General features: G+C 43.3%; 47 protein-coding genes (2 of these 47 cut by a window edge). 22 read left to right on the top strand and 25 right to left on the bottom strand.

The features are described 5' to 3' along the window. The 8 genes from D2U88_RS05545 to D2U88_RS05510 form a co-directional block, all read right to left on the bottom strand. A protein-coding gene (locus D2U88_RS05545; protein WP_182859109.1) for a TonB-dependent receptor crosses the window boundary here: on the bottom strand, positions 1–3072 show its 5' portion. Its footprint begins 243 nt before the window's first position; the window shows 3072 of its 3315 coding nt (coding positions 1–3072); the start codon lies at positions 3070–3072; its stop codon lies off the left edge, out of view. A gap of 161 nt (positions 3073–3233) precedes the next feature. Further along, positions 3234–4379: a FecR family protein gene (locus tag D2U88_RS05540; protein ID WP_119639314.1), complete on the bottom strand. Its 1146-nt coding sequence runs from the start codon at positions 4377–4379 to the stop codon at positions 3234–3236. Positions 4380–4596: 217 nt separating this feature from the next. Further along, positions 4597–5169 (bottom strand): RNA polymerase sigma factor, encoded by a 573-nt coding sequence (locus D2U88_RS05535; protein ID WP_119639313.1) that lies wholly within the window; start codon positions 5167–5169, stop codon positions 4597–4599. Between the two features lie 160 nt (positions 5170–5329). Next, on the bottom strand, positions 5330–7984 hold the full coding sequence (locus tag D2U88_RS05530) for a carboxypeptidase-like regulatory domain-containing protein (protein WP_119639312.1): 2655 nt from the start codon (positions 7982–7984) through the stop codon (positions 5330–5332). Between the two features lie 10 nt (positions 7985–7994). Further along, a complete protein-coding gene (locus D2U88_RS05525; protein ID WP_119639311.1) occupies positions 7995–8495 on the bottom strand; it encodes a DoxX family membrane protein in 501 nt (166 codons plus the stop codon). Positions 8496–8507: 12 nt separating this feature from the next. After that, entirely contained in the window at positions 8508–9653 is a 1146-nt protein-coding gene (locus tag D2U88_RS05520) for a hypothetical protein (protein ID WP_119639310.1), read from the bottom strand. A 189-nt stretch (positions 9654–9842) separates the two neighbouring features. After that, on the bottom strand, positions 9843–10454 hold the full coding sequence (locus tag D2U88_RS05515; RefSeq protein WP_119639309.1) for a trimeric intracellular cation channel family protein: 612 nt from the start codon (positions 10452–10454) through the stop codon (positions 9843–9845). 2 nt (positions 10455–10456) lie between these two features. Beyond that, a complete protein-coding gene (locus tag D2U88_RS05510; RefSeq protein WP_119639308.1) occupies positions 10457–11173 on the bottom strand; it encodes an RDD family protein in 717 nt (238 codons plus the stop codon). A gap of 35 nt (positions 11174–11208) precedes the next feature. On the opposite strand from D2U88_RS05510, the gene D2U88_RS05505 reads away from it, so the two are divergent. The 6 genes from D2U88_RS05505 to D2U88_RS05480 are packed head-to-tail and all read left to right on the top strand — an operon-like array spanning position 11209 to position 17298. Beyond that, positions 11209–12192 (top strand): stage II sporulation protein M, encoded by a 984-nt coding sequence (locus D2U88_RS05505; protein WP_119639307.1) that lies wholly within the window; start codon positions 11209–11211, stop codon positions 12190–12192. Continuing rightward, entirely contained in the window at positions 12164–13042 is an 879-nt protein-coding gene (locus D2U88_RS05500; protein ID WP_119639306.1) for a hypothetical protein, read from the top strand. Before D2U88_RS05505 ends, D2U88_RS05500 begins: the two co-directional genes overlap by 29 nt. A gap of 8 nt (positions 13043–13050) precedes the next feature. Then, on the top strand, positions 13051–13785 hold the full coding sequence (locus tag D2U88_RS05495; protein WP_119639305.1) for a DUF4129 domain-containing protein: 735 nt from the start codon (positions 13051–13053) through the stop codon (positions 13783–13785). Next, a complete protein-coding gene (locus D2U88_RS05490) occupies positions 13778–14995 on the top strand; it encodes a DUF4350 domain-containing protein (protein ID WP_119639304.1) in 1218 nt (405 codons plus the stop codon). The genes D2U88_RS05495 and D2U88_RS05490 overlap by 8 nt, the downstream gene beginning before the upstream one ends. After that, complete coding sequence (locus tag D2U88_RS05485; protein WP_119639303.1) at positions 14982–15965, top strand: AAA family ATPase; 984 nt, start codon at positions 14982–14984, stop codon at positions 15963–15965. The genes D2U88_RS05490 and D2U88_RS05485 overlap by 14 nt, the downstream gene beginning before the upstream one ends. A gap of 1 nt (position 15966) precedes the next feature. After that, positions 15967–17298, top strand: coding sequence for a DUF58 domain-containing protein (locus tag D2U88_RS05480; RefSeq protein ID WP_119639302.1), 1332 nt, complete (start codon positions 15967–15969; stop codon positions 17296–17298). Here D2U88_RS05480 and D2U88_RS05475 read toward each other — a convergent pair. The 3 genes from D2U88_RS05475 to mnmA all read right to left on the bottom strand — a co-directional run bounded on the left by D2U88_RS05475 (position 17291) and on the right by mnmA (position 20011). Then, the gene (locus D2U88_RS05475) at positions 17291–17764 is read right to left on the bottom strand and encodes a YfiM family lipoprotein (protein ID WP_182859108.1); all 474 of its coding nucleotides are present in this window, start codon (positions 17762–17764) and stop codon (positions 17291–17293) included. The two genes, D2U88_RS05480 and D2U88_RS05475, sit on opposite strands and share 8 nt — an antisense overlap. A 49-nt stretch (positions 17765–17813) precedes the next feature. Next, positions 17814–18755, bottom strand: coding sequence for an NAD(P)H-dependent flavin oxidoreductase (locus D2U88_RS05470; RefSeq protein ID WP_119639301.1), 942 nt, complete (start codon positions 18753–18755; stop codon positions 17814–17816). A 65-nt stretch (positions 18756–18820) separates the two neighbouring features. After that, entirely contained in the window at positions 18821–20011 is a 1191-nt protein-coding gene (gene mnmA, locus D2U88_RS05465; protein WP_119639300.1) for a tRNA 2-thiouridine(34) synthase MnmA, read from the bottom strand. A 204-nt stretch (positions 20012–20215) separates the two neighbouring features. On the opposite strand from mnmA, the gene D2U88_RS05460 reads away from it, so the two are divergent. Continuing rightward, the gene (locus D2U88_RS05460) at positions 20216–22081 is read left to right on the top strand and encodes a fasciclin domain-containing protein (RefSeq protein ID WP_119639299.1); all 1866 of its coding nucleotides are present in this window, start codon (positions 20216–20218) and stop codon (positions 22079–22081) included. Between the two features lie 295 nt (positions 22082–22376). Here the strand turns inward: D2U88_RS05460 and D2U88_RS05455 are convergent, their stop codons facing one another. The 4 genes from D2U88_RS05455 to D2U88_RS05440 all read right to left on the bottom strand — a co-directional run bounded on the left by D2U88_RS05455 (position 22377) and on the right by D2U88_RS05440 (position 26876). Beyond that, positions 22377–22922: a DUF6515 family protein gene (locus D2U88_RS05455; protein WP_119639298.1), complete on the bottom strand. Its 546-nt coding sequence runs from the start codon at positions 22920–22922 to the stop codon at positions 22377–22379. Between the two features lie 81 nt (positions 22923–23003). Continuing rightward, the gene (gene yidC / locus D2U88_RS05450) at positions 23004–24884 is read right to left on the bottom strand and encodes a membrane protein insertase YidC (protein WP_119639297.1); all 1881 of its coding nucleotides are present in this window, start codon (positions 24882–24884) and stop codon (positions 23004–23006) included. A 65-nt stretch (positions 24885–24949) separates the two neighbouring features. Continuing rightward, positions 24950–26584, bottom strand: coding sequence for a CTP synthase (locus D2U88_RS05445; RefSeq protein ID WP_119639296.1), 1635 nt, complete (start codon positions 26582–26584; stop codon positions 24950–24952). Positions 26585–26633: 49 nt separating this feature from the next. After that, positions 26634–26876 carry a DUF3820 family protein gene (locus D2U88_RS05440; RefSeq protein ID WP_119639295.1) on the bottom strand — a complete coding sequence of 81 codons (243 nt, stop codon included), beginning with the start codon at positions 26874–26876 and terminating at the stop codon, positions 26634–26636. Positions 26877–26919: 43 nt separating this feature from the next. Between D2U88_RS05440 and D2U88_RS05435 the strand changes: the two genes are divergently transcribed. The 3 genes from D2U88_RS05435 to D2U88_RS05425 all read left to right on the top strand — a co-directional run bounded on the left by D2U88_RS05435 (position 26920) and on the right by D2U88_RS05425 (position 29565). Next, positions 26920–27783, top strand: coding sequence for a hydroxypyruvate isomerase family protein (locus D2U88_RS05435; protein ID WP_119639294.1), 864 nt, complete (start codon positions 26920–26922; stop codon positions 27781–27783). A 136-nt stretch (positions 27784–27919) separates the two neighbouring features. Beyond that, complete coding sequence (locus D2U88_RS05430; protein ID WP_119639293.1) at positions 27920–28498, top strand: NAD(P)H-dependent oxidoreductase; 579 nt, start codon at positions 27920–27922, stop codon at positions 28496–28498. A 107-nt stretch (positions 28499–28605) separates the two neighbouring features. Further along, positions 28606–29565 (top strand): sugar phosphate isomerase/epimerase family protein, encoded by a 960-nt coding sequence (locus D2U88_RS05425; protein ID WP_119639292.1) that lies wholly within the window; start codon positions 28606–28608, stop codon positions 29563–29565. Positions 29566–29575: 10 nt separating this feature from the next. On the opposite strand, the gene D2U88_RS05420 is transcribed toward D2U88_RS05425, so the two are convergent. From D2U88_RS05420 to guaA, 5 genes are all read right to left on the bottom strand, one after another. Continuing rightward, the gene (locus tag D2U88_RS05420) at positions 29576–30634 is read right to left on the bottom strand and encodes a family 20 glycosylhydrolase (protein WP_119639291.1); all 1059 of its coding nucleotides are present in this window, start codon (positions 30632–30634) and stop codon (positions 29576–29578) included. A gap of 153 nt (positions 30635–30787) precedes the next feature. Further along, positions 30788–31324 carry a DUF922 domain-containing protein gene (locus D2U88_RS05415; protein ID WP_119639290.1) on the bottom strand — a complete coding sequence of 179 codons (537 nt, stop codon included), beginning with the start codon at positions 31322–31324 and terminating at the stop codon, positions 30788–30790. Continuing rightward, entirely contained in the window at positions 31312–31716 is a 405-nt protein-coding gene (locus D2U88_RS05410) for an OsmC family protein (protein ID WP_119639289.1), read from the bottom strand. Before D2U88_RS05410 ends, D2U88_RS05415 begins: the two co-directional genes overlap by 13 nt. Next, complete coding sequence (locus D2U88_RS05405; protein WP_119639319.1) at positions 31694–33835, bottom strand: LysM peptidoglycan-binding domain-containing protein; 2142 nt, start codon at positions 33833–33835, stop codon at positions 31694–31696. The genes D2U88_RS05410 and D2U88_RS05405 overlap by 23 nt, the downstream gene beginning before the upstream one ends. Then, complete coding sequence (gene guaA, locus D2U88_RS05400; RefSeq protein ID WP_119639288.1) at positions 33832–35364, bottom strand: glutamine-hydrolyzing GMP synthase; 1533 nt, start codon at positions 35362–35364, stop codon at positions 33832–33834. The genes D2U88_RS05405 and guaA overlap by 4 nt, the downstream gene beginning before the upstream one ends. A gap of 203 nt (positions 35365–35567) precedes the next feature. On the opposite strand from guaA, the gene pgmB reads away from it, so the two are divergent. From pgmB to D2U88_RS05385, 3 genes are all read left to right on the top strand, one after another. Beyond that, the gene (gene pgmB / locus D2U88_RS05395) at positions 35568–36227 is read left to right on the top strand and encodes a beta-phosphoglucomutase (protein WP_119639287.1); all 660 of its coding nucleotides are present in this window, start codon (positions 35568–35570) and stop codon (positions 36225–36227) included. Positions 36228–36309: 82 nt separating this feature from the next. Next, positions 36310–38157 (top strand): tetratricopeptide repeat protein, encoded by a 1848-nt coding sequence (locus D2U88_RS05390; protein WP_119639286.1) that lies wholly within the window; start codon positions 36310–36312, stop codon positions 38155–38157. Between the two features lie 221 nt (positions 38158–38378). Then, complete coding sequence (locus tag D2U88_RS05385) at positions 38379–40343, top strand: thiol-activated cytolysin family protein (protein WP_119639285.1); 1965 nt, start codon at positions 38379–38381, stop codon at positions 40341–40343. A 226-nt stretch (positions 40344–40569) separates the two neighbouring features. On the opposite strand, the gene bshC is transcribed toward D2U88_RS05385, so the two are convergent. Continuing rightward, a complete protein-coding gene (gene bshC, locus D2U88_RS05380; RefSeq protein ID WP_119639284.1) occupies positions 40570–42171 on the bottom strand; it encodes a bacillithiol biosynthesis cysteine-adding enzyme BshC in 1602 nt (533 codons plus the stop codon). Positions 42172–42332: 161 nt separating this feature from the next. On the opposite strand from bshC, the gene D2U88_RS05375 reads away from it, so the two are divergent. From D2U88_RS05375 to D2U88_RS05365, 3 genes are all read left to right on the top strand, one after another. Further along, positions 42333–44780, top strand: a complete 2448-nt coding sequence (locus D2U88_RS05375) for a M14 family metallopeptidase (protein WP_119639283.1) — start codon at positions 42333–42335, stop codon at positions 44778–44780. 98 nt (positions 44781–44878) lie between these two features. Further along, positions 44879–46192: a carboxypeptidase-like regulatory domain-containing protein gene (locus D2U88_RS05370; RefSeq protein ID WP_119639282.1), complete on the top strand. Its 1314-nt coding sequence runs from the start codon at positions 44879–44881 to the stop codon at positions 46190–46192. Positions 46193–46269: 77 nt separating this feature from the next. Beyond that, positions 46270–47322, top strand: coding sequence for a S66 peptidase family protein (locus D2U88_RS05365; protein WP_119639281.1), 1053 nt, complete (start codon positions 46270–46272; stop codon positions 47320–47322). 8 nt (positions 47323–47330) lie between these two features. On the opposite strand, the gene rocD is transcribed toward D2U88_RS05365, so the two are convergent. Continuing rightward, complete coding sequence (rocD, locus tag D2U88_RS05360; RefSeq protein WP_119639280.1) at positions 47331–48575, bottom strand: ornithine--oxo-acid transaminase; 1245 nt, start codon at positions 48573–48575, stop codon at positions 47331–47333. Positions 48576–48811: 236 nt separating this feature from the next. On the opposite strand from rocD, the gene rlmD reads away from it, so the two are divergent. Genes rlmD through D2U88_RS05340 form a run of 4 tightly spaced genes read left to right on the top strand, consistent with a single transcriptional unit; the run spans position 48812 to position 51845 of the window. Next, positions 48812–50230 (top strand): 23S rRNA (uracil(1939)-C(5))-methyltransferase RlmD, encoded by a 1419-nt coding sequence (gene rlmD, locus D2U88_RS05355; RefSeq protein ID WP_119639279.1) that lies wholly within the window; start codon positions 48812–48814, stop codon positions 50228–50230. A 22-nt stretch (positions 50231–50252) separates the two neighbouring features. Further along, the gene (locus D2U88_RS05350) at positions 50253–50765 is read left to right on the top strand and encodes a DUF6452 family protein (protein WP_119639278.1); all 513 of its coding nucleotides are present in this window, start codon (positions 50253–50255) and stop codon (positions 50763–50765) included. Beyond that, positions 50746–51501: a DUF6048 family protein gene (locus D2U88_RS05345; protein ID WP_119639277.1), complete on the top strand. Its 756-nt coding sequence runs from the start codon at positions 50746–50748 to the stop codon at positions 51499–51501. Before D2U88_RS05350 ends, D2U88_RS05345 begins: the two co-directional genes overlap by 20 nt. 2 nt (positions 51502–51503) lie before the next feature. Further along, the gene (locus tag D2U88_RS05340; protein WP_119639276.1) at positions 51504–51845 is read left to right on the top strand and encodes a VOC family protein; all 342 of its coding nucleotides are present in this window, start codon (positions 51504–51506) and stop codon (positions 51843–51845) included. Positions 51846–51975: 130 nt separating this feature from the next. Here D2U88_RS05340 and D2U88_RS05335 read toward each other — a convergent pair whose 3' ends face one another. Continuing rightward, positions 51976–53142, bottom strand: coding sequence for a THUMP domain-containing class I SAM-dependent RNA methyltransferase (locus D2U88_RS05335; RefSeq protein WP_119639275.1), 1167 nt, complete (start codon positions 53140–53142; stop codon positions 51976–51978). A 56-nt stretch (positions 53143–53198) separates the two neighbouring features. Between D2U88_RS05335 and D2U88_RS05330 the strand changes: the two genes are divergently transcribed. Continuing rightward, positions 53199–53885 carry a ZIP family metal transporter gene (locus D2U88_RS05330; RefSeq protein WP_119639274.1) on the top strand — a complete coding sequence of 229 codons (687 nt, stop codon included), beginning with the start codon at positions 53199–53201 and terminating at the stop codon, positions 53883–53885. Here the strand turns inward: D2U88_RS05330 and D2U88_RS05325 are convergent. Both D2U88_RS05325 and D2U88_RS05320 read right to left on the bottom strand, forming a co-directional pair. Beyond that, positions 53873–55435, bottom strand: a complete 1563-nt coding sequence (locus D2U88_RS05325; RefSeq protein WP_119639273.1) for an ArnT family glycosyltransferase — start codon at positions 55433–55435, stop codon at positions 53873–53875. The genes D2U88_RS05330 and D2U88_RS05325 overlap by 13 nt on opposite strands. A 27-nt stretch (positions 55436–55462) precedes the next feature. Beyond that, positions 55463–56149, bottom strand: coding sequence for a phosphatase PAP2 family protein (locus D2U88_RS05320; RefSeq protein WP_119639272.1), 687 nt, complete (start codon positions 56147–56149; stop codon positions 55463–55465). A gap of 423 nt (positions 56150–56572) precedes the next feature. Here D2U88_RS05320 and D2U88_RS05315 point away from each other — a divergent pair, with 423 nt between their 5' ends. Then, positions 56573–57671, top strand: partial view of an Ig-like domain-containing protein gene (locus D2U88_RS05315; protein ID WP_119639271.1) — the beginning only. 1130 nt of this gene lie beyond the right edge of the window; the window shows 1099 of its 2229 coding nt (coding positions 1–1099); its start codon is at positions 56573–56575; its stop codon lies beyond the right edge, outside the window.

The following is a 57671-nucleotide window of genomic DNA, read 5'->3' as shown; positions in this document are numbered from 1 at the left end:
CAAACTGGCATCCCTATATCTTAGGGTGCTACCGTATAGGCCACTTCCCTCGTACAATTGATTGGGTCTTGGGTAATTATTTGTAGGGTTGGTCGGGGTCCAATAATCAAACACCAACTTGTTATACCTCTTCTTGGCAAAGGGAGCGAATGCTTCAATTGCCGTCATACCGCCCCACCTGATATAGGTCTGGAAAGAAAGATCAAAGTTCTTGTATTTGAAGGTGTTGGTAATATTGCTCACAAAATCTGGCTGTGCGCTTCCCAATACCATTCTATCCGCATCGGTAATGGCTCCATCATTGTCCACATCCAACACTTTTATTTGGCCGGGTTCCTCACCATAACTTGCGGCTTCAGCGCTTTCGTTTTGCTGCCATATTCCAATCTTCTTGTAATCGTAGAACACTTCTATAGGTTCCCCAATGAACCATCTGTTCCCTACGTCGTCCACTTTACCGTTATACAGTTCTTCAATCTCCGTGTTGTTCTTAAAGAAAGTTAGATTGGTCTGCCAGTTAAAGTCTTCCCCTGCTACGTTTACCGAATTCAAGGAAAGCTCCAAACCTTTGTTCTTGGTCTTCCCTACATTCTGCAACACTTGATCGTACCCAGATGTAATAGGGAGTTTTCGATACATAAGAAGATCATAGGTATTTGTGTTGTATATGTCAACAGTACCTGACAACCTTCCTTTGAACAGCCTGAAATCAAGACCGAAATTGTAAACTGCAGTTGTTTCCCATTTAAGGTCCCTGTTCTCCAATTCTGTTGGATAGTACCCAAAACCTGGCTCCTCGTTCCATGAATAAGCGCTTCTGGTAACACCGCCCTGGGTTTGGTACGGGCTGATACCTTGGTTACCGGTAACCCCATAGCTCAATCTCAACTTTAGGTCATCCAACCAATTCTGGGTACCTTTCATAAATTTCTCACTCGAAACCCTATAGGCAAAGGCAGCAGAAGGGAAATATCCCCATTTGTGGTCCGGTGAGAATTGGGAGGCACCATCCGCCCTAATGGACAAGGTTAACAGGTATTTGCTATCATATCCATAGAACACCCTACCTGCGTATGACAACAGATCGGTTTCTATAAGGTTGGAACTTACTGAATTAACCAATGTAGCGCTTCCCAAATTGTGGTATCTGGATTCCTCATAAGGAAGGTCACTAACACCTGCACCACTGGTCTCCACCCTTGTGGATTGGAACCCTTGAATTGCCGTTAAGGTTAGCTGATGTTTTTCATTGAACTGCTTGTTATAGGTGAGCACACTTTCGTACAATAACAGGTTATCCACTGAGTTGTTAATGTCCGCAGTTGGCGTTCCCAGGTTTCTTGCCAACGAATAGTACCCTGCGGATTCTTTTATGGTCCTCAGATTAAAATTGGTTCCCAGATTCAACCTGTAGGTCAAATCAGGAGTGATCTTGGCCTCTGCAAAAACGTTCAGAACGGCGCCCCAACTTTTGTTATCCCATCTATAAGAATCATAAATGAAATCTGCCAGTGGGTTCAGCAAAAGACCATCAGCAGTTGCCGTAAATCTGGGAGTGCCATCATCCTCGTACAATTTTCCCAAAGGGCTTGATTGAAACGCCTGGAACAGGGCAGCACTTGATTTTCTCTTGTTGTATGAATGGTTTAACAATATGGACGCTCCTCCACTAAAAATAGGGGAAAACGTAAAATCCAAGTTTGTCCTGATGCTATAACGGTCAAAGACCTCTCCTGGAATTATACCTTCTTGTTTAAAATAATTCCCGGAAAAATTATATTTCACCTTATCCGATCCCCCGCTTACCGTAAGCTGGTGTTTCTGTTGAAGACCATGTTGGTAGAGCATGTCCTGATAATTCAGTCCATTGCCACCTTCCCTGAGACTCTCAATTTCAATCTCATCGAATATGATCTCATCGTATTCGTCGCTTGTCCCTCCTTCAGGATACCCACCGATGGCCCTATACGCCTCCCTGGCAATTTCAGCATATTGTGGTCCATTGGCATAGGGAATGGTCCCATAGGCCATGATAGGGCCCGCATAACTTTCAAAAATGAACCTTGGGGCTCCCGTGGTTCCCCTTTTTGTAGTGATGATGATAACACCATTGGCTCCCCTTGCACCATAAATAGCAGTGGATGAGGCATCCTTTAAAACATCCACACTTTCAATATCATACGGGTTGATGTCGTTCAATGTCCCATAATAGGGCGAGCCATCCAGAATGATCAATGGATCATTGGTTGCCGTAAAGGAACGTTGTCCCCTTAACTGCAACTGGGCGGATGCTCCGGGTCCCGTACCGGACGCCACAACATCCAATCCAGGGATCCGACCAACCATACCACCTTCAATGGATGTCATGGGAATATCCGCTATATCTTCGGTGTCGACCGAAGCAACGGAACCTGTTATATCTCTACGCTTTTGGGTACCATAACCCACGACCACGACCTCATCGAGTGCCTGAGAGTCCTCCAACATGACAACGTCTATCGTGGTGGATTGGCCAACCGTTATTTCTTGACTGGCAAACCCAATGGAAGTAAAAACCAAAATGGATTCGGGACCGGAAACCTGAAGGGAATAGTTGCCATCGAAATCCGCCGCCACACCGTTGGTGGTCCCCTTTTCCACAACATTGGCCCCGGGAATGGGAACCCCTTGGTTATCTGTAATGGTCCCGCTTACCGTATATTGCACAGGTATGGCCAAGGGAATATTCCTCTTTTCCTTGTTCTCCTCGGCATCCTTACTTTTGGGTTTGTCCGATGTTCTTTTTAAAACAATTTGGTTCTTGACCATGGAGTAGATTACGGGTTGCCCATTGAAGATCATCTCGAGGATATCTGCAACTTTCTTGTTCTTCACTTTTAACGATATCTTCCGATTCTCGTTTATCTCTCCACTTTTATAGAAAAATTTGTAGCTGCTTTTGGACTCAATTTTTTCAAGTACGCTTTGTACCGTCTCATTTTCTATATCTAAATCTATTTTGGTATTTTGTGAGAATGAATTTGCATTTACATTTAAAAGAGCGAATACCAAAAGAACAAATGAGAGCTTCATAGTCCGGTTCTTGTTTAGAATATTTCCCAATATCGAGGGAAACCAATCTATTTTTTGCATAATTTTGAATGGTTTTGATTAGTTAGTAACATTTCTATTTAAAATCAATCCTTGTCGGGAAGTGTTGCCGCACTTCCCGATTTTTGTTTATGTGCATTTTATCATAGGCCGCTTTCCTTTTTGTTTATAATAATTTTTCCGTCGTTGATCTGATAATCAAAATTGGCACTTTCCTTAAAGGTGTTCATGAGGTCTATAATGGACTCTTCATTGAACTTACCATTGAAACGTGCGGAGGTCAGTTCGGTATAATTGTTCTGTATCTCAACATTATACCTACGCTCTATTTTTTTAATGATTTCCGGGAAGGATTCATCATTGAAGATGAGTATATCCTGGGTCCAGGCTATATAATCCCCCGCATCAACTTCCTTAACATCCAATCCCTCAGGTACCAAGGAAGCTTTTTGACCGGGTTTTATAACCAATGGCTCCGATATTTCCATGGAACTACCTTGGTGGCTCACTGAAACACTACCTTCAACCAATACCGCATGTTGCTCGGACCCTTCATAGGAACTCACGTTAAAGTGAGTGCCCAGAACCTTGACCTGCATATCATTGGACTGTACCACGAAAGGATTTTCTTCGTCCCTCGTCACCTCAAAATAGGCTTCCCCTTCCAAAAACACTTCTCTTAGATTTCCGGGGACAAAGCTGATCGGAAATCGCAGGTTTGTGCCTGCGTTCAGATACACTTGGGTACCATCCGAAAGTACCAGTTTGAACGTTTTTCCCTTGGGAACATTTATTTCGTTGTAAACCAATTCTTTTGATAAGGAATTCTTTTTGTAGCTGAGCACTCCCCCTTCTTGGGAAGCAATGACCTTACCATCCTTATCCAAAATATCACCGGCCGAGTTCTCACTCAAATTATTTTTGCCTTCACCAGTTTGAAGTACCACCATTTCTTCATCAACAGGCAAAAGATGGCCTTCAGCTGTTGAATTTTTAAAATAGAACAAGGAAACCAAGGTTATTCCCACCACTACAGCGGCATATTTTATCCAATCATGATGGTATACCCTACCGATAGCGTATTTCTTCTCATTACCGGTCTGTTGCTTTATTTTATCCCAAATCTCTTGCTTCTTTGAGGCGTCAAAGCCCCAATCGGTCCATATTTTGGAATCGTCTTGGTAGGAGTCCAAAAAGGTTTCCAAAAGCCTTTCTTCCTCTGGTGAACATTCACCCTTTAGATACTTTTCAAATAAGGATTGGGCCTGTTTTTTGTTTAGGTATTTCATGCTTTCGCCATTACGGGTAGTTATCCCCTCTAATACCTAAGTACCAAAACAGCTTAAAGAGTACTACTCAATTTTAACTTTTTTTTGATGATTTGATAATTTTATTCAAACAAAACCATATCAATCGCAAATACACCGGTCAATTATTCTGAATTTACACAGTAGATATTAACCTATTTGAAGAAAGAAAAAATGAGAATGAATGTACGAGCGCTGCTTATAGGGTAAGCATGAAGATAATGATGGGGTAAATGACGATCTGTTCCTGTGTCATTTGTTCCCTCAATTTTTTGATGGCCTTGCTTACTTGGTTCTTAACGGTCTGTATGGACATGCCCAACTCTTCCGCAATCTGTTTGTTGGATTTTTCCTCGAACCGGCTCATGATAAAAATTTCCCGACATTTTGGGGTGAGCTTATCGACCAAACTGTTGATCAAGGACTCCAATTCATCAAACTCAATTTGGCGGGAAGCATTTAAGGATGCGTCAACCAAATTCAATCGGGTCAGGTCTTCCTGTTTAAAGTGTTGATTTCGGAACGATTTAAATACCTGAAACTTGACCGATTGATAGAGATAAGGTTTTAAATGGGTAATATTGTTTTCCTTTCTCTTCTCCCAAAGTTGGATAAAAACATTTTGAATAATGTCCTCGCAGATTTCCTGATGCTTCAAGATATTCATTGCATACAGGAACAGCTTTTCCGCATACCTGGAATATATCCATTTATAGGCAACTTCATCATCGTTTTGTAACCGCGAGAGCAGTTCTTGATCGTTTTCTGGCATTGGTGTTTGGTTGAAGTTGACATAAATCTAATTATTTTATTTAAATAATAACAATTTGATAATAATATTCCTACATATTAAAAATAATTCAAACTTCTACGAAAACGTTTTTGTAGATAAAAATACCCTGAATCAACTCTTCCATACGTGCGATGTGGCATCAAATCTTTAGATTGACACCAAAGATGATTTGGCGAAATCCACCGGCAAAGATTCCCGAAGTGGCCCGGTTCAACCTGGAGGCCCTGTACACATCATCAGTAATGTTCTTTCCATTTACAAAAACGGTGGCATCAACCTTTTGTCCAATGTTAAAATCATAATTGACAAAGGCATCCACAGTGGTGTAAGATGGTAATTCCCCAATGGCACCATCCGCAGACTCATTTACAAAATTGTGGAACTCCGTGTACTGTTTCCCTACATGATGCACATTGAACCCACTGGATAATCCCTTCCAATCGTAGTTCAGACCAAGACTCATGTTTATTTTAGGTGTATAGGGTGCTTCGGTATCAGAAAGTCCACCGTCACCGAAGGTGATTACGCTTTTGGTAATGTTGGCAAAGTCGGCGGCATCGATGGTAGTGTCCGTCAACAAGGTTTCACCCCCACCTTCATCCACATAGATTTCAAAGGCATCACGGTTTGCGTTCACTTTGTTGATGTATTCGTTCTGCGTTGCCGCGCTATGGATCACTTGGGAGAAGAGATCTTTATCTTCCAACCGCCCCTCTTTTACCTTGGATTGCATATAGGTCACGTTTCCAAGAAAATGTAATTGGTGGCCATTTTTATTGAACAGTTCTGCATTGATGGCCATTTCGATACCTTGTACGTTGATTTTGCCCAACTCGCTGAACACCTCGTTTCTCCCTCCTGCATAAAAATTTCTACTGGCATTGTGGAAGTAGGTCAACTGACCTTGGATACAATTTTTAAGCAAGCTACCGCGCCATCCCACTTCCTTGTTCCAACTCAGTTCTGGGTCAATGTTAATACTCTGACCCGCCAACGGATTGGTGACCACGCCATTCTGCTCCACCAAGAATCCAAACACCTTGGATGGGGCTATCATACCTTCGTAAACACTGCCATAGAACTCTCCATTACCGTATGCATGGCTCAAGGTCAACCCAGGCAAGAATTGATCATAAACATTGGGCTCCCTGCCTTCTGAAGTACTTTGTAAATCTGGATCTTGGGCCAAGGCCAACAAGTTTTGGCGATACATGTCCACATGCTCAAACCGTAGGATGGGAATTGCAGACAGGTTTCCAAAATGGAACTCGTTCCTAACATATCCGTTTGCGGACCAAAGCCGGTACCAGAGATCTGTTGTGGTCCTTCCATTTCTGGCCCAACGGGAACTATCGGCCTGTAGGAACACATCCTTAAAAGTTTCACGGTGCAAATTAACGCTGGCCTCAAATTCACTGGGTGCATTAAACGCTTCCCATTTGGCCTTAATCGTTTCCTTGATACCAGAAACCCTGTATATCCATCGGCTATCCGTGGTACTTTCCCGTCCGTTCTGAACTCGACCCACGATCACATAATCCTCGTCCCCAAATGTTTTTCCTGCCAAATAACCATATCGGTCAGCAAAAATGTCATCCCCCACATAATCCTGAACCTCGGAGGCCTTCACTTTCGCCGTTACCTGTCGCCACCAGTCCCTTTCAAAATCGGAGGCATATACTTTTGTGGTAAAGCTCAGGTTTTCATGGGGCAGCCATTTGTGTATGATGTCCACTCCATACCTTCTCATGGTAAACTGATCGGCATCCAAAGGGTTCTGGGTATAGTCCGTCTCGAACGTAAATGGTGTTTGGGAACTTAATGAGGCCTGGTTATCCTCGAACTGTCCACTCACTTTAAAATACAAGGATTGGTCTTCGGAGAGCTGGGCAAATATTTTGGCGTTCAAGTTCAGAATCTCCACGGAGGAATTATCGGTAAACCCATCAAATTTTTTGTATACCCCTTCTACCAAACCCCCTATTTGGTTCCAAGTGCCGCCATAGGAAAACAACCCTGAAGTATAATTTCGCTGACCGCCCGTCAACTTTAAACGCAAAGTGGGTTTCTGGGGAGGCAATGCCGTAATATAGTTCACGGCACCGTACATATTGTTGGGGCCATACTTCAACAAATCGGCTCCTTTGTACACTTCAATGGAGGTGATTCGGTCACTCACCGGATTATAATAGGCTCCAGGAGCAATATAAGGTGCCGGTGCCGATGGGGTACCATCTTCCATGAGCAACACTTTCTTAGATCGTCTCCCCCAGGATCCCCTGATGCTGATATTGGGCCTGTTGGACAATCCCATATCTCCTACAATGTTCACCCCGGGAATTGTCCGCAAAACTTCTTCAGTACTCAACGGATTTATGTTTTGCAGGGTTACCGGGTTTATCCGAAAGTTACTACCAACAAAGTCTGTTTTAAAATTCTTGGGAGATGCGCTTACAATGACCTCATCCAAAGTAGTATTGGACCTGGTAATTTCAATAGTGCCCAAATCCGTAGTCGACGAAGAAATTGATATTTCCACATCTTCATATCCCAAGTACTTTACTACAATTGCATTGTCTTCACGGCCCGCCAGTATCCCAAACCTTCCAAAATCATCTGTAAGGGTTCCCTTTCCACTAGGTGCCACAATAATTTGGGCTCCCATAAGAGGTTGTCCATCTGAAGCATCGACTACTTTACCGGTAAATTTGGTCTGTGAAAAGGATAAAAAATTGGAGAATAGTGCAAAGAGAACTGTAAAGGTTGAGAAGGGCAGTTTTTGTTTTAAGGTCATTTTTAAATGGTCAATTATTTTTGATTTGTTTTTCTTCTATGAATCCGAAACTTGGCATGTTAGTGGACCTTGGAATCCTTCTTTTCCATAAAACTGTCCTAAACAATACCCTTACATCCACATCCAAAATGGATAGCAACGCGGCAACAATGACAAGATTCTTTATGATATACTGTCCGAGAAGCGTTAGTACCAATGGTCCCTCGTTGAACACCTCATCCGGAAAAAACACCAAAGGTGTGAACGTGAAAAGTATATGGACCAAGGCCAGAAAAGCAGCTGTTCTTCGATAGAGATTGAAAATTAAAAGTACCCCTACACATGTTTCCCAAATTGCCAGCAATATAATGGAAATTGAATCGGGAACCAGGCCAAAGGTGAGTACGTTCATAGTACTTTTAGCCAAACTCTCTGCCGGACTCAGGTCTGGAAAAAACTTCAGTGCGCCGAACCATAGATATACCATACCCAAGGAAATAGGCAAAAGACCGTTCTTAGTAATTCCTTTCATATTGAGATAGGTTTAATTCTTGAACTCGTCCATCAATTCTGGATCTACTTTAACTTTCTTGCTCCCAAAGCGGTAGGAAATCCCCACATTGATCAAATAATCCGCGAAAGCGGCATCCCCATTCCTAGGTTCCCCTGTCATTTCTTCGGTTTCTTTGTCCGTTACACTTTGCGGGCGCTCTCTTCTGACCGCAAAAGGAACATTAAGATTCAGTGAAAAATTGTTCTTCATAAAAGCAATACCCGGATCTATGGAAAGGACATTTCCAGGTCTTCTGAAACCTTTGTTGCCCCCGATAAGATCTTTCACGGGAACACCCTCATATCTTGCCCCCAAGGAACCAGAGAAGTTGGCTCCAAAAGCATGGCTTACCCCTGCGCGTAATGAAAATTGGTCCGGAACGGCCATAATGGCCTCATTCTGTAAAATGGGACTCAAAGTTTCCCTAAAAGTTCTTGTACCATTGGTTTCCCTAGGATTGATGAGATAAAATCCACCTCCATAGGCAAAAAACCTTTCGGCAATTTTTTGGTAGAACTGAAAATCCACCGTAATCCCGAAACCACCATCGCCAGGTTGTATACTTTGATCAACCGGCCTCACCTGGGGGCTTCCTTCAGGGCCAACGTTATAAAAGATATCGGAAGCGTTGTAGCTCCCTGTGGGCAATTTAAGCCCCAAGCCCAATGCCAAATTACCGTTCATGTGCTTCACCGGATCAAACACCCAATATCCCATCCCTACCCGGATATCGGCCAAGCCACGGGAAAAGGTGGTATGCCTTTCATCCCTACCATGTTCGTATAGGGAGGAACGTGTATTGATAACGGTCGGAATAGTGATACTGGCGTACAACCTATCGGTAACGCCATAGGTGAGGAAGAAATCCCATGAATGGGAATGGTTGATAACTTCGGTTTCATTAGCTACCCGATCTGGTTCTTCCTCCGTTCCACGAAAATGTCGGAACGACTTGAAATAGCGATAATTGGATCCAATTTGGATATCCCCTGCCCCCAATAAATTGTTCTCCAAGGTGGTGCCCACACAGGAAGAGAAATGCCTAATGGCCACGCACCCCTGTGCCCGGGCCATTTGCGATCCAAGAAAAGAGGTCACGATAAAACATAAAATAGTCAGTGATTGTGTTGCTCTCATAATTTGTTTAGTTGATTGGTTTGCTCAGTAGTGAACGATAAAAAATATACCCACTACTCCTGATGAGAGCCAAAGTAGAATTATACCCAGTTGGGTGTGGCTAATGGAAAAGTAATAAAGCTTAACAAAGGGTTAATCAGATTAATCAAGAATTAACCACTATTGTTGAAAAATTACCGTTGGCCTGCTTTAGCCTCGGTATTTGTAGATATTGGGCAAGCTGATGCCAAACCGAACGGCCATCAACCTTAAGGTGATAACCACTAAAATGGCAGCTATGTAGGCATAACTTTCCTTTAAGGAAAGAGCCATGAACAAAAAGTAACTGGCACCTCCCAAAATACAGGCCGTGGCATAAATTTCCTTTCTGAAAATCACCGGGATTTCATTGCAAAGGATGTCGCGGATAACCCCTCCAAAACAAGCGGTCATGGTTCCCAAAAAAATGCATATGATCGGGAGTAACTCAGCTTCAAGACCCTTTTCCACTCCTAACATAGTGTAGAGTCCAATCCCGATGGTATCGAACAAGAACAATGACTTTCTAAGATACTTGAGTTGGTTTACAAAAATGATGGCAAATACCACGGTTATGAAAATAGTGGTCACATAGGTAAGATCACGCATCCATACCACCGGAGTGTTCCCAATAAGCAGGTCCCGTAAGGTACCCCCACCAATGGAGGTGACAAAAGCAATGATCAATACACCAAAAAGATCCAAACGTTTTTCCATGGCCACCAAAACCCCAGAAATGGCAAAGGCCACCGTGCCCAAAATATCAATAGTCTGATAGAGCATGCTTACATCTTTTGGGTGTAAAAATTATAATCTTTCAACACAACATCCACAAAATCAATAGGGTGTAGCGTGGTCTGTATACCCGTAACTTCCTTGATTCGCTTATCCAAAGAAACAATGATGTTATGATCACCATTCCTTTTGGCACTATCATAAAGTTCCTTGATGGTCTGCACTTCATTGTCCTTAAAAACAGTTACCTGTGGAAACTGTGGCTTATAATCCAAAGGAAGTTCCCGCAATAAGGTATCGTTCAGGGAGACCTTTTTTTTCTCGCTGATGACCGTGGTACCTGCAGCAATGTCCCCTATGCGTTGCCCCTTTCCACGGATCAGAATAGTTAAAACGGCCCCTCCTCCCGAGGTCATGGTCACATCAATGATCCGCAATACCCATCTTACAAAATAATTGGCAAAACTGGGTTTTGATCCGTCCAACATTACCACGCGGAGTGACATGATTCCCTTACCTATTGTTTTTCCATCGGACAAGGTCTCGAATAGCAGATAATAAAAAAAGGCCGGTAGTCCCATAATCAAATAGAACGCCCATTGATCGGCCGGCTCTATGTCCAAAGAAAGCAGGAATATGAACATGAGAATAACATAGACCCCAATAATGAAGCTGTCAATGATATAAGCCAGCATGCGTTCTCCCAAATTTGAGGTGTTTTGGTCGATCGTTATATTTTGGGCCGTTTCTATTTGAAATTGTTCCATATTTTAGTTTCTTTACTCATAAACCTAAAGATTTAATGCGAGAGGCCGCTTTTGTAAAGCAAAATAAGGACAAATGGGCTGCTTTTGAAAATGTCTTGAACAATAAAGGCCGGCTTCACCCTGATAAGCTTTCCGATCTATACATCGAAATCACCGACCACCTTAGCTATGCCAAAACCTTTTATCCGAACAGCAATACCCAGTATTATTTAAATTCCCTTGCCTCGCAGGCGCATCAAAAAATCTATAAGACCAAACGGGAATCCAAGAACCGTATTGTAAGTTTTTGGAAAACCGAATTTCCGAGTATGTTTTACCAACATCATCGGGAGTTGCTGATCTCTTTCTTGGTATTCACTTTTTTTGCGGTAGTGGGAGCCTTTTCAGCAGCCAACGAAGGGGATTTTGTACGATCCATTTTGGGGAACGGTTATGTGAACATGACCTTGGAGAACATTGAAAAGGGCGACCCCATGGCGGTATACAAACAACAAGGGGAATTCAATATGTTCCTTGGCATTACCATCAACAACATTAAAGTGGCCATATATGCCTTTGCCTATGGTATTTTTTTGGGGATAGGCACCTTGATGGTCCTCCTCCAAAATGGAATCATGTTGGGCAGTTTTCAATATTTCTTTTATGAAAAGGGATTGTTGTGGGAGTCTGCACGAACCATTTGGATACATGGCACCATTGAAATTTCGGTCATCATCATTGCAGGATGTGCCGGATTGGTCCTGGCCAACGGAATGCTTTTTCCAGGCACTTTTACAAGGTTGGAATCGTTTAAACGAGGGGTGAAGAACGGACTCAAGATCATGATCAGCACGGTTCCTTTTTTTATTATTGCAGGATTTTTGGAAGGTTTTGTGACCCGCCATACCGAAATGCCCGACTGGTTGGCCATCATCATTATTTTGGCTTCCTTGACCTTGATTATTTTTTATTACATCATATATCCAATCCAAATCAAAAAGAAAAACCAATATGCAAACGCCGAAATACATCGAATTTAAAAAGCAAAGGGAATTGGGCGAGATCCTCTCCGATTCTTTGGGATTCATCCGTAACCAGTACAAACCTTTCTTTGGGACCTTGTTGAAAATTGTGGGGCCCTATATTGTGGCCATGTTGATTTCCATGGGGTTTTACATGTATACCGTTGGGGATATTTTCAACTTTGCGAATGTAAATTCCTATTCAGGAAACAGCTTTTCGCCTTTCATAATGCTTGTGGCCATCGGAGCCCTTATGTTGAGTTCCATTGCTGCTTATGTTCTGGCGCAGGGTGCCGTGTTGCATTATATCAAATCGTATATAGAACATAAGGGTGAAATTGTGTATGATGAAATTCGTTCCGGGGTTTATGGTTCCTTTTGGTCTTTGATCGGCTTGGGGATTCTTGTGGGCCTTTCAGTTGTAATCGGTGCCTTGTTCTGTTTTGTACCCGGTATTTATTTGGCCGTACCCCTATCCATTTCCTTCGCTATTCTGGTATTCCTAAAAAAAGATGTCATTGAATCCTATAACTATAGCTTTACCTTGATCAAGGACAATTGGTGGATCACCTTTGCCACCTTGTTCGTGGTGTACATCATTGTGGCAATCGCTTCGTATGCCTTAAGTATGCCGGCCATTATCTACATGTGGGTGAAGATGGGCATTTTTTCCGGTGAAATGGACGTAGAGAACATGAATATTTTCAATGACCCTATCTATTTACTGTTGAATATTTTGAGCACATTGGTCCAGTTCCTTATGAACATCATTTTTTTGGTGACCACTTCCATGATTTTCTTCAACCTCAACGAAAAGAAAAATTTTACCGGTGCCTTTGAGCGCATCGATAACATCGGTAAATCTTAAGCTGTTTTATGCGAAACCTATTGACCATACTCTTGGTTCTGTTAAACTGGACAATCCTTTTTGCCCAGAACGATTCCATTGTACGGTACGATAGCACTGAGATGCAACCCCTGGAAATTTCAGAGGACGACCTTCAACAATTTTTAAACGATGACGCGTTCAACTATGAGGTAGCGGAACCGAAAAGTACCTGGTGGGATGCTGTGACGAATTGGTTCTACAACATCATCCGCAGTTTTTTTAAATGGATTTTTGGCGTGGAAAATGCAGGTGGCTACCTTGCCATCTTCCTAAAAATATTGCCGTATCTCCTATTGGCCATTTTTTTGTATTTGGTGATACGTTTTTTCATCAAGGCAAACACACGTTCCTTGATCTACAATGAAAAAAATCCGAACATGGTCATCCTATCCGAGGAAGAACGCATCATCAAAACCGAGGATATCCAACAATTGATCAAGGAGGCCTTGGCCGAAAAAAACTACCGGTTGGCAGTGAGGTACTATTATCTGTTTATTCTGAAATTATTGTCGGAACGTGAAATGATCGCATGGCAGCGACAAAAAACGAACGACGATTATAGCAATGAACTTTCGGGCAGTCCCCTAAAACAGCAGTTTAACCGGGCTACATTACTCTACGATTATATTTGGTACGGGGAGTTCCAGATTGATCAAGACAGGTATTCCAAGGTAGAAGAGGTATTTGTGTCACTTAAAAATTCCATTGGCTCCCATGGTTAAAAAAGGTTGGACATACCTACTGATTGCCATCATTGCCATTGGAGGCATATTTCTGTTGGAGTACAACAAACCCAAACAGATCAATTGGTTTCCATCGTATGTGTCCCACCACAAAATTCCTTATGGCACCTATGTTCTGAATGAACTGATGGAAGATTTTTTTCCGTCGCGACTTTCTCAGATCCACAAGCCTCCTTTTGAGTTGCTTACCCGAAACGACACCGTACAGGGCACCTATTTTTTTGTGAACGAGTCCATCACCTTTGAAGAAGCCGAACTCAACGCCCTATTGGATTGGACATCCAAGGGAAATTCGGTTTTTATTGCATCGAGCAGTTTTGAGGGACGCTTGTTGGATACCTTAAACCTGGAGCAAACCAGCCTTTACAATGAAAGTGAGTTAAAACCCCACTTTTATCATCAACTGGTGAACCCAAGCCTAAAGGGCAAGACCGTTACTTTTGAAAAAGATTATTACACCATGGTCTTTGATAAGATTGATACGTTGAACACGGTGGTCCTTGGGGAAGTGTATGTGCATTCCGACAGTACGGATGTTATTGAAAAGCATATCAATATGATCAAACAACCCTTTGGGGAAGGTGAAATTATTTTGTCCACCTTTCCGAAGGCTTTTACCAATTACTTCATCCTAAAGGATGAAAACAGGAACTACACGGCCGGATTATTGTCTTACTTAGGTACGGAAGGACCCATTTTGATGGATAACTTCCACAAATCTGGTAAATCGTTCTACACCTCACCCATATATCTCTTTTTGAACACCAAAGAATTTAAATGGGCCTATTATTTGGCGTTGATAGGAGCTTTGATCTATGTGATCTTTGAAGGAAAGCGCAAGCAAAGGGCCATACCCGTGGTAACCCCTTTAAAAAATCAGACTTTGGCCTTTACGCGCACCATTGCGAACATGTATTACGAAAACAAGGAACAGCAACAGATTACCCAACATAAGATTGCATATTTTTTGGAATACATTAGAACAAGACTGCATTTGCCCACCCAACAACTGGACACATCGTTTTTGAGGACATTGGCAGTGCGGAGCAACAATAGTTTGGAAGATGTGGAAGCCTTGTTCCGATTGATAGAAAAATTACAGTCCAAGTCCCAAATCACCGATATGGAGCTACAGGACCTCAACAAAAAAATAGAAGCATTTAAAGCACACGTAGATGGAAAACAATGATCTAAACTTTGACAACCGCGTACCCTTGGAAGAACTTAGGAACACCGTTGAACAGATAAAAGCGGAACTGGCCCAAGTGATCGTAGGGCAAAAAGATTTTGTGGAACTCCTTATCGTTTCCATTTTGGCAGATGGCCATGCCTTGATCGAGGGTGTTCCCGGAATCGCCAAGACCATCACGGCAAAACTGTTCGCCAAAACCTTAAAAACAAATTTTAGTAGGATCCAATTTACCCCGGACCTTATGCCCAGTGATATTTTGGGAACGTCCGTCTTCAACATGAAGACATCGGAATTCGATTTTAAAAAGGGTCCCATCTTTTCCAATATCATCCTAATTGATGAAATCAACCGGGCACCCGCTAAAACGCAAGCCGCCCTTTTTGAGACCATGGAAGAACGTCAGGCCACCATTGATGGCACTACCTACAAAATGGACGAGCCTTTTATGGTCCTTGCCACCCAAAACCCGATTGAACAAGAAGGCACCTATGCCCTACCTGAAGCCCAATTGGACCGTTTCTTATTCAAAATCAAGGTAAATTATCCCTCCGTGGAAGAGGAAATACAGATTATCCAAACCCATCACGAACGGAAAGGGGAAAAACCACAGGATACCATCAAACCTGTACTCACGCCCCAAAAACTGGTAGAGTTCAAAAAGAACATCCATGAAGTGATTGTGGAGAAAAAGATCATGGACTACATTGCCAACATCATTGCGAGTACCCGAAACCATCCGCATTTGTACCTTGGGGCATCTCCTAGGGCTTCCATTGCCACCTTAACGGCGGCCAAAGCATTCGCTGCCATGGCGGGAAGGGATTTTGTCATTCCCGAAGATGTGAAAAAGGCTTTGGTACCTGTGCTCAACCACAGGGTTATCTTGACCCCAGAGAGGGAAATGGAAGGTATGACCACTGAAAATGTGGTGCACATGATCATGGAATCCGTGGAAATCCCCAGATAACATGCGGTTTTTGAAATCGTTTTACATACACAACAAACTCTTTTGGTACCTGGCATTTTTGGTGGCCTGCTTCGTTCTATCCTTTTGGCTACCTGTTATTTATCCCATAGCTTGGATCTTGACCTATTTGTTGGTCGCCCTTTTTGTATTAGACCTCTATCTACTCTATACTACCCCAAATGCTATAGAAGGATCAAGGAACCTACCCAAGAAATTATCCAACAGCGACCAGAATGTCTTGGAAATTCAACTGAAAAGCAGATATCCGTTCAAGGTTTCCTTATCCATTATTGATGAACTGCCCATTCAGTTCCAAAAGCGCGATTTTGAATACAGGACAACGCTTTCAAGGGGAGATGCTTTTCTGTACAACTATTCGGTCAGGCCTGTGGAACGGGGCGAATATGTGTTCGGAAACTTGAATCTATACGCTTCCTCCCCCCTCCAGATTGCAAGAAGGAGGTTTGTCTTCCAAAAAGACCAAATGGTTCCTGTGTACCCGTCCATCATTCAGATGCAGCAGTACGACTTTTTGGCCATGAGTAACAAATTGACCCAATTCGGGTTGAAGAAAATCAGACGGATCGGGCATACGCAAGAGTTTGAACAGATCAAGGAATACATCAAAGGGGATGATGTAAGGACCCTAAACTGGAAGGCTACGGCCAAGAAAAACCATTTGATGGTGAACCAATACCAAGATGAACGATCGCAGCCCATTTATTCCATTATCGACACGGGAAGGGTCATGAAAATGCCCTTTAACGGACTCAGCCTGCTGGATTACGCCATCAACTCCACCTTGGCTTTTTCCAACGTTGCGCTAAAGCGGAACGACAAAACGGGGATGGTCACGTTTTCCAAGAACATCGAAACCTTTGTTCCGGCCGTCCAGAAAATTTCGCACCTGAATGTGATCTTGGAAAAGTTGTACAACATTACCACAGAATTCAGTGATTCCGATTTTGGATTGTTGTACGCCCACATCAAGAGAAAGATCAACCAGCGGAGTTTATTGTTGCTTTACAGCAATTTTGAGCATATCTCGGCCTTAAAACGACAATTGCCCTACCTATCGGCCATTGCAAAAAAACATGTTCTGGTGGTCATTTTCTTTGAAAACACGGAGTTGGAATCATTGATTACCAATCCTGCCGAAGACCTTCAGGCCATTTACCACAAGACCATTGCAGAAAAATTCAACTTGGAGAAAAAGTTGATGCAAAGGGAACTTCAACAACATGGTATTCAGACTATCTTGACAAAGCCCGAAGACCTGACCATCAATACCATCAACAAATACTTGGAAATAAAGGCGAGGGGGATTATTTAGTCAAACTCATTGAAGAAAGACCAAGCGTATTCAAACTGGGCAACTTCCCATCCAACACTACAAATTGGGGTTCTAAAGAAAAATCATTGCGTTTTTTCTTCTTTCGTTCCAGGCTGGAATATCTACCCCGTAACCGTTTGTTGTCATCTTTTTTCGCAAAAAGATCAATGGTCACCCCAACGGTAACACCTCCTAGGATGGTAGCAGCCAAATCATCGTTGTCCCAGCCATTGTCACGTTGACCTGCATCCACTGTTTCCTTGGCCAATCCAATCAAGGTACTTCCGGCCACAGAGCCTACAAAAGTCCAAATACGATTACCATCAGATGCTTGTTTGGCGATTCCGGCTCCTGCCAGTCCAAAAAGGTTTCCACCCAAAAAATGGAGTGCTTTGTCCCGTTCCACTTGCCCATGGCAATAGGAAGCGAGCACAAAAAATACTAGTGTGGGGATAAGTGTTCTCATTGCTCCCGCTAAAAGTATTAAAAGTTTCCGAAACTTTGACCGTAAAATACTAGTAGTCTTGAATTTCCGTCTTAGCCTGATTGAATTCGGCCATTAGGTCTGCCACAATTTGGGCAGCGGGTTTAATATCGTGTATCAACCCGGAAACTTGACCGATTTCCAGCTCCCCTTCTTCCATGTCCCCTTCGAACATGCCACGCTTGGCACGAGCCCTTCCCAATAAGGTTTTTAAATCCTCTACGGAAGCTCCCTTGGCATACGCCGCCTGCACATCTTGGTAGAACTTGTTTTTGAGCAAGCGTACCGGGGCCAGCTCTTTTAAGGTGAGTTGGGTATCGCCTTCTTGGGCATCCACCACCCATTTCTTGAACAAGTCATGGGACGATGCCTCGGGACTGGCCACAAATCGACTACCTACTTGAACTGCATCGGCACCCAATACCATAGCGGCCAACATGGCCCTACCTGTTGCGATACCTCCTGCAGCAATCAAAGGAATGCTTATTTTTTCCTTTACCGAGGGAATAAGAACCATGGTGGTGGTCTCGTCCCTACCGTTGTGGCCTCCCGCCTCAAAACCTTCAGCTACGATAGCATCCACCCCAGCTTCTTGAGCTTTCAGGGCAAACTTGACACTGCTGACTACATGAACCACGGTAATCCCATTTTCTTGCAAATAGGACGTCCAGGTTTTTGGATTTCCTGCGGAGGTAAAAACGATTTTCACCCCTTGATCTTCAATGATTCGCATCAACTTATCAATGTCAGGATATAGCATGGGCACATTCACCCCAAAAGGTTTGTCCGTGGCCTTTTTACATTTTTCGATATGCTCCCGCAACACTTCTGGATACATACTCCCGGCTCCCAAAAGGCCAAGTCCGCCTGCATTGGAAACCGCTGAGGCCAAACGCCAGCCACTGGCCCAGACCATTCCGGCCTGAATGATAGGATATTGTATTCCGAAAAGTTGGGTGATTTTGTTTTGCATGAAATATTGAATAATTGTCAAACTGAACTTGTTTCAGAATGACGAACAGTTCACTTTTTGAAAGGTTACGATATTACCCCAGAACCCACCAATTCCTCACCTACATACCAAGCCACAAATTGGCCCTCGGTAATGGCGGATTGCTTTTCTTGGAAATCCACGTACAGTCCGTTCCCTACTTTGTAGAGGGTGGCTTTTTGTAATGGCTGACGGTAACGGATGCGAGCCATCACCTCCATGGTTTCATCTTCCTTCAAAGCTAGATCAGGACGTACCCAATGCAGCTCATCCTCTTTCACAAAAAGCGTATTCCTGAACAATCCGGGATGGGTCTTGCCCTGTCCTGTATAAATGATGTTCTTGTCCACATCGGTTTCAATGACGAACAAAGGCTCTTTGGTGCCCCCAACGTTCAGACCCTTACGTTGCCCGATGGTAAAATAATGGGCCCCTTGGTGCTCTCCCACTACCTTGCCATCTTCCATAGAAAAAATGGGTTTTTCGGCTTGAAAGGCCAACTTCTCCTTTTCATTGTGAAACTCAGGAACAACTAAAGCAAATTGGGATGCATCACTGGGCACTTCTACAATGACCCCTTTTTTGGGTTTCAGTTTTTGTTGCAAAAAGTCGGGCAGGTGCACCTTGCCCACAAAGCACAATCCTTGGGAGTCTTTTTTATCGGCGGTAATCAAATTATTTTCAGCGGCGATCTTTCTAACTTCAGGTTTTAGCAATTCCCCAATCGGGAACAAGGTTTTGGACAATTGCTCTTGAGACAATTGACACAGAAAATAAGATTGGTCCTTGTTAGGATCCTTTCCTGCCAACAGTTGATAGGTTTCGGTGCCATCTTCATTTTGGATGATTCCTTTTCTGCAATAGTGCCCCGTTGCAACATAGTCGGCACCCAATTGTAGGGCAATCTTTAAAAAGACATCGAACTTGATCTCGCGATTGCAGAGTACATCAGGATTGGGGGTGCGCCCTCTTTCATATTCGTTGAACATATAATCCACGATACGCTCCTTGTACTCAGCACTCAAATCCACCGTTTGGAAAGGAATCCCCAATTTCTCGGCCACGATAAGGGCATCATTGCTATCCTCCAACCACGGACATTCCTCGGAAATGGTCACGGAATCGTCATGCCAGTTCTTCATGAACAGGCCAATCACCTCATATCCCTGTTCTTTCAACAGGTATGCGGCCACACTGGAATCCACTCCTCCCGAAAGTCCTACAACAACCTTTTTCATCGCAATGTTTTAAGGGTACAAAAATACGAAATGCATGGAATAAAAAATAGTTTCTGCCTTGTCCTAAAAAGTATGTCGAAAATGCTAACTCTCATAGAATGAGAAAAAATTTTGTTAAACTTTTTTACTTAAATGTTAAACAGTATTGTATTTATTTTGTTTAAACATACTTTTAAATAGTTAAACAAAATATTTCACAAGCACATGAAAACTCTAGAAAAAATTGCAAGATTAACCTTTGTCCTATTTATGCTGAGTATGGTTTCCTGCTCCGATGACGACGAACCGAATCCGCCCAAAACACAGCTTGATATTGTGGCTACGGCGCAGGCCACGTCAGACCTGAGCACTTTGGTAAGTGCGCTTCAAAAAGCCGATGAAAGTGCCAATAACGATCTAATCACCGCCTTGAGTGGTGAAGGACCTTTTACGGTTTTTGCACCTACAAACGATGCCTTTGCCGATCTTTTGGCCCAATTGGATGGTTTTGATTCCCTTGACGATTTCAGCACCCAACAATTACAGGATCTGTTGGCCGTCATATTAACTTACCATGTTGTTCCTGGGGCAGCAGTGCTATCATCGGATCTGAGCGATGGACAGACCATAACCACGCTACAGGGTTCAACTCTGTCGGTTTCAACATCGGGAGGGGTATTCATAGGTGATGCCACAGATGTGGACGCACGGGTAACCACAGCAGATGTTGTGGCCTCTAACGGTGTGGTGCACCTTATTGACAAAGTACTGCTTCCACAGGCTATTTTGGATGAACTGTCCGATATTATTTTAGTGCCCATTACCGATTTGGCATTGGGCAACGAAAATCTACAAAGCTTGGTTGCTGCACTCCAAGCAGCGGACGGGGATTTACCTACGGTTCTCCGCGGTGATGGACCCTTCACCGTTTTGGCCCCTACAGATGAAGCCTTTGATGCCTTCTTGAATGGAGCCCAATTGAGCGATATCCCAACAGACGTTTTGACCAACGTTCTTTTGAATCACGTGATCAGTGGAACCGTGACCTCATCAGATTTGGCCAGCCTTGGGTCTGGGTATGCCAAGACCTTGGCAACGGGGGCAGGTGATAAAAATGTGAGCCTTTATTTTGATGCGACCACAGATGTAACCTTTAATGGGGTAGCCACTGTACAAGTTCCCGACGTAAAAGCGTTGAACGGAATTGTGCATGTTGTGGACGCTGTCATTGACATCCCTAACATAGTGGACCATGCGGTTGCCAACCCCAACCTCTCCTCTTTAGTAGGGGCGTTGACCAATGGTGGAAACACGGTCTTTACGGATCTTTTATCCAACGAAGACGAAGATTTCACGGTTTTTGCACCCAATAATGATGCATTCACCGCCTTTACAAATCCAAATGGAAACGATTTGAACGCCATTCTATCCAACCATGTGGTTGTAGGAGCAGCTGCATTTTCAGATGGTCTGTCCAATTCTTATGTGAACACGGCCGCGGAATTTGCCACTAATGAAAATCTAAGTCTTTACATCAATACGGATGATGGGGTGACCTTGAATGGAACAAGCAACGTTATAGTTCCCGACATCGTAGCATCCAATGGTGTCATCCATGTTGTTGATGCCGTAATCGATCTACCAACCGTGGTAACTTTTGCTGTGGCCGACCCAAATTTTTCAACTTTGGTGCAAGCTTTGACCGAATTGACCCCAAGCGTTGATTTTGTAAGTGTATTATCCGCTCAGGGTGGTTCAGGTAGCGACCCGTTTACCGTATTCGCACCAACCAATACGGCATTTGAAGCATTACCCAGTATTCCAGCAGAGGCTGACTTAATCCCAATTTTGCAGCACCATGTGGTCGCTGGCGCCAACATTCGATCAGGAGACTTGAGTGATGGCGCAACAGCCAACACTTTGGAGGGTGATGCCCTTACCTTCAGTCTTCCAGGAACCGGGGATAACATTGCCGATATTACGGACGGCGCCGGAAACACCGGAATTGGTGTTATTGCAGTGGATGTGCAGGCCATCAATGGTGTGATTCATGCAATTGATACGGTATTGATCCCCGATACCACAAACTGATCTATGGATTTACAATATAGACAGTAGACAGCTTTAAATTTGAATCTAAAGGCCCTCATTACACATTGTAGTAAGGGCCTTTTATCGTAGTGGAAATACCGTTCATCGATGACACATCAAAACAGGGATATTTTCACTACAAAAACAATGCTTTTGACAACTATTAATTTTTTTAGCAGGGAAGTTGCCGCATCTTTGGAGTCCCAAATCTTTCCAAACTAAACCAGAAATGAAAAACTCCCCCAAAGTTCTTGAGGGAGTTTTTTTATGTCCTGATCAAACTGCCGAGAAAACACTATTGGTCCATATCGTCTTCGAGCACCTCAATGATTTCATATCCATTTTCCACTTCCTTGTAAACGGCCTGATTGAGTTCGTGCATGGTGACCCCATCAAAATCGATTTCCTCAGCATCTTCGGGCAACTCCTTTACCACAGCTCCTATGGGTGGAGGGGCCACTTCGTATTCTCCATTAATCGGTTGGTAGAAAACTCCATCGGCATAATGGTACCGAGTGCCACGAACGGTAATGATGACTGCCGTGGTCGGCATGACTCTCAATCGAAATCCCCTTGGAGGGAAAGTTCTCACATAAATGCCTTTGCGGTACACATAATACATACCACCAACGGGATAATAGGAAATCTTTCTGTAAACAATGGGGCTGGTGTTGGCCGGCAACCGTCGCAATGTCCTGCGGACGACCCTACGGTTATGTCTACGCACTTTTCTGCGTACCACTCTCTTTTCATGCCTGGTCACGACCTGTGCCTCGGCATATTCAGTGGTGCCCACAAAAAAGAGGGCAAACAAAAACAATATCAGTTTTAGATTTTTCATATTGTTGAATTAATGGTTACAGGCCTAAGACTCCAATCTAAACCAAAGGTTTAATCGGGGCAGGACATTAATTCAACAACGTTACCTTCTTCCTGAATTCTTTTGTTGTTCGGCCTGCTCCATCATTTCACGCATCTTGCGCTGGAACTTGTTCTCCTTTTTCGGCTTCTTCTTGTTCTCCTGGATCCGTGCATGGATCTTCTCCTCGTCCAAAATGTAGTTCTTGATCACCAACATGATAAAAATGGTAATCAGGTTGGAGATGAAATAGTACAAACTCAACCCACTTGCATAATTGTTGAAGAAGAACAACATCATGATCGGAGATAGGTACATGATGAACTTCATATTGGGCATACCGGGCTGTTGCTGCATCTGCATGCTCTGACCCGTGGTCATCTGCATGTAGAAGAAAATGGCTATGGATGCCAATATAGGGAACAGACTTACGTGATTTCCATAAAATTTTGAAATAAATGGAATGTTGGTTGTCCATTCGATAATTGCATCATATGATGAAAGATCTTGTGCCCACAAGAACGATTTTTGTCTTAGGGCGAAAGAGGTCGGGAAAAACATGAACAAGGCATAAAAGATAGGCAGTTGCAATAGAGCCGGAACACATCCACTCATAGGACTGACACCTGCCTTGTTATAGACCTTCATGGTCTCTTGCTGCTTTTTCATGGCATTGTCCTTATACTTCTCGTTGATTTCAGCGATCTCAGGCTTCAATACCTTCATCTTGGCCTGTGAGAGATAGGACTTATAGGTTACGGGCGACATGGCCAAACGCACCAATATGGTCATGACGATGATGGCTATCCCGAAGGGTAGGAACGAACTCAAAAATCCATATAATGGTGTAAAAACATATCGGTTGATCCATCCAAAAATCCCCCATCCGAAGGGAATAGTATCGACCAAACCCAAATCCTTGTAATCATCCAATACTTTTACATCGGTAGGGCCGTAGTACCAATACATGCTTTGTGAGAGTTCCCCACCTTGCAATTTTAAAGAGGCCTTTGTGTTATACTCCTTGGTGAAATGGAGTTCCTTGCTCTCTTCTTCCACCAAATTCTTGGAGCTAAGCTGCGCGGATTCCAAATGGTCATCCGTAGCCAAAATGGAGCTGAAAAAGTGCTGACGGTACGACAGCCATTTTACATCTTCCACGGTTTCCTCATCCAAATCACTGTTCTCGGAAAGCTTACTGATTTTTCCATCTTCGTGATTGTACGTCAAGCGGGTATAACGGTTTTCGTAACGTACACTTTTGCTATGGCGGATACCTTTCAGTTCCCACTCCAAAGTAACCGGCTTGCTGCTGTTCAACACACCGTTCAATCCTTGGGAACGTACCGTAAAGTTTACGAGGTATTCGTTGGGTTTCATTTCGTACCGATACTCCAAGAACTGATTGTCTGCCACCTTGGCTTTCATGGAAAGGACGTGGTTATCCCCACTTTTCGAAAAGCTTGGTTCAAAATAAAGGTCGGCGGTATTAAGGACCCTATTGTCCGAAGTGGTAAAATTCAAGGCAAAATTGGCATTGCCATCCTTTACCAAATACACAGGAACGGAATCGTAAGTGACAAAGTTCTTCATCCTGGCCTCCACGATCTGTCCTCCTTTGTTGGAAACTTCCAAATACAACACCTCGTTTTCCAACTTGGTGGTCCCATCGGAAACGGCACTGAAGCCAAATGCTCCTACACCACTCTTATATTCGGCAACTGCCGTGGAATCATTAAGATTGATGGTTTGGGTTTCCTTGATGGTGGGTTTTTGGGCCTCTTCCTCAACTTTCTTTGCTTCTGCCTCAACTTGCTCCTGCTCTGCTTTCTGGGCCTCCAACTCTTCTGGGGTGGGCTGATTTTGGTAAAACATGAAAATGAGTATCCCAAAAATCAGTACAAATCCAATAATGGAATTGATATCCAGCTTCTTTTCTTCCATGAAAATTATTTAGTAGAAATCTTTATCGGTATTTCCGGTGGCAAATATATGTCCAAAACCGCAGTTTATGCCAAACTGGCATTCTTTTGTTTTTGTTTCTGTGCCAAAACTGCCTTTACAAAGCCTACAAACAAAGGATGTGGGTTTGCCACGGTACTCTTGTATTCCGGATGGTACTGTACCCCTATGAACCAAGGGTGCGATGGTATTTCCACCACTTCCACAAGTCCGGTTTTAGGGTTGAATCCAGAGGCGACCAGACCGGCATCTTCCATTTGTTGTTTGTACTCGTTGTTGAATTCATATCGATGCCTGTGTCGTTCGGAAATATCAGAAGCACCATACACCTCCTCTGCTAGGCTACCCGGTTTCAAATGACAGTCCCAAGCTCCCAAACGCATGGTACCTCCTTTATCCTTTACGTTTTTCTGTTCCTCCATCAAACTGATCACAGGATATGGGGTGTCCTTGTCCATTTCGGTGGAATTCGCACCTTCCAAGCCCAAAATATTTCGGGCAAATTCAATGACCGCCATTTGCATGCCCAAGCAGATACCCAAAAACGGAATATCGTTCTCACGGGCATATTGTACTGCCTTTACCTTACCTTCAATACCGCGCTCGCCAAAACCGGGAGCGACCAAAATACCGTCCAATCCCATCAATTTTTTATCGACGTTCTTCACGGACAGATGTTCGGAATGTATGGAACGTACCTCTACCTCTACCTCATTGGTGGCACCGGCATGTATAAATGCTTCTTGTATGGATTTATAGGAATCGGGCAATTCCACATATTTCCCAATCAAACCAATAGTGACCTTGTTCTTTGGATTTTTGTGTCGTTTCAAAAATTCTTTCCATTGGGTCAGATCCGGTTCTTTGGTATTGGGCAATGCCAACTTTTCCAACGTAACGGTGTCCAGGCCTTCTTCCTGCATTAAAACAGGTACATCATAAATGGTAGAGGCATCAATGGATTGGATTACGGCTTCTTTTCTCACATTACAGAAAAGAGCCAACTTGGATTTGATGTCATCAGAAATTTCGTGCTCTGTTCGGCAAACCAAAATATCGGCCTTGATCCCGCTCTCCATCAACGTTTTTACGGAGTGTTGTGTGGGTTTGGTCTTCAATTCCCCAGCAGCTGCCAAGAAAGGCACCAAGGTAAGGTGTACCACAATTCCGTTGTGCTCTCCCAATTCCCAAAGCAATTGACGCACCGCTTCAATATAAGGTAGTGACTCAATGTCACCCACCGTACCCCCAATTTCAGTGATGACAATATCGTAATCGCCGCTCTTGCCCAAAATCTGGATACGCTCCTTGATCTCATTGGTGATATGGGGTACTACCTGTACGGTTTTTCCCAAAAATTCCCCCCTTCGTTCCTTTTCAATGACACTTTGGTAAATTCTACCCGTGGTCACGTTATTGGCTTGGGAAGTGCGTACATTCAGAAAACGTTCGTAGTGACCAAGATCCAAATCGGTTTCGGCACCATCATCGGTCACATAACATTCCCCGTGTTCATACGGATTCAATGTTCCTGGATCTACGTTGATGTAGGGATCTAATTTTTGTATGGTGGTCCGGTATCCCCTGGCCTGTAGCAACTTGGCCAAGGATGCGGCGATGATTCCTTTACCCAAAGAAGAAGTAACGCCTCCCGTAACGAAAATGTACTTGGTCTGTGACATATTGATCTTTCTATTACGGGGCGTAAAGTTACAAATTGCCGCGCAGAAATCAGGAAGATTGCCGAGGAAATTCTTTTTGAAGTTTTCTGATGATGGGTTCCAGGTTGTTATCCTTAATGGTGAGCATAATGTTCAAGAACTTTCCCAGCTTGCCCTCTGGAAATCCTTTTTGTTGGAACCAGACCAAATACGGCAAGGGCAAATCTACCAAATAGCGCCCCTTGTATTTTCCATAAGGCATCTTATAATGGGCAAGCTCCAAAAGCTCTTTTGAATCGGGTTTGATTTCCATTTATAGCTCTAATGTACTATCTTTCGAATAACAAATCCGTATAATGAGACGTAGAAATTTTATAGCCACTGCGGCCATCGGGTCTGCAGGGTTGGCTTCCACTTCCGCCATGGCGTCCGGCCAGGGGCAGACCAAAGAATTCAAATTGAAGAACAATGTGAACCATAGCGTTTGCCAATGGTGTTTTGATGATATTCCGTTGGAGGATTTTTTAAAGACCCTGAACGAACTGGGGATAAAGGCCATCGACTTGATCGGTCCCAAAGATTGGCCCTTGTTGAAGAAATATGACATCCATTGCTCCATGTGTAACGGGGCGGAGATCAGTCTTACTGAAGGATGGAACAACCCCAAATACCATGAACAACTCATTAAAAATTATACGGAAATCATTCCCCAAGTGGCAGAAAACGGATACACCAACCTCATCTGCTTTAGTGGCAACCGCAATGGCATGAACGATTATGTGGGCCTTCAAAATTGTGTGGACGGACTTTCTCAGATCATTCCCTTGGCCGAAAAACATGGGGTTGTGATTCAAATGGAGCTTTTTAACCAAATAAACCATCCCGATTATATGTGCGACAAAAGTCTGTGGGGCGTGGAGCTATGCAAACATTTGGGAAGCGATAATTTCAAACTCTTGTTCGATATCTACCATATGCAGATCCAAGAAGGCGATATTATCCGAAGCATCCAAAATTATCATCCTTATTTTGGGCACTATCATACCGCAGGTGTTCCAGGTCGCCATGAAATCGATGAAACCCAGGAATTGTATTATCCTGCCATTATCAAGGCTATTATGTCCACTGGGTTTAAAGGTTATGTGGCACAAGAGTACATCACTACTTGGGAAGATCCCATTGCAGCCCTAAAAGATGGGTTCATGAGGTGTGATGTTTGACTTTCAGCCAACTGATTCAATTTGCTTCTGCTTCCATCAATAAAGGTCCATTTAATCCTATCCTTTTGATGTTGTGATATTTATCATGACACAGGATTTGATTTGAGTATAATTTTACTCGAAAAGAAAATGTGCCATGAAAATCTTTGTCTTGTTGGGCCATCCCGATTCCAGTAGTTTTAATGGTCAAATAGTTGACGCTTATAGTGCACACTCGCAGAAAAAGGGCCACGAAGTGAGGGTTCAAAAACTGGGGGAAATGCAGTTTGATCCTATACTGTGGAAAGGATACAAAGTTGTACAGGATTTGGAGCCCGACCTGAAAAAGGCTCAGGAAAATATATTGTGGTGCAATAAATGGGTAATCGTCTATCCTATTTGGTGGGGTGCTGTCCCCGCCCTTCTCAAAGGATTTTTTGATAGAACATTATATTCTGGCTTTGCCTATAAATATCATGAAAAGGACCCGCTTTGGGACAAACTTCTAAAAGGCAGGTCCGGGGAAATCATCATTACGTGCGATGCCCCAAAATACTGGATTCGATGGATGTACGGGAACAGCGATCTAAAATCCGTAAAACGGGCCACCATGCAATTTTGTGGGATATCCCCTGTAAAGGTCACAAGGATTTCAAGGATGAAATACCTGAACGAAGCACAAAGGCAAAGGTGGATTTCGAGAATCATCAACCAAATACCTTCCACAACATCCTGATCATTTCCAAATAGGATTGCTACCATAGAAATAGTACATTAGTAAATGGTTGGGGGCCATGGCCCCAATTGAGGAATTGCACAAAAACCAACTAAACAACTACATTTATGAAACGGCGACAATTTATCCAAAGTACCGCCTTGGCCTCCAGTGCCACGATGTTTATGAGCCTTGGCGCCTGTGCCACCCCTACTGAAAAGGGATTGGACAACATTGGGATCCAGCTATTTTCCCTACCCAAAATGTTAGAACAGGACCTTGCAGGCAGTTTGGCCATGCTCCACCAAATGGGATACAAGGAAATAGAAATTTATGGGCCATACCCTTTTAGCTCATATGCGGCACAGGAGCGGTGGAAACAGATAACCCCTAGTTTGGGTTTCAACGGAAGTGGATTCTTCGGAAAAACCGCCAAGGAATTCAAGGCCTTGTTAGATGAATATAGACTGAAGGCTACCTCGGGCCATATCGACATTGTGACCTTGGAAACCAATATGTCCCAAGTTGGCGAAGCAGTTCGCACCTTGGGCATGGAATGTTTGGGCATGTCCGCTATTCCGGATGAATTGAGACAAACCTTGGACGACTATAAACGCATGGCCGACCGATTCAATAAAATTGGGGAAAATGCCAAAAAGGAAGGGTTTAAATTTTTATACCACAACCATGGCTATGGGTTACACGAAATGGAGGGCCAAATTCCGCTGAACCTTCTTCTAGAGAACACGGATCCAGACCTTGTGGTTTTTGAAATGGACATTTATTGGACCACTGCCGGTGGCATGGACCCTGTTGAACTCCTAAAATCCAATCCCGGCCGATATATTGCCCTGCACTTGAAGGACATGAAGGAAATTACCCATTTTAAAGGGGATGGGGGCACTGCCGACCAATGGATCGATCTTTGGCCGTTAATGACCACTGTGGGCAATGGTGCCATGGACATTCCTGCCATCGTACATCAGGCACAACAGTCGGGCGTAAAACACTTTTTTGTGGAACAAGATCTGGTGGACAACCCCAGATTGGCCTTAAAGAAAAGTATTGATTATTTGAGAACTATGTAAAAAAGTGGCTTTATTTGCTGAAAAGCGCCTTAAAAGTAGTGGCATCATTATCCTCTTTTGGATTTTCCTCATAGAACATATCCAAAAAATTGGAAGCACTGGTCCAAGAGGTATGCAGCATTCCCCGGTACCGGGGTTGCATTTCCTTGGTGGCATTATCCCTTAACTCCACTAACATTTGCTGCTGTTCAAGGGCTACTTCGGGTTTACGCCAAGAACAGGTGGCCACATCAAAACCATTCATGGCAAAGTAGACAGCCGTGGGGTCTGGACGCTCATAGTGCCAATCACAGATCATCACATCTTTGGGGATAAGATCTATGGCCCTGTAGGTAGTGTTCATGCTGGCCTCCCACATACCCAAACCCGTGGTCTTACCATCAATCAATCGGTCACCCCAAATCCAAAGGCGTTTTCCTGTTTGCGCCAAGTGGTTCCTGATCTTGGTCACCTCTCCTGCAAACAGCTCTGCTTTGTCCTTTCCGTTGCACCGTGGACATTCTGGCATACCGATATAGAAGACCTCATCCATCCCAGCATGGAAGGCATCCGTCTTAAACGCTGCCGTAATCTCATCCACCAAATCAAAAACCACCTTGTGTACTTCAGGGTGCAGTGGACAATAGCTTTTGCAATACAGACCGTCATCATTGGGCCATTCATATTTCTCGGGAATTGTAACGTTCGGGGTTTCATCAAATTCAGGGTACACCTCCAATAATTTTCCAACACTGCTGGCCCAGGATTGGTGTCCCAACAGATTGATTTGGGGAATGACCTTAATATTATTGTTCTGACAAGCATTCAGAATGGCATCCACATCTTGCTGGGAAAGGGGATTTTCGGAAACAAGTTCTGGATGCGATGTATACTTAAAGTTGTACTCTACCCGCAACACCAAGGTGTTCACTTTTCTGGGACCCAATTCCTCATTGATGAATTTCACAAAACGGGCCACATTCTCTTTTTGGGGAGCGGCAATGGACAAACCTCTCAAAGGTAGACTATCGTTTTGCGCATGTAGGATGGAAGCCATACATAGCAACCATACAAGATATATCTTCTTCATGTGTGTAGTTTAGATCGGTTATGTTTTTTGAACAACAGGATTGCAAGATCTAAATAAAAAGACTCCGGTTCAAACAGATAGTTTGCAAATCTATGCCCTGAATGTAATCAAAATTCAAAAATATGGTTTATGGAGATGGGATTGCCCGATGCATTACTCTCTTTCTTCTTGTAATGATTCAGTAATTTTTTGGTTCCATTCCAATTGCTTTTCCAAGTTTCTGGAAAAATTGGTCTCCCAATCATACTGATCTTGAAAATCCTTTAATTCCTGAAGAATGTCCTGATAGATTCTACGGACTTCAGCCTTTACATCATCAGAAAATGAAGTACGACGTAACCGATTACGCATTTTTCGGGCGAACAGTTCTGCAATGTCGAAATGGAGTTGCTCGTGCGCCAAGGTATTGTCCGTACACTGTTCTGGCTTGTGCCAAGACTCGTTGGGATAGAAATAGGCATTTACCTCAAAATCCAACTTTACCTCATGGTGCAATAAATTGGCAGAATACGTATAGCTGATGCCGCTGGCAGTAGTCGCCGCAGGGACGGCCGCTGGGGGCACTTTGCCCTTAAAATCCGACCAACTGAGCCGCTTGCCTTCATTCCAAAGGATTCCTTCCTCAATTTCTTGTGCAAATCCCAAAAAGCTGAGGAACAAAAAACATCCTATGGAAATTATTTTACCCAATGGAAATCGATTACTCTTTCTATATCTGGATGCAAGCTGTAGTGTACAGGACAGGTTTGGGCGGTGTGCACCAATATTTTCCGGTTTTTTTCAGAAACATCGGCAGGCATCTCCAATTTGACCTCTATTTTAGAAATCCGTCTTGGATTGGCCGCCATGTGTTTGGTCACTTCTGCAGTGGAACCGGTAAGGTCTACCCCAAGGTCACGGGCCTTGATCCCCATCATGGTCATCATACAATTGGCCAGGCCAGTGGCCACCGTATCCGTTGGGGAAAATGCCTCTCCCTTGCCGTTGTTGTCAATGGGGGCATCCGTAATATATTTATTTCCAGACCTCACGTGTACACATGTGGTCCTCAGGTTTCCGTTATAGGTTACTTTTGAGGTCATCCAGTTTTACTTCTTTGATTTGCAAATCCTCATACTCCATGATGTAACAAGCCTTGTTAAAATATCCAGAGGTCCAGTCATTGAAATAATCAAAACTATTGCCCGTGTATTCGGTAAGTCCTATAATCTTGGAAGTTTCAAAAAGGTTGTTCTTGTGTGCCAATTTTAACAACACATCGAACGTAACGTCAAAACCACGGATTGCATAACGATCGGGGCGATTGCCATTGAATCTTTTTTCATAAGCTTTAGTGAAGGTATCTTCCCCTACCTCCCTATAAAAAGATGGGTAAGTAAACTTTAAGTTGGATAGATGCGTCTTGGAAACTGCCTCATCCTCAAAAGCACCATTATAACTTGTGGTGAACATACGTACTTTTATGTCGCCTGTATTGGCAGAGTTAAGAATAGAGGTAACACTGGACACCATATTGGGTTGGTCCGTTTCCAAAAACACCCAGTTTTCCCTGTCTTCGGATAGTTTAATCAGGAACTCATCCAAGTGCAAAGATCTGTTGTCGATTATTTTTGCTATTTGTGCCGCTGGAAACTTACCTAAAATAGAATCATGCGCCACCTGATGCGTAGAATCTGCAATGATGATCACATTTTCATTCTTATAGATCTTCTTCATATAAGAAAGCATCTTATCGCGCAAAACTGCATCCCTTGGTACCGAAAAGAACACATTACCATGGCTCAATTGGCTATCGGAAGTAATCGGTGCGATTACCGGAATGTTCTTGGTAGCCGCATGGACCGCCACTTCATCCAAAGCTCCCGAGACAACCGGACCAATGATGGCACTTACCCCAGCCAGATTGTCCCTAAACAGAATCTCTTTAACCTTGGCTTGGCTCAATTCGGTATCGTAGGTCTTCACATCGACCGAAACACCCAACTTTTTGATGGAATCCAAGGCCATCAGGGCACCTGTATAAAAACCAAGACTTAGATTCAGATCTCTACGGGTCCTTATAAGGCCTTCCGCTTTTTCCCGATCGTTCAGGTTTACTTTGTCCAGTCTGAAAGGAAGCATGAATACCAGCTTGGGCCTGTTGGCCACATCAATACTGTCCACAAGGTTTACCTTGTCCAGTACCAAAGCGTTTTTCACCTCCAGCCCAGCAGCCTTTTCTTTGGGAAGTTTAAGCACCATTCCAGCTTTCAGACCATTTTCCAGATCAGGGTTCAGACGAAACAGTTCTTCTCTCGAAATTTTCAGGTTTTGGGTAATCCTAAATATATTCTGTTTGGGTTTTACTTCGTAAAAGATGAAGTTTTCGGTGTTGACCACCCCTGCATCGCTTCGTTTTTTGGGCAGACGAATGACCATTCCTTCCTTGAGCCCCCCCTCTTTCATAATCTCAGGGTTCAGCTTCACAATGGAATCTGAAGGAATGCCATATTCCCTACCCAAACTATATAATGTCATTTTTGAAGGAACGGTATAAGAAGTGAACAGTTCCACTTTCTGTTCCTTAAGGCTATCCCCCTTGGGTCTTGGCAATTTCAGTTCTTGACCGGCCGCCAAATAATCCGTGTTCTTCACCAACTCCGGATTCAAAAGTAGAAGGCTATCCACTGTGATCCCGTATTTGTGGGCAATACTCCATCGGGTTTCCTTGGGTTGCACCACATAGGTTTCAAAATCCAGTTCCTTATCCTCGTTCGGATCCACTTCAGGAAACTTGGGAATTTGAAGTACCATACCTTTTTTAAGGGATTCGGAGTACAATTCGCGGTTATAGCGCTTCAACTGTTCCTCGGTGATTTTGTACTTCTGGGTCAGCCCAAAAAGAGTTTCTTTTTTGCGAACCCTGTGCCGGGTAAAGCCGATAGGTTTTATTTCTTCCTGCTCAACTTTCTCTTCCTTTTTCTCAATGGTGGCATTACCATTGATTGGAATGACCAAGATGGTGTTCACCTTTACATCGGCGGCACTCTTGATCTCTTTGTTGGCCTGAAGGATGGAGTATGGGGTAACCCTATATTTCTGCGAGATGCTCTGTAGCGTCTCCCCTTCCTTTACGGCATGTGTGGTATAGTTTTGCGCGGAAACTGGAATTGCGGCCAAAAAAAGAACCGCCAAAACCAGTCTTAAAATTATTTTTTTCATTCCCATTCTATAGTTGCAGGTGGTTTTGAGCTAATGTCGTACACTACTCTATTAACGCCCTTAACCTTGTTTATTATATCATTCGAGGTCTTTTGCAGGAACTCGTAGGGTAAATTTACCCAATCGGCCGTCATACCATCGGTACTTTCCACGGCTCGGAGCGCCACACATTTCTCATAGGTACGCTCATCTCCCATCACCCCTACACTATCTACGGGTAAAAGCATGGCTCCGGCCTGCCAAACCTTGTCGTAAAGTCCCCATTTTTTTAAACCTTCAATAAAAATGGCATCCACTTCTTGCAAAATGGCCACTTTCTCGGCAGTAATATCGCCCAAGATACGGATTCCCAAACCAGGCCCTGGAAATGGGTGTCGGCCCAAAATTTCTGGGGACATCCCCATGCTGGCTCCCACTCTTCTCACCTCATCCTTGAACAACATTTTTAAGGGTTCCACCACCTTTAATTTCATATAATCCGGTAACCCACCAACATTATGGTGGCTTTTGATCACTGCGGAAGGACCACCACTTGCCGAGACGGATTCAATCCTATCAGGATAAATGGTTCCTTGGGCCAACCATTTTGCATTTTCCACTTTGTGGGACTCATCATCAAAAACTTCAATAAAGACCCTCCCAATGATTTTTCTTTTCCCTTCTGGGTCGGATTCCCCCTTTAAAGCATCCAAAAAACGTGCCGAAGCATCCACTCCCTTCACATTAAGGCCCATGTGCTTGTATTGGTCCAGAACACTTTCAAACTCATTCTTGCGTAAAAGACCGTTGTTCACAAAAATACAATGGAGATGATCCCCAATGGCCTTGTGCAATAACATGGCTGCCACACTGGAATCCACTCCACCGGACAATCCTAGGATTACTTTATCGTCCCCGATTTCCTTTTTCAATTCCTCTACAGTGGTTTCCACAAAAGCATCGGGTGTCCAGTCCTGTTTTAATCCGGCAATGTTCACTAAAAAGTTTTCAAGCAACTTCTTACCGTCAGTAGTATGGTACACCTCGGGGTGAAACTGTATGCCATAAGTAGTTTCGCCATCGATCTTGAAAGCTGCATTTTCCACATCATGTGTACTGGCCAAGCGAACACCGCCCTTGGGAAGTTCCTTAATGGTATCGCTATGGCTCATCCAAACTTGACTTCCTTGGTGCAATCCTTTTAAAAATTCTTCATCATTTTTCACGAAGGATAAATTGGCCCTACCATACTCGCGGGTAGCGGATGGTGCCACATTACCCCCGTTGAAATGGGACAGATATTGCGCTCCATAGCAAATACCCAGCAAGGGTTTTTTTCCCTTGATTTCCGAAAGATCGGGGTGCGGTGCCTGCTCCGACCGTACCGATGAAGGTGACCCAGAAAGAATCACAGCCTTGTAATCGGACAGGTCTTCGGGCAGTTTGTTAAAGGGTTTTATCTCGGAATAAATGTTGAGTTCCCTCACGCGTCTGGCGATTAATTGGGTGTACTGGGAACCAAAGTCTAGAATAAGTACGTTGTTATGCATGGGCAAAAATAGCAATTTGGTTTAGTTGGAAAAGTATCTTTTAATGGATATTTATGACAACTTTTTCAACGTAAGAAAGGGGGAACACTTTAAAGCGACACTTCTTTTGGAGCGTATCGGTATAAACTTTAAAGAACATAACCTAATGTAGTTTTTTTCTTAAAAGTTTTCGTCATTTCTTTGCAAACTGAAATAACCGAACCATGATCAAGGGATTCATTTTTGATTTGGATGGGGTGATCACCGATACGGCGGAGCTCCATTATGAAGCGTGGAAAAAACTGTCGGACGAAATGGGCTGGCATTTTGACCGTGAACTCAATGAAAAGCTTAGGGGGATTTCCCGAATGGATTCCATAAAAGTAATCATGGACCACAACCATGTTTCCCTCACCGATGATGCCGTAGTTGCCCTTGCCACAAAGAAAAATGATATCTATGTGGCCAGTTTGGACACCATGACTCCAAACGATTACTTACCGGGTGCCAAAGAACTATTGACACATTTACGCCAAGAAGGATTCTTGGTTGCACTGGGCAGTGCCAGTAAAAATGCCTCCAAAGTACTCCAACAACTCAATGCTACCCATTTTTTTGATGTCATTGGGGATGGCAATAGTGTTGCCAAGAGCAAACCAGCCCCAGATATCTTTTTGTATGCTTCCGAAAAATTGAAATTGCAACCCAGTAACTGTGTGGTATTCGAGGATGCCGAAAAAGGCATCGATGCAGCCATAGCCGGTGGTTTTCATAGTGTAGGTATTGGTCCGGCAGAAAGAGTGGGCCACGCGGAGGTCAGGTTCGATTCCATGAAAGAGGCCACTTTTTTCGAGGTCAAGTCGTTCTTTTCGGAGTTTTTTTAAAAAGCAAATACTACAAAGTGTAACCGCTTCTTGTTCAAAAAGTTGTAGTAAATTGCTATTTTAGGAGGATAATTCAACCTCCATGAAACCCCACACCAGTCTAGCTTGGCTCTTTTTTATTGGTCTATTTGCCAATGTTTGGGGTCAGGAAAATCAAAAAAAAATCGATAGCATCCTCCAGGTCATCAGACAGACGAAGATTGACACCGTTGCGGCTCGAAATTTTCTGGAACTGTCCGATCTTACCATGTACAACGATCCCAACAAAACTCTGGAATACTTGGAAAAGGCCCAAGCGTTGTACCAGAAAAGTAAAAATGACAAGGGTGTGGCCAAATTATACGCTCAAAAGGCCAATTACTATTACCGACTCGGTAAAATTGACTCTGCCCGACAGTACCTCAACTATTCGGTAGACCAATCCCTAGAACTTGGCGATACACTTCGGGCTTCGGTGATTCGGCACAACATTGGGATTCTGGACCATTACCAAGGCAATACGGAGAGTGCGAATGCCATCATGGACCAGAACATTCCCGTTTTTAAAAAATTTAATGACTCCCTTCATTTGGGCAATGCCTACCTACTAAAAGGAAAAATAGGTATGACTAATGGTTTTTTTAATATTGCACTTCTGGAGACCCAAAAAGCTTTGAAAATCCATGAGGCTTTGCACGACGATTTTAGAATGGCAGAAGACCTGTTTCAAATTGGTACCATATACCAGACCACAGAAGATCACGAAAAGGCCATTGCCATTTTTGAAGAAAGCATAGCCCACTACCAAAAAGTGGAAAACGATCAAAGCTGGGCACAAGTCCTAAATTATTTGGCGGACTCAGAAATCAAATTACATCAATTGGACTCTGCGGAAAAAGATCTGGACCTCGCTTTGGAGCTTTCCCAGAAACTGGAATACACCTCCAACATTGCAAGGGCCTACTTCAACAAAGGCCTGCTGGAATTTACCCGGGAAGCCTATCCTGACGCCATTGTGGATTTTGAATCAAGTCTGACCACTTGGAAAGACATAGGTTCCCCTTACAATGAGGCCACATCGCTGTTATATTTGGGTAGGACTTACCATAAACAGGGGGAGTTGAAAAAGGCCCTGACCAACATTGACAAAAGCTTGGAGATTGGAAAACAGCTACAAGATCCCGAAATTTTGGCCAAGGTGTATTTGACCAAAGCCGAAACCCTTGAAAGTTTGAAAGATTATGATGCAGCCTTGACCAATTTCAAAATGAACAAATCCATCAGTGATTCCATTTTCACCTTGAAGCGCTCCAAGGCCACGGAAGAGCTCAAAACCATTTACGAGACCGAAAAGAAAGAACAGCAGATCGCATTATTGGAGCAAGAGGCCAAAGTCAGCAATTTACAAAAACTACTCTTGGGCGTTGGACTTGGATTGTCGGTGTTAGTCTTTGGGTTCGGTTTTTATGGTATTCGCCAGAAATTGAAACGGAACAAATTGGAAAAGGAAAAGGTAGATGCTGAGCTGGCTTTTAAAAAGAAGGAACTCACCACACATGCTTTGCATTTGGCCAAAAAAAACGAGGTTTTGGAAGACCTAAAACAAAAAGCCGAAGCATTGAAGCAAACCGATGCTTCCAAAAATGGATACCAACAACTCATCCGTACCATTGATTTTGACCTACAGGACGATAACAATTGGAAAAATTTTTCCCGATATTTTGAAGAGGTCCACAAAGATTTTAATAGCAATGTAAAGGCCAGATTTCCAGATATCACTGCCAATGAACTGCGATTGCTGGCTTTGCTCAAGATGAACCTTTCTTCCAAAGAGATTGCCAATATCCTGAACATTTCACAAGAAGGCATCAAAAAGGCACGATACAGACTTCGCAAAAAATTGAACATCGCCACCGAAGATTCTCTCCAAGACCTGGTTTTAAGCCTCTAATAACACTCCTGGCTGTCCACTTGATGTCCCTTTACTAAAATGGGGGTGTCCACCTTTTGTCCACCTTCCATATTTCATCCCTAAAAATCAGCATTTTATGTTTGTTCCGTCATTGATTTTGACACAGCAGTTTTGTGGTCTTGCTCGGCTAAGGGCTGCAGACCGTTACCGGGCGAGTCGCACAAAACAACAATCAAGTTTAACCACAAAACATCAGAATCATGAAAACAACCATGAAATTGTACAGCAGATTTTTGACCCTGACCTTAATCATCCTCTTTCTGGGATGCAGCAAGGATAGTGATGGTACTACCGACCCGAACCCTGATCCAGATAAACCGATGACCGTTGCCGAGGTGGTGGCCAGTGGTGATGGGTTCGAAGAATTTCCACCCACTACCACAGAAACGGAAGTTGAGGGCACGGAGCAATCAACGAACGAGGATTATGATAAAAAGGAGAGCGGTGAAAATGTGGAACAACGCTGGGTGTGCACCGAAAAGGAAGTGGACATTACAGGTGGCACCCATACCTTCCCCCTCTACAATACCAATGCATCTGTTATATGGCCCGGGAATCTTTTACAGGGCAAAACCTTGGACAATGCAACACCATCGGACATTGTTGTGAAACGTGCTGGCGGAAAAATTACCTATAATTTGGTGACCGGCAACCCAAAAGCTACGGTCACCGTGGATGTTGTGGATCAAGGTACCGTACAACAGGCCATGAACGATGTCATTGCACAGAATGGGGACATCACCCCAGCTAATTTCACCTTGGATGTTGTGGCCATCAACTCGAAAGAGCAATTGGCCTTGGAAATGGGCTTGAAGGCATCCACCTTGACCACCAAAGTAAGTTCCAGTTTTTCATACAACACCAGTTCCGAATATAGCAGTGTTTTGGTAAAATTGACCCAAGCCTATTACACCATGAGCTACGTAAAGCCTACCGGTTTGGATGAAGTTTTCGATGCGAGCGTAACGGGGGAACAACTCGCCAAATATATTCAATCGGATAATCCGGCAACCTTTGTTTCATCAGTGACCTATGGACGTATTTTTTACATGCTTTATGAGTCGACCGCATCGGCTGAGGACATGGAATTTGCCCTGAAAGGCTCTTACAATGCCGTTGCAGGAAAAGTTAGCGGAAGTGTGGATATTGAATCGCTGAGGGAGTTCAACAATTTATCCGTTAAAGTGATTGCCTACGGTGGAGATTCTGAAGGCACCTTGAACGCCGTGGGTGCCACCTTTGGTGGGGAAGATGCCGTGGACAATTTAAAGGATATTGTAGACCGTCTTGCCGCTTCCAGTGATATTTCGGGGGGATTGCCCCTCTCCTATGTAGTGAATAGCCTGGAAGACCCCAGCGTAGTGGTGAGTACTAATTTGGCTACCAAATACACTGTAAAGAATTGTGAATTGAAGGGTGTTTTGCCACCAGGACTCTACAGTAGCCTTTTAGATCTTTTTGAGGATGGCATCGGTGCCATGGCACAATTGGGGAACAGTGATGTACTCATTTTCAACAAAGCGGGAACCCAATATGCTTGGTTCAATGGCAATACACCAGGTATCCTGAGTGATGGGGACAGAAGAATTTTTGACATCACAGACCCCGATGCACCCTTGGGCGCCCTTCAGTTGGGAAGTGTTGGGGCAGCCGTCCTATTTGCAGACAACCTTGCCCCGCGATTATACGTCTTCAGCGGTGATGGGTTCCAATTACAAATATTCAGATTGACCAATTATACGGCCAACAACCAATTACCAACGGAACCGATTGGAACGGCGGACAATCCTATCTTGGTAAACGAAACTTTTGGTGATAGTGGAAACTTCAACCTCGCTACCCAGGGAATTGGTGCAGCGGTAAAAGTAGGGGTTTCATCCATGGCCTTTTTTGGACAGGATGGGGATGAATACCAAGTCTACAGTTCCGCTAGTGGTGGCAGTTGGGGGTCATCCAAAGCCTCCAATGAGTGGTTCGGAGACCCCTTGAGTATTGAAAACCATGGCGCCCTGTTTGATGAGGTAGGTGCAGCCACCCAGTTCAATATAGGTGGTTCCAGCGTACGATTCCTTTTTGTGAACAAAGAAGGGGATGAAATCATGGAATGGTTCTCATCGGCAACGGCTGGTGAAGATCGCTTTGAAGGACCCTGGGTCATTAGATAGCACAAAGATTGAGTTAGCATAAAAAAAGCCCCGGGAACCACTCCGGGGCTTTTAAATAAAATCAAAACCAACCTAAACATATGAGTTAACCAACTCAAAATATTTACTTTTTCATAGCAATTTTCATTAATGGAACAACCAAGTAGCAAAATACCCTACCTAGTTTTTCAAAAATTTTCAAATTATTTTGATTTTCTTCCTAAGAACCTGTTTTTAAAGGAATTACCTAATGTTTCAAAATAATGAATTTCTCACAGAAAGGATCTAGTGTTTCAAACAATATGGGGATAAAGCTGTCTCCCATTTCAAGATAGAGTTCGGAAAAGTTCCATTGGCGTTCTTGAAGGGATTTGTTGGGGAACAACTCGTTCTGAAGTTCGGTCAACCGTACCACATGGTCCTTCAATTTCCTCTTTTGCGCCTTCAACAAACGCTTCTCCAAGGCATCCAAACCTTTTTTCTGCTTGACTTCCTGCGCTTTCACCGCTCCCAAAAAACTTTCATCGGTCTGCTCGGCCAATTTATACAAATGCTTGAATTGCTCCTCCAACAGCTTTTTCTGGGGAGAGAAATCAATATCGATGTTGGAAATGTCACGGATTTTCTTGTTGATCAGGGAATGCTGCTTCAAAAACAAATGGGAAATCTTAAGACCAAGTTTCTCCACTTTTTGAGATTGCTTTTCCGTGATGACCAATGCCGAGTTTCTGAGCATCAACATGGGATAGGGTACCCCAAGTGCCTCAAAATAGGATTTAAGTTCCAACCAGTAGGCCAACTCACCTCCTCCACCGATATAGCAAAGATTAGGCAATATCACTTCTTGATACAAGGGCCTTGTCACCACATTGGGTGAAAATCGTTCGGGATGGTTTTCCAATTCCTTCTCCAAAGCTTCAGGGGTAAAATCAATATGGGTATTGATGACGTGGTACTTGCCCTGTTTCTCCACAATGCGTTCGCGTAGGCCATCTTTCAGGTAGAAATAATTGATTTCACGTGGGTTCACCTGTATGGTGTAATCCGAGGATACCTTGCTCAGTTCGGCTATGCTTTCCGATACTTTGGTAAAAGGAATCTGCTCAAAAATATCTTTCCTGACATAGGGCACCAATAATTTTTTCAATTGGACATCATCACCATCCACAATGACCAAACCTTGTTCGCCAAAAAGGGTGTTGGCCAAAAACCGAGTAGCCTCGGCAAGGGTATTGTGCTGCAAATAGGCTTGTTGGAATATTTTTTTAAGTGCTTCAGATTGCCCAAACTGACCAACCTCTGCAGCAAAGGTGTCAAACACCTGATCTAACCCATCTGTGGACAAACGCCCCACGGCACCCTTGGCCTTTTTGTTCCATTGGATTTTCTTGCCATGTAGGTTGAAATAATTGATTTCATCAAAATCATGGTCCTCGGTAGCCATCCAATACACGGGAACAAAATGGTAATCCGGATACGTATCTTTTAGTTTTTTAGCCAGATTGATGGTGGAAACGATTTTATACAGAAAGTACAAAGGCCCTGTGAACAGGTTCAATTGGTGGCCCGTGACCACCGTAAAGGTTTTACTATCGGCCAGACGTGTAATATGTTCAGAGGTTGCTTCGGAAATTGTGGTTTCCTGATATTGTCTCTGCAAGGCATCAACCAAAACTTTCCTATGGTCTTTGGGGAAACTTGTCTGTTTTTCTTGGATCTGTCCCGCAAAATTCTCCAATTTCGGATACCTGTTGAAGAATGGTCTTAGGTCTTCGTGTTGGTCTAGATAATCGCAAATAAGTTTGGAAAAATAACCTGTTTCCTTAAAGGGTATACAATCTATATCCATTCAAACTGTAATGAGGTGTTCAAAGATAACGTACTTCTCTTTTAGTCGTCCTAAAAATACGTTAATTGCATTTTTTGCATTTCTACCGTTCCCTCCATATAAAAATTAGGTGTCACGACCAATTTATTAGTAGATTTGAAATTCAACTAATTTAACCAAACATGACCCGATTTTTATTTTCCCTCATTCTTCTTTTTTCCCTTACCCTTTCCGCACAACAGTTAAAATCCCCTTCCGAATTTTTGGGGTATGAATTGGGAACCGAATTTACCCGTCACAACGAAGTGGTAGATTATTACGAATATTTGGCCAAAGCCGCTCCCGACAGGGTAAAACTTACCGTTTACGGTCAGACCAATGAACGTAGGCCTTTGATCGTTGCCTATGTAAGCTCCGCAGAAAACATTTCCAATTTGGAAACCATCCGGTTGGAACATTTGAAAGAAACCAATGGTGAGGGAACTTCTGATAAGGCCATTGTTTGGTTGAGCTATAATGTGCACGGGAACGAAAGTGTGAGCACGGAGGCTTCCATGAAGACGATTTATGAATTATTGACCAGCAAAAGTTCTTATCTTGAAAATACTGTGGTGATTATGGATCCCTGTATCAATCCTGATGGGCGGGACCGCTACAGCAACTGGTACAATCAATATAAAAACACACCCAACCAAGTGGATCCCAATAGTAAGGAACACCATGAGGGTTGGTGGGGTGGCCGAAGCAACCACTATATGTTCGACCTGAACCGCGATTGGGCTTGGTTGACGCAGGTGGAAAGTCAACAACGGTTAAAAATGTACAACCAATGGATGCCTCACGTGCATGTAGATTTCCATGAGCAAGGGGTGAACAATCCCTACTACTTTGCCCCAGCAGCAGAGCCTTATCATGAGGTCATTACCGATTTCCAGCGTGACTTTCAAGTGACCTTGGGCCGCAACCATGCCAAATATTTTGATGCCAATGGTTGGTTTTATTTTACCAAAGAAGTCTTTGACCTGTTATACCCAAGTTACGGGGACACTTACCCCATTTATAATGGCGCCATCGGGATGACTTATGAGCAAGGCGGCGGCGGAAGGGCCGGTCTGGGTATTATCACTGCAAATGGAGACACCCTGACCCTTAAGGATAGGATTGCGCACCACTATACCACTGGCATTTCCACAGTGGAGGTATCGTCCAAAAATGCAGCAAAATTGAATGAGGAATTCAAAAAATTCTACAAAAACCAAAATTTCAAATACAAGAGCTACGTATTGAAGGGAGATGAGGACAAGTTAAAATCCTTGAAATCCCTTTTGGAAAAACACCATATCCAATATGGTAATCTAGCGAGCGGTTCCTACAAAGGCCATGAATATGCCACAGGAAAGAGTGGAAGCATGTCCGTTAATGGCAATGGTATGGTGGTTTCCACCAATCAACCCAAAGGAACTTTGGTTACGGTATTGTTCGAGCCCAATGCCAAACTTTCGGATTCCTTGACCTATGATATCACAGCATGGTCCCTACCCTACGCCTACGGTCTTGATGCTATAGCCTCATCTACATTGATTGCACCACAAAGTGCCAAGGAAAATATGGTTTCAACTCTTGTGGACAAGAATACCTACGCTTACCTAACCGATTGGAATAGCATAGAGGACGCCAAGTTCTTGGCCACTTTGATCAAAGAAGGGGTTCGGGTGCGTAAGGCCAATCTCCCCTTCAAGATGGAAGGAAAGTCCTTTGAAAGGGGAACCCTTATCATCACTAAATCGGACAATGAGAACAAAGCGGATTTTACTGAAATCCTTCAGACCACTGCCCAAAAATTCCAAAAGAACCTAACTCCCGTGAGCACAGGTTTTGTAGATGCAGGAAAAGATTTTGGTTCTTCTTATGTGCAGATGATTACCAAACCTAAGATTGCTATCTTATCGGGTGAACCGACCTCCACTCTACGTTTTGGAGAAATCTGGCACTTTTTTGAACAGCAACTCCATTATCCCATAACGGTTTTGGATGGTGATTACGCCAAAAGAGTAGATCTTGGGGAATACAATATTCTGATCCTTCCCGATGGCCGATACGGGAGCTATTTCAACGAAAGTCAACTTGCCGATTTAAAGGACTGGGTGCGCCAGGGAGGCAAGATCATTGCCATGGGCGGAGCCATTGATGCCATTGATGGTGACAAAGGCTTCGGCATCAAGAAAAAGGAAATGGAGAAGGATTCAGGGGAAACCCAACCTAAGCCTTATGAGGATTGGGAACGAGAAGGTATCAAAAGTGCTATCACTGGGGCCATTTTCAAAACAAAAGTAGACAATACCAATCCTTTGGCCTATGGTTATGGTAAGGACTATTTCACCTTAAAACTAGGAAGCTCCAGTTACGATTATTTACAAGGTGGCAGCGCTGTTTACTTAGAAAAAGATGCCAAACCTTTCTCTGGATTTGCAGGAAGTGAGGCCCAAAAACAAATTTCGGGATCATTGGTTTTTGGCACCGAGGGTGTTGGCCGCGGTCAAGTAATCTATATGGTGGACAACCCTCTGTTCCGAGGTTTTTGGGAAAATGGCAAGCTGTTTTTCGCCAACGCCCTATTCATGGTAGAATAAAACCTTCTTAACTGATTTTAAATAACTTAGTTCCAAATATCGGATTTTCATTGCTATCCAAAATTTTGTATATTTAATAGTATTTTTGGGTAAAAGCTATGAATTTGAAACTGAACAAACTGGTCCCATATTTTGGGAAACTTTCGACTTCGTTACTATTGACGCTAATGGTCGTTCTGCTAATGGGTCCTGCCAAGGTTTTTGCCTTTCAGGAAACCACCGATTACAACCAATACAGCGGGGAAGTTGTTGACGAATCTACCAATAGGCCCTTGGTTTTTGCCACACTCACCGTAGAAGGAACCAATATCAGTACCATATCCAATACGGAGGGAAATTTTTTACTGAAGATTCCAAAAGACATCACCAGTCAGAATGTGGTCGTATCCTTTTTGGGATATAAGACCAAAACGGTTCCCCTAGTACAACTTTCGGAAGAAGGCAATAAGATTTCATTGGAAATATCGGTCACGGAATTATCGGAAATCAACATCAATGCCCCAAAGGATGCCATGGCCCTGGTAAGGGAAACCATGGCACACAGGGATGAGAATTATTTTGACAATTCTACCTTGATGACAGCCTTTTACCGGGAAACCATCAAAAAAAGAAGAAAGAACGTCTCCTTGTCCGAAGCGGTGGTGAACATCTATAAGACCCCATACGATTCCAATCGCGACGACGCCGTTGAACTATACAAGTCAAGAAAAAGCACTGATTACAGTAAACTGGATACCGTAGCCCTAAAACTGCAGGGAGGTCCATACAATACACTTTATGTGGATATCATGAAGTATCCCGAATACATCTTTTCACCAGAATCCATGGCCAACTATAGGTTTTGGTTCGACCGCTCCACGCGAATCAATGACAAATTGATTTATGTAGTCAAGTTTAACCAGCACGAAAATATCTTGGAACCCCTATACCAAGGGGAACTTTACATTGATGTGGAAAACAAGATCCTGACCGGCGCCATCTTTTCGTTGAACATTACCGACCGGAAAAAAGCAGCAGAGCTATTTGTCCGCAGAAAACCCGCCAGGGTTGATGTGTGGCCTACCGAGGTTTCCTATCGGGTCGACTATCGGGAAAAGAACGGCAAATGGTATTATGGGTACAGCAGCGTCACCATGGAGTTCAAAGTGGACTGGGAAGACAAGTGGTTCAATTCCGTTTACAGTATGAATGCCGAAATGGCCATTACTGATTGGGAAAACAACAACACAGGAGAGCTACCCCGCAATAGGGAGCGCATTAAAAAATCCATCATCATGAGTGATGAGGCCACGGGTTTTTCCGACCCTGACTTTTGGGGTGAATACAATATCATTGAACCTGAAAAATCCATTGAGTCCGCCATCAAGAAAATCCAGCGTCAATTGCGTAGGGCCGAACGTAATAGTGACTGATTGGGCCGTTCTACATATTTTATGGATATTTAGCTTGGCCTAGTTGCCAGCGTATAATCTAAAGAAATCAAAAGTACATGTCCAAGCGAAGAACTTTTATTAAATCCGCCACGGTACTCGGAGCGGCCACATTATTGCCTAATACTGGATGGGGAAACGAGCTTACACCATCCACTCTTTCAAGAATAAAACCCAAAAAGTTGAAAAAGGGAGATACCATCGGTTTGGTGGCGCCAGGTTACGCCATAAAACCAGAGGTATTGGAAAAGGCACTGGCAACTTTAAAGGAAATGGGGTTCAAGACCTATCATACCGAACGCTTGATCGGGAATTATGGCTATTTCAGCAATACGGATGAGGAGCGGGCCAAAGATGTAAACGAAATGTTTGCCAATCCCAAGATAGATGGTATCCTATGTGCCCGTGGCGGGTATGGATGTACCCGGATTTTGGACCAACTGGATTATGAAAGTATCAAGAAGAATCCAAAAGTCTTGATCGGTTTCAGTGATATCACGGCTTTGATCCAGGCCATTTATAAAGAAACAGGCCTTGTGTGTTTCCATGGACCCGTGGGTAGTACCATAGACGATGCCTACAGCCAGAAATACTTTAAAAAGGTATTGATGAAGGGCAAGGACTCCCAAAAAATCAAAAATGCAAAACTCACCGATTCCAAGTTTTTGGAAAATCCTGAATACAATCGATACACCATCACTCCGGGCACCTGTGAAGGAGAATTGGCAGGTGGCAGTTTGACCTTGGTCAACGCTTTGATCGGTACGCCCCATGAAATCGATTTTACGGACAAACTTGTTTTTTTGGAAGATGTGGAAGAGGCTCCCTATCGTATTGACCGGATGCTTACCCAATTGATCGAAGGCGCAACTTTTAAAAAAGCAAAGGGCGTGGTGTTCGGGGTTTGCAAAGGATGTAACCGTGAAAGAAAAGAGGATAATTTCACTCTGAAAGAAGTCATCATGGACCGGATAGCCTCTTTGGGTATGCCCGCAGCCTATGGAATGAGCTTTGGGCATGTCCCCAATAATTTTACACTTCCAGTGGGAGTCCAAGCAGCTTTCAATGCCGATGAAATGAGTTTGGAACTCTTGGAAGCGGCTGTATCCTAATGAACTTTTTACTTATCAAACTCTTTAAGGGTCTTGATGATAATATCCACACAATCCAATAACTGTTCGTGATTCATCACCAAAGGTGGGGCAAAACGGATAATGTTTCCATGGGTAGGTTTGGCCAGGAGACCATTTTCCTTCAGTGCCATACAAATATCCCACGCCGTGGAACTATCCTCCGTATCGTTGATCACAATGGCATTCAACAATCCCTTTCCCCTAACCTGGGTCACCAAATCGCAAGATGGGATGAACTTGTTCAATTCTTCTCGGAACACTTCTCCCAACTCCATGGCATTTTCCGCCAATTGTTCTTCCTTGATCACTTCGAGGGCAGCAATGCCCACTGCCGCCGCCACTGGGTTTCCACCAAACGTGCTGCCATGACTACCCGGTGTTATCACGTCCATGATTTCATTATTGGCCAAAACCGCTGAAACTGGGTAAACTCCCCCTGAAAGAGCCTTCCCCAAGATCAAAATATCGGGTTTTACATTTTCATGGTCCACCGCAAGCATTTTACCCGTTCTGGCGATTCCCGTTTGTACTTCATCAGCAATAAATAGCACATTGTATTTTTTACATAGGTCTTTGGCCTCCGACAAATATCCCTCAGATGGGACATACACTCCAGCTTCACCTTGGATGGGTTCCACCAAGAAACCGGCCACATTGGGATTGTTCTGCAAAGCCTTTTCAAGAGCCACCAAATTATCATATGCTATTTTGATGAACCCTTCGGTATAAGGCCCGTAATCTTCTCGTGCAACTGGGTCGTTGGAAAACGAAATGATGGTCGTGGTCCTCCCATGAAAATTATTTTCACAAACAATTATCTGTGCCTGATTTTCAGGAATTCCCTTTTTCTGGTAGGCCCATCGTCTACAAATCTTCAAAGCGGTTTCCACAGCTTCTGCCCCCGTATTCATGGGCAATAATTTGTCGAATCCAAAGGTAGACGTAGCATACTGTTCGTACTGCCCCAACATATCATTGTAAAAAGCCCTGGAGGTCAAGGTTAAGGTTTGGGCCTGCTCCATCATGGCGCCTACGATCTTTGGGTGGCAATGCCCCTGGTTCACTGCAGAATAAGCGGAGAGAAAATCATAATATCTCTTGCCTTCCACATCCCATACATAAACACCTTCGCCTTTGCTCAAAACCACAGGTAATGGGTGATAGTTATGGGCTCCGTACTTGTTTTCCAAATCAATCGCTTGCTGCGATGTTAAATGCTCTAAAACAGCCATTTCAATAATTTTTTAAATTCATAAAACAACCATTCCTACAATACCTTTATTCTTTCGAGGACTCGAAAAAGCAGCGTGGGAGAGAAATCATCCCTAGAAGTGCCCGCAAATTACAAATTATTGTTCAAAAGCATGGCTTTGTGGTGCTTGATTCTAGAACGTGATACGCGGAAAGTTTAGGTTCAATTTAAGAAGCTAGGAGCCATCAAATACCAAAAAGAAATTACTTTTGCGCCATGCGTAAAAAGAACAAGCGACAGACTTTTGAAAATGTAACGGTTGTTGATGCCGGAGCCAAGGGAAAATCTGTGGGCAAGGCACCGGATGGCAGGATCATTTTCCTGTCCAATGCCGTCCCAGGTGATGTAGTAGACGTGATGACCACCAAAAAGAGGAGTGCCTATTTTGAAGGCACTGCTACCCATTTCCATGTCCTTTCCGATAAAAGGACCCAGCCCGAATGTCAACATTTTGGCACTTGTGGAGGTTGTAAATGGCAAAACATGGCCTACGAGCACCAACTTCATTTCAAACAAAACGAGGTCGAGAACAATTTAAAGCGCATTGGTCATCTTGAACTGCCGGAAATCAGCCCCATATTGGGTTCCAAGAAGCAATATTTTTATCGGAACAAAATGGAATTTTCTTTTTCCAATAGTCGGTGGTTGACCGAATCGGAAATCAACTCTGAGAAGGATATTGATGACCGCAAGGCCCTGGGATTCCATATTCCAGGGATGTGGGACAAGATTTTGGACATTAAAAAATGTCACTTACAACAAGACCCTTCCAATGCCATCCGATTGGAAACCAAAAGATTTGCCTCCGAAAATGGATTGTCCTTCTTTGATCCCCGCAAACAAGAGGGGCTTTTGCGCACCATGATGATGCGCACCGCTTCCACAGGGGAAATCATGTTGCTCATTCAATTTTTTGAAGACAAAAAAGAACAACGGGAACTGCTTTTGAACCATTTGGCCCAAACCTTTCCAGAAATCACCTCTTTGCTCTACGTCATCAATTCCAAACAAAATGACACCATTTACGATCAGGAAGTAATTTGCTTTTCGGGACGGGACCATATTTTTGAAGGAATGGAAGGGTTGCAATTCAAGATCAACGCCAAGTCGTTCTACCAGACCAACTCGGAGCAGGCCTTTGAACTCTACAAAGTGACCCGTGACTTTGCAGGTCTAACCGGCGATGAACTGGTTTATGACCTATATACCGGAACCGGAACCATTGCCCAGTTCGTGTCAAAAAAGGCTAAAAAAGTGATTGGGGTAGAATCCGTGCCTGAAGCCATTGAAGATGCCAAGGCGAATGCCCAACACAATAACATTAGCAACGTTGAATTCTTTGTTGGGGATATGAAAAGTGTCTTCAACGAGCAATTCATTGCGCAACATGGGCAACCCGATGTGATCATTACCGATCCCCCGCGCGATGGCATGCACAAAAATGTGGTGGAACAATTATTGCAAGTGGCCCCACCCAAAATCGTTTACGTGAGTTGTAACAGCGCAACCCAAGCCAGGGATTTGGCTCTTATGAAAGAATTTTATGAAGTCACCAAGGTGCAGCCCGTGGATATGTTTCCACAGACCCATCACGTTGAAAATGTTGTACTTTTGGAAAAACGGGCTACACTTTAATTAATAAGGACAAGAAACCGGAATGAAGAAAATTATCCCCATCCTACTTATTCTCTCATTGGTCATTTATGTTTCATCCTGTGAAAAGGATGATATCTGCGTAGACGGGGATACCCCGTTGCTGGTAATCGGTTTTTATGATATTGACGATACTACGGCCAGCAAGGATGTACCATCATTACGGATCAAGGAAGTAATTTTGGACAGTACCATCAATACCATTACTGACCGTTCAAATAATTTGGATTCCATAGGGATTCCACTCCGTTCGGATGCCATGACCACTTCCTTTGCGTTCATCACCAATTCTGCAGACGATGCGGATACCGGCGAGGAAACGGGAAACATTGACACCCTCACATTTTCTTACACCACAAGGGAAGCCTTTTTATCAAGGGCCTGCGGTTTCGTGATGAATTTTGACAACCTGAGCGTAACCTTGCCCGCAAGTGCCAATAACTGGATCCAGGACATTAAAGTGGTCCAAGAATCCATAGAAAACTCCAACAACGTCCATGTCAAGATATACTATTAGCCTCACCTTAGCCTTAATGCCCTTGATGCTATTGGGGCAAAGCGAACCCATCGACCTTCAAAAAAAGGATACCGTGGAGTACAAGGAGCAGTATGGTCTTCGAGTGGGTGCGGATATAAGCAAATTGGTCCTTTCTTTTGTTGATGAGGATTATACTGGCCTTGAGCTGGTCGGGGACTACCGTCTTACCCACAAGTTGTATTTGGCAGCCGAAATTGGCAATGAAACCAAAACACAATCCGAAAACTTGGCACAGACCCTTTTGTACAATTTTGAAACATCGGGAAGTTACATAAAGGCGGGAGTGGATATGAACACCTATGAAAATTGGTTTGGAATGAACAATTCCATCATTCTTGGGGGACGGTATGCAGTGGCGAGCTTTAGCCAAACCTTGAACGATTATTCCATCTATGATACAAATCAATACTACAACCAAGAATTTTTGGCCGGTGCCGAACCGGGCCGCGAATTTACTGGACTGACGGCTTCCTGGCTGGAGTTCGTGGTTGGTATCAAAGCAGAGCTTTTTGCAAATATCTACGTGGGCATGAGCGCACGACTTGGGTTTTTGGTCACCAATAAAGAGGACGACAACTTTCCCAATCTTTGGATTCCTGGATTCAACAAGGTTACCGATGGCAGCAATTTTGGGGTGAACTACAATTATTCCATCAGCTATTTGATTCCTTTCTACAAAAAATCCAAAAAGAAGAAAGAACCTGATCAACAATAAAAATGGAAAACAACCGCATTAACTACATCGAATTTAAGGCAAACGATCTTGCCAAGATCAAGGAGTTCTATGGCCAAGCCTTTGGATGGACCTTTACCGATTATGGGCCTGATTATATTGCTTTTTCCGATAGCGGACTGGATGGTGGCTTTGAGTATACTAACGAGAAAATATCCAATGGGGCACTCGTTGTCCTATACCATGAAAGCTTGGAGGGGATACAAGAAAAAGTAATGAAATCGGGAGGGACCATTGTCAAGGAAATCTTTTCGTTTCCAGGCGGAAGAAGGTTCCATTTTACAGATCCTTCGGGCAATGAACTTGCCATTTGGTCGGATAAATAAAAAAGAGCCTGATTAATCAGGCTCTTTTTCTTTGAAGTTAGATTGAGTTAGTTAGTTTTTGCTTTTAAAAACTTACCAAAGCTAATGAAATAATTCACTTGACCAAATTTTTCAACCCATTGTTACATTCTTAACTTGGATTATTGTGATGTTTGGCTTTACGGCTTCCCTCGTAGATTTCGTACTGTACAAATTTGGCTTCCAGTTTACCATTGAAAGCCTTGATTTTTTGGGATGGTTTCAACCCTACAAATTTAAGGGCCTCAAGGTTGGAAGTAATCATCCATGCATTTGTTCCAGGGTAACTCTGTTTTAAGGTATCCCCTATTTTGGCGTAAAACTCCTCCACCTCAATGGGTAAACGCTCCCCGTATGGTGGATTGAACACCATTTGGAGCTTTCCTTCCACAGGCTTTTCCGTATAAAAGAAATCCTTGCGTTCCACGGTGATATAATCGGATAAATTGGCATTTTCCGCATTTTCTTGAGATTTTCTCACTGCTGAAGGTGCCTTGTCATACCCCAAGATTTTATGATGGAATTCCCTGGTCTTTTTTAAACTGGCCTCCACTATTTTTTGGTGCAATTCCGAATCATAATCCTTCCAATGCATAAAGGCATAGGATTCCCTGTTGATGTTGGCCGGAACATTGCACGCGATCATGGCCGCCTCGATCAAAAAAGTACCACTACCACACATGGGATCCAAAAAGTCGGTCTGCCCATCCCAACCACTCCTCAAGAGTAATCCAGCGGCCAACACCTCATTGATCGGGGCAATATTGGTCAAAATACGGTATCCCCGTTGATGCAGTGAATTCCCAGAACTGTCCAAGGAAACGGTACAGGTATTCTTAAAAATATGGATATTGATCCGGACATCCGGATCTTGTGTGCTGACATTGGGACGTTGCCTCACCACCGCTCGGAACTTATCCACAATGGCATCTTTGGCCTTTAAGGACACGAACATGGAATTGTTGAACACATCCGATGTTACCGTGGAATCAATGGCAAAGGTCTTTTCCGCATCGAACAGAGCCGGCCAATCCAAACTGTAGATGTGGTTATAAAGGTCCTTTTCATTAAAAACCTTGAATGTTTTGAGTGGCTTGTACACTTTTAACGCCGTGCGCAAACACAAATTGGCCTTGTACATAAATCCCGTATCTCCTTCAAAAGTTACGTTCCTTACCCCCTCTTCAACATGTCCGGCACCTAGATCCCTAAGTTCCTTTGCCAAAATAGGTTCGAAACTATACAGGGTCTTCGCCATCATTTTAAAATTTCCTGCCATACCGTCAATACATCTTTCGGCAAAAATAGGCTATTTTTACTCCTTCAAGTCTGCCTATGGATTTTCCTTCAATTCTCGTTTACCTGATTCCCATTTTGGCCGTTTGGACCGGGTTTGCCTTTGTATGGTTCATCAAGCCAGAAAATACAGGTAACATTAAGCTTTTATTGGCCTTCAGTGGTGCCTTTTTGTTATCCCTGACCTTTTTTGAGCTATTGCCGGAAGTTTATGAAGGCAACGACCCAAAGACCATTGCCCTATTCATTCTGGGTGGGATTTTATTGCAGATTTTTTTGGAGTTCTTTTCCAAGGGAGCGGAGCACGGACACATGCACATCCATCTAAAGGAGAATAAATTTCCGACCTTATTATTCCTAAGCCTTTCCATCCATGCTTTGGTGGAGGGCGTTCCCATTCACGGAAACAATTCCATTTTGTATGGAATCGTCATCCACAAAATTCCTATTGCCATCATCCTGAGTATCTTTTTTGTGAACTCCAAGATGAAATTGGGTTCCATATTGTTGTTCGTAGCTGCCTTTTCCTTGATGACACCTTTGGGGAGTTACCTGTCCACTTCACCATGGATTGCCAATTATGGCCAATTTTTGACCGCTTTGGCCATTGGGGTGTTTTTCCACATTTCGACCATCATCCTATTTGAAAGTTCCCAAGGACATGCCTTCAACCTGAGAAAGTTGTTGGTCATTATTTTAGGTGTAGGGATTGCCTATTTGGTATAGATTCTGGTGGTGTGGTTCTCAAAAAGGGCCTTTTGCTCCAGAACAAGGTGCAAGCTTTCCAATTGTTGCAAATCTTCCTTGTTTCTGGTATTGGTAATGATGAAAGCATCTGGATGTTCTTTCAAATAAGCATGGATTTCTTCCAAAGAATCCAGCACAGGAAAGGTTCTTTGAAAATTGATAGGAAATGCACTATCAAATCTTTTATAGGCAACCATATCAGCATTTGCAGGCAGTTGTTCTAAAGCTTTGGAAACCGGACTGTGCTGGGTCAATGAAGGATAAATAAACCCATAAAGGCACAGTCCCATCAATATCCATCCTCCCGCAATCCACTTGAAGGTAGTTTTAAACCTTCCCGATAGATAAAAGTAGAAAGATGCCAAACCAGTGATACTGGTCAAAATCAAAAATAGACTGATATATCTCAAGTTGAACAATGATTTTTCCATGGACAGGCCAATCCATCCTCCAATGGGCAGTAAAATACCAATCAACATCAAAAACAATAGACTTACTGTGAGTGCTCGTGTTCTTTTTCCCCCTTGATAGGTCTGATATAGATAAAAGGCGATCAAGATAGCTACGAACGGATAGCTGGGCATCGGGTAATTGGGAAGCTTGGTGCTGGAAATACTAAAAAAAACTATGGTAATGGCCGAGACCAAAAAAGAGAACAGTACAAAATCGTTTGTTTTTCTAACCTTCCATGCCCTTACAAACCCTTGAACAAGGAACACTGAAAAGGGCAGCATTCCCAACAGCACATACAATAGTGTTATGAGGAAAAGACCTCCATGTCCTTCCTTTTCCGAACCAAATCTGGATAGGTTATGGTCCAAGAAAAAGCCTTTGGTCCACTCCCCATCAGTGTAAAGATGAACGAGATAATACCAAGGACCAGCAATCAAGATGATGAGCAACAGGCCAAGGAATGGTTTTAATTTCAAAACGTTCCTAAGATTGAATTCCTTTTGCACCCACAGAAAAATAGGTATGACCAGCCCTGGTAATACGATCGCAATGGGACCCTTGGTCAATATGCCCAAGGCCATTCCTACATAAAATGGAAGCAACCAACTTATTCTTTGTGTTTTGTAGAAACCATAAAAGGAAAAAAGGGATAGGGTAACAAAAAAAATGAGGTAGGGGTCGGGTACTGCCAAATGAAATTCCTGTACAAAGAATAAGGACGACATTAAAACCACTACCGTAATCTTGGCCACCAGTGGGTGGAACCATCTTTTCACACTCCAATAGGTCATAAACAGGGTAAGCGCACCAAAAAATCCTGAAAAAAACCGCGCGCCCAACGCGTTTACCCCAAAGATTTTATAGCCCAGCACCATGAAAAAGTAATGTAAGGGCGGTTTATCGGTTCGCAATTGTCCATTGAAGAAAGGGATTATATAATTGCCAGAAACCAACATTTCCCGAGCTGCCTCTGAGTTTCGGGCTTCATCCAATATATATATGGGATAGAGACCAACAAAGGAGGTACAGATCAACAGTCCGAAAAGAAAAACGAGAAGGGAATCGTATTTTTTCAATAGCTCAAAGTATCAAATGACTACAAATTAGCCATTAAACAACTGTCTTAGTGCATTTTGGGTTGTCTGTTGCACTTGTTGTACATCAATATGAATTTGTTTGGAGTGCCATTTTTTAGGAATCCTTTTCACTATCAAATAAGCGGAAGTTGAGGAAAGTGTACCAAAAAGAATCCCAAAATAGACATCCACAAATAAATGTTGGACCAAGTAAATACGGGATATACCTACTACCAACCCAAGGGACATCAAAACCCAACTGGCAGAGCGGTTACGGGACAACAACGCAAAAAAGGAGACCAAAAAGAATATGGTAGCCGTGTGGCCCGAGGGAAAGGAATTAACATATCTGATTTTGACCCCTTCCACCAAATGGATCAAGTTGCCCAACCTTGATCTGTAAAAATAGAGATAAGGCCTTAATTCACCTGAATAGAACCCTTTCTTGAACAGGAGCACCAATATGATCTGAAGGGCAAAGGCCAATAGAAAAATGGCCAGCCATTTTAATTTAAACCGAAGAACCAGAACCATGACAAATGCCACGGTAATTGCATTTCCCAATGAACTGGATTTGATAAAAACAGAATCCAAAAAAGGGGTTCGCTGTCCGTTTACAAAAAGTAGGATTACTCCTTTATCGAAAAACAAAAAAGGAAAAAGTATGGCCAACAACAAAAAGAACGGGAACAATCTTTGTACTACGATGCGCATGCCTGGAGGTTTGTTTCAAAGTTACTTTTGGCATGTTCCTTTGAAGTTAATCCTGAATTATTTCAAGTTTATTATATTCTTGCCCCATCGTAAATCAAATATTAAGTTAATCTTATTAGAAAATAACAGGAAAGACAATAAGTCGTATTTGGTACCCGTGGCATCCTAAACATACGAAAAGGAAAAGCCACGACTATGATTTAGCTATGGCCTTTCTCGTAATTTACCTTTCTTACTCGTACGCTATACCACTAGTTGTAAACTAGCGGTAGCGGAGGGTAGGGATTGCCCATTTGGTATAAAGCCTTAGCTCCAATGTAATCTCAAATGCTTGTTGTCGAATATTCTGACATTTCTTGATTCCATTTTTGTGATATTGACAAATTGAGTTAGATTTAAAAAAAATCAAACCCAACCTTGTGCATGAAAAAATACTTACCCTTCCAAATTTTAATTTTTGTCCTTTTCGTTATTTCTTGCTCCTCAGATTCTGGAGATCCAGAGCCGGAGCCGGAACCAGATGTAATCGCACCGACAGTTACCGTCCAAATTGCAGGTTCTAGCAACAATTCGACTGGAGAACCCCCTGTTTTTAGCAATCAAATTACCATTAATATAAATGCACAAGATGCTGGTGGAGTAGCTAAAGTGGAAGCATTTATAAACAATCAAAAAGTAGGCGAGGATAATAGTGCACCGTTTCAACTCACGATTGACCTTTCAAATTATTCCTCAAAGATTCCGAGTACTGGAAAGTTCCAAGATTACATACTAAAAATTGTTGCGACGGATACTTCTGGAAACGAAGGTGTTTCGGAGCAAATTATACATATAGACAATGAGTTGCCTTCTGTTTCCAATGTTTCATTATCCAATACAAGTATTATTAACGGAGATACCAATGCCGTAACATTTGAGGTAAGTGACAATGAAGGTTTGACCTCTGTGGAAACCTACTTGAACAATATACTACTTCAAGAAATAACGGATGAAGTCTATGAAATCAACATCAATACATTGGATTTGAATGATGGAAATAATATTTTCAAAATTGTAGCTGTTGATTTGGCACAGAACACAACCAACTATGAGGTTAATTTCATTGCTGATAATACAGGGCCGACAATTGCTTTGGAATCACTAGAGGTCAATCAAATCATTGATGAACCAACACTTTTTAATCCTACTGTTACAGATGAATATTCGGATATTACTTCAGTCGAGTTTCTATTGGGGGAATCCCCTCAACTCCTTATTGAAAGCGCACCCAACTATGAGTGGGAATTAGACCCTGCTGCTTTTGCCACTGGGGCAATTAGTGTTTATATCAAAGCTTTGGACGCCCTGGGAAATGAAAGCATGGAAGAATACCCTATTGAAATTTTGAGAAGATTGATAACCATTGCCATTCCTGCCAATTTTTATGGCACCAACACGGCAAGATTGTTTGTCTTTGCCTCTGGAATGGATGGTCAATTGTTGGATGTTGAAAGAATTTATAGTGATTCGGAAATCATAAGAC

The sequence above is a fragment of the Flagellimonas aequoris genome, from assembly GCF_003584165.1.
GTDB lineage: Bacteria > Bacteroidota > Bacteroidia > Flavobacteriales > Flavobacteriaceae > Flagellimonas > Flagellimonas aequoris.
The sequence above is the reverse complement of the archived record's forward strand: the minus strand, read 5'-3'. Positions and strand labels throughout refer to the sequence as shown.

Bases quoted from the DNA above. Each gene is read 5' to 3' on its own strand.
- D2U88_RS05540 (WP_119639314.1), bottom strand. From the start codon at position 4,379: ATGAAATACCTAAACAAAAAACAGGCCCAATCCTTATTTGAAAAGTAT.
- D2U88_RS05535 (WP_119639313.1), bottom strand. From the start codon at position 5,169: ATGCCAGAAAACGATCAAGAACTGCTCTCGCGGTTACAAAACGATGAT.
- D2U88_RS05530 (WP_119639312.1), bottom strand. From the start codon at position 7,984: ATGACCTTAAAACAAAAACTGCCCTTCTCAACCTTTACAGTTCTCTTT.
- D2U88_RS05525 (WP_119639311.1), bottom strand. From the start codon at position 8,495: ATGAAAGGAATTACTAAGAACGGTCTTTTGCCTATTTCCTTGGGTATG.
- D2U88_RS05520 (WP_119639310.1), bottom strand. From the start codon at position 9,653: ATGAGAGCAACACAATCACTGACTATTTTATGTTTTATCGTGACCTCT.
- D2U88_RS05515 (WP_119639309.1), bottom strand. From the start codon at position 10,454: ATGCTCTATCAGACTATTGATATTTTGGGCACGGTGGCCTTTGCCATT.
- D2U88_RS05510 (WP_119639308.1), bottom strand. From the start codon at position 11,173: ATGGAACAATTTCAAATAGAAACGGCCCAAAATATAACGATCGACCAA.
- D2U88_RS05505 (WP_119639307.1), top strand. From the start codon at position 11,209: ATGCGAGAGGCCGCTTTTGTAAAGCAAAATAAGGACAAATGGGCTGCT.
- D2U88_RS05500 (WP_119639306.1), top strand. From the start codon at position 12,164: ATGCAAACGCCGAAATACATCGAATTTAAAAAGCAAAGGGAATTGGGC.
- D2U88_RS05495 (WP_119639305.1), top strand. From the start codon at position 13,051: ATGCGAAACCTATTGACCATACTCTTGGTTCTGTTAAACTGGACAATC.
- D2U88_RS05490 (WP_119639304.1), top strand. From the start codon at position 13,778: ATGGTTAAAAAAGGTTGGACATACCTACTGATTGCCATCATTGCCATT.
- D2U88_RS05485 (WP_119639303.1), top strand. From the start codon at position 14,982: ATGGAAAACAATGATCTAAACTTTGACAACCGCGTACCCTTGGAAGAA.
- D2U88_RS05480 (WP_119639302.1), top strand. From the start codon at position 15,967: ATGCGGTTTTTGAAATCGTTTTACATACACAACAAACTCTTTTGGTAC.
- D2U88_RS05475 (WP_182859108.1), bottom strand. From the start codon at position 17,764: ATGAGAACACTTATCCCCACACTAGTATTTTTTGTGCTCGCTTCCTAT.
- D2U88_RS05470 (WP_119639301.1), bottom strand. From the start codon at position 18,755: ATGCAAAACAAAATCACCCAACTTTTCGGAATACAATATCCTATCATT.
- mnmA (WP_119639300.1), bottom strand. From the start codon at position 20,011: ATGAAAAAGGTTGTTGTAGGACTTTCGGGAGGAGTGGATTCCAGTGTG.
- D2U88_RS05460 (WP_119639299.1), top strand. From the start codon at position 20,216: ATGAAAACTCTAGAAAAAATTGCAAGATTAACCTTTGTCCTATTTATG.
- D2U88_RS05455 (WP_119639298.1), bottom strand. From the start codon at position 22,922: ATGAAAAATCTAAAACTGATATTGTTTTTGTTTGCCCTCTTTTTTGTG.
- yidC (WP_119639297.1), bottom strand. From the start codon at position 24,884: ATGGAAGAAAAGAAGCTGGATATCAATTCCATTATTGGATTTGTACTG.
- D2U88_RS05445 (WP_119639296.1), bottom strand. From the start codon at position 26,584: ATGTCACAGACCAAGTACATTTTCGTTACGGGAGGCGTTACTTCTTCT.
- D2U88_RS05440 (WP_119639295.1), bottom strand. From the start codon at position 26,876: ATGGAAATCAAACCCGATTCAAAAGAGCTTTTGGAGCTTGCCCATTAT.
- D2U88_RS05435 (WP_119639294.1), top strand. From the start codon at position 26,920: ATGAGACGTAGAAATTTTATAGCCACTGCGGCCATCGGGTCTGCAGGG.
- D2U88_RS05430 (WP_119639293.1), top strand. From the start codon at position 27,920: ATGAAAATCTTTGTCTTGTTGGGCCATCCCGATTCCAGTAGTTTTAAT.
- D2U88_RS05425 (WP_119639292.1), top strand. From the start codon at position 28,606: ATGAAACGGCGACAATTTATCCAAAGTACCGCCTTGGCCTCCAGTGCC.
- D2U88_RS05420 (WP_119639291.1), bottom strand. From the start codon at position 30,634: ATGAAGAAGATATATCTTGTATGGTTGCTATGTATGGCTTCCATCCTA.
- D2U88_RS05410 (WP_119639289.1), bottom strand. From the start codon at position 31,716: ATGACCTCAAAAGTAACCTATAACGGAAACCTGAGGACCACATGTGTA.
- D2U88_RS05405 (WP_119639319.1), bottom strand. From the start codon at position 33,835: ATGAAAAAAATAATTTTAAGACTGGTTTTGGCGGTTCTTTTTTTGGCC.
- guaA (WP_119639288.1), bottom strand. From the start codon at position 35,364: ATGCATAACAACGTACTTATTCTAGACTTTGGTTCCCAGTACACCCAA.
- pgmB (WP_119639287.1), top strand. From the start codon at position 35,568: ATGATCAAGGGATTCATTTTTGATTTGGATGGGGTGATCACCGATACG.
- D2U88_RS05390 (WP_119639286.1), top strand. From the start codon at position 36,310: ATGAAACCCCACACCAGTCTAGCTTGGCTCTTTTTTATTGGTCTATTT.
- D2U88_RS05385 (WP_119639285.1), top strand. From the start codon at position 38,379: ATGAAAACAACCATGAAATTGTACAGCAGATTTTTGACCCTGACCTTA.
- bshC (WP_119639284.1), bottom strand. From the start codon at position 42,171: ATGGATATAGATTGTATACCCTTTAAGGAAACAGGTTATTTTTCCAAA.
- D2U88_RS05375 (WP_119639283.1), top strand. From the start codon at position 42,333: ATGACCCGATTTTTATTTTCCCTCATTCTTCTTTTTTCCCTTACCCTT.
- D2U88_RS05370 (WP_119639282.1), top strand. From the start codon at position 44,879: ATGAATTTGAAACTGAACAAACTGGTCCCATATTTTGGGAAACTTTCG.
- D2U88_RS05365 (WP_119639281.1), top strand. From the start codon at position 46,270: ATGTCCAAGCGAAGAACTTTTATTAAATCCGCCACGGTACTCGGAGCG.
- rocD (WP_119639280.1), bottom strand. From the start codon at position 48,575: ATGGCTGTTTTAGAGCATTTAACATCGCAGCAAGCGATTGATTTGGAA.
- rlmD (WP_119639279.1), top strand. From the start codon at position 48,812: ATGCGTAAAAAGAACAAGCGACAGACTTTTGAAAATGTAACGGTTGTT.
- D2U88_RS05350 (WP_119639278.1), top strand. From the start codon at position 50,253: ATGAAGAAAATTATCCCCATCCTACTTATTCTCTCATTGGTCATTTAT.
- D2U88_RS05345 (WP_119639277.1), top strand. From the start codon at position 50,746: ATGTCAAGATATACTATTAGCCTCACCTTAGCCTTAATGCCCTTGATG.
- D2U88_RS05340 (WP_119639276.1), top strand. From the start codon at position 51,504: ATGGAAAACAACCGCATTAACTACATCGAATTTAAGGCAAACGATCTT.
- D2U88_RS05335 (WP_119639275.1), bottom strand. From the start codon at position 53,142: ATGGCAGGAAATTTTAAAATGATGGCGAAGACCCTGTATAGTTTCGAA.
- D2U88_RS05330 (WP_119639274.1), top strand. From the start codon at position 53,199: ATGGATTTTCCTTCAATTCTCGTTTACCTGATTCCCATTTTGGCCGTT.
- D2U88_RS05320 (WP_119639272.1), bottom strand. From the start codon at position 56,149: ATGCGCATCGTAGTACAAAGATTGTTCCCGTTCTTTTTGTTGTTGGCC.